This window comes from Candidatus Dactylopiibacterium carminicum (genome assembly GCF_014736495.1).
GTDB lineage: Bacteria > Pseudomonadota > Gammaproteobacteria > Burkholderiales > Rhodocyclaceae > Uliginosibacterium > Uliginosibacterium carminicum.
The window spans coordinates 1-49,780 of the sequence record NZ_MDUX01000025.1 but is presented as its reverse complement, the minus strand read 5'-3'; the positions used below and the strand labels follow the sequence as shown (position 1 = coordinate 49,780).

General features: G+C 59.9%; 54 protein-coding genes and 4 tRNA genes. 54 read left to right on the top strand and 4 right to left on the bottom strand.

Translation table 11 applies throughout. The features are described 5' to 3' along the window. Positions 1-304 precede the first annotated feature (304 nt). Both cphA and BGI27_RS09300 read right to left on the bottom strand, forming a co-directional pair. Positions 305-2,878, bottom strand: coding sequence for a cyanophycin synthetase (gene cphA / locus BGI27_RS09305; protein WP_095524595.1), 2,574 nt, complete (start codon positions 2,876-2,878; stop codon positions 305-307). A 32-nt stretch (positions 2,879-2,910) separates the two neighbouring features. Further along, positions 2,911-5,040 (bottom strand): cyanophycin synthetase, encoded by a 2,130-nt coding sequence (locus BGI27_RS09300; protein ID WP_095524594.1) that lies wholly within the window; start codon positions 5,038-5,040, stop codon positions 2,911-2,913. A gap of 176 nt (positions 5,041-5,216) precedes the next feature. Here BGI27_RS09300 and BGI27_RS09295 point away from each other — a divergent pair, with 176 nt between their 5' ends. From BGI27_RS09295 to BGI27_RS09280, 4 genes are read left to right on the top strand one after another with little or no spacing between them, the layout of a single operon-like run. Next, positions 5,217-7,451 (top strand): cyanophycin metabolism-associated ABC transporter, encoded by a 2,235-nt coding sequence (locus BGI27_RS09295; protein WP_095524593.1) that lies wholly within the window; start codon positions 5,217-5,219, stop codon positions 7,449-7,451. Continuing rightward, a complete protein-coding gene (locus BGI27_RS09290; RefSeq protein WP_095524592.1) occupies positions 7,448-7,921 on the top strand; it encodes a cyanophycin metabolism-associated DUF1854 family protein in 474 nt (157 codons plus the stop codon). Before BGI27_RS09295 ends, BGI27_RS09290 begins: the two co-directional genes overlap by 4 nt. A gap of 11 nt (positions 7,922-7,932) precedes the next feature. Continuing rightward, positions 7,933-8,298: a hypothetical protein gene (locus BGI27_RS09285; protein WP_223871714.1), complete on the top strand. Its 366-nt coding sequence runs from the start codon at positions 7,933-7,935 to the stop codon at positions 8,296-8,298. Next, a complete protein-coding gene (locus tag BGI27_RS09280) occupies positions 8,295-9,263 on the top strand; it encodes a CapA family protein (RefSeq protein WP_095524590.1) in 969 nt (322 codons plus the stop codon). The genes BGI27_RS09285 and BGI27_RS09280 overlap by 4 nt, the downstream gene beginning before the upstream one ends. Before the next feature lie 8 nt (positions 9,264-9,271). Here BGI27_RS09280 and BGI27_RS09275 read toward each other — a convergent pair whose 3' ends face one another. Further along, positions 9,272-10,432 (bottom strand): class I SAM-dependent methyltransferase, encoded by a 1,161-nt coding sequence (locus BGI27_RS09275; protein ID WP_095524589.1) that lies wholly within the window; start codon positions 10,430-10,432, stop codon positions 9,272-9,274. 98 nt (positions 10,433-10,530) lie between these two features. On the opposite strand from BGI27_RS09275, the gene BGI27_RS09270 reads away from it, so the two are divergent. The 46 genes from BGI27_RS09270 to rplQ all read left to right on the top strand — a co-directional run bounded on the left by BGI27_RS09270 (position 10,531) and on the right by rplQ (position 42,559). Next, positions 10,531-10,616 (top strand) — tRNA-Tyr (locus BGI27_RS09270). A 92-nt stretch (positions 10,617-10,708) separates the two neighbouring features. Then, positions 10,709-10,782: transfer RNA gene (locus tag BGI27_RS09265), tRNA-Gly, on the top strand. 12 nt (positions 10,783-10,794) lie between these two features. Further along, positions 10,795-10,869, top strand: a tRNA-Thr gene (locus tag BGI27_RS09260). A 47-nt stretch (positions 10,870-10,916) separates the two neighbouring features. Further along, entirely contained in the window at positions 10,917-12,107 is a 1,191-nt protein-coding gene (gene tuf / locus BGI27_RS09255) for an elongation factor Tu (RefSeq protein WP_095524577.1), read from the top strand. 89 nt (positions 12,108-12,196) lie between these two features. Beyond that, a tRNA-Trp gene (locus BGI27_RS09250) sits at positions 12,197-12,272 on the top strand. A 22-nt stretch (positions 12,273-12,294) separates the two neighbouring features. Then, on the top strand, positions 12,295-12,642 hold the full coding sequence (gene secE / locus BGI27_RS09245) for a preprotein translocase subunit SecE (RefSeq protein ID WP_095524588.1): 348 nt from the start codon (positions 12,295-12,297) through the stop codon (positions 12,640-12,642). After that, positions 12,639-13,172, top strand: coding sequence for a transcription termination/antitermination protein NusG (gene nusG, locus BGI27_RS09240; RefSeq protein ID WP_095524587.1), 534 nt, complete (start codon positions 12,639-12,641; stop codon positions 13,170-13,172). Before secE ends, nusG begins: the two co-directional genes overlap by 4 nt. Before the next feature lie 95 nt (positions 13,173-13,267). Further along, positions 13,268-13,699, top strand: a complete 432-nt coding sequence (gene rplK, locus BGI27_RS09235) for a 50S ribosomal protein L11 (protein WP_095524586.1) — start codon at positions 13,268-13,270, stop codon at positions 13,697-13,699. A 1-nt stretch (position 13,700) separates the two neighbouring features. Continuing rightward, entirely contained in the window at positions 13,701-14,399 is a 699-nt protein-coding gene (gene rplA, locus BGI27_RS09230) for a 50S ribosomal protein L1 (RefSeq protein WP_095524585.1), read from the top strand. 260 nt (positions 14,400-14,659) lie between these two features. Continuing rightward, positions 14,660-15,160: a 50S ribosomal protein L10 gene (gene rplJ / locus BGI27_RS09225; protein WP_095524584.1), complete on the top strand. Its 501-nt coding sequence runs from the start codon at positions 14,660-14,662 to the stop codon at positions 15,158-15,160. 49 nt (positions 15,161-15,209) lie between these two features. Next, on the top strand, positions 15,210-15,587 hold the full coding sequence (gene rplL / locus BGI27_RS09220; RefSeq protein WP_095524583.1) for a 50S ribosomal protein L7/L12: 378 nt from the start codon (positions 15,210-15,212) through the stop codon (positions 15,585-15,587). A 171-nt stretch (positions 15,588-15,758) separates the two neighbouring features. Next, positions 15,759-19,892 carry a DNA-directed RNA polymerase subunit beta gene (rpoB, locus tag BGI27_RS09215; protein WP_095524582.1) on the top strand — a complete coding sequence of 1,378 codons (4,134 nt, stop codon included), beginning with the start codon at positions 15,759-15,761 and terminating at the stop codon, positions 19,890-19,892. Positions 19,893-19,919: 27 nt separating this feature from the next. Then, positions 19,920-24,128, top strand: coding sequence for a DNA-directed RNA polymerase subunit beta' (gene rpoC, locus BGI27_RS09210; RefSeq protein WP_095524581.1), 4,209 nt, complete (start codon positions 19,920-19,922; stop codon positions 24,126-24,128). 128 nt (positions 24,129-24,256) lie between these two features. Continuing rightward, positions 24,257-24,634 carry a 30S ribosomal protein S12 gene (rpsL, locus tag BGI27_RS09205; RefSeq protein ID WP_095524580.1) on the top strand — a complete coding sequence of 126 codons (378 nt, stop codon included), beginning with the start codon at positions 24,257-24,259 and terminating at the stop codon, positions 24,632-24,634. Positions 24,635-24,656: 22 nt separating this feature from the next. Then, the gene (gene rpsG, locus BGI27_RS09200; RefSeq protein WP_095524579.1) at positions 24,657-25,127 is read left to right on the top strand and encodes a 30S ribosomal protein S7; all 471 of its coding nucleotides are present in this window, start codon (positions 24,657-24,659) and stop codon (positions 25,125-25,127) included. A 123-nt stretch (positions 25,128-25,250) separates the two neighbouring features. Further along, positions 25,251-27,347: an elongation factor G gene (fusA, locus tag BGI27_RS09195; protein WP_095524578.1), complete on the top strand. Its 2,097-nt coding sequence runs from the start codon at positions 25,251-25,253 to the stop codon at positions 27,345-27,347. 31 nt (positions 27,348-27,378) lie between these two features. Further along, complete coding sequence (gene tuf, locus BGI27_RS09190; RefSeq protein WP_095524577.1) at positions 27,379-28,569, top strand: elongation factor Tu; 1,191 nt, start codon at positions 27,379-27,381, stop codon at positions 28,567-28,569. 80 nt (positions 28,570-28,649) lie between these two features. Then, a complete protein-coding gene (gene rpsJ / locus BGI27_RS09185) occupies positions 28,650-28,961 on the top strand; it encodes a 30S ribosomal protein S10 (protein WP_095524576.1) in 312 nt (103 codons plus the stop codon). 124 nt (positions 28,962-29,085) lie between these two features. Further along, the gene (rplC, locus tag BGI27_RS09180) at positions 29,086-29,724 is read left to right on the top strand and encodes a 50S ribosomal protein L3 (protein ID WP_095524575.1); all 639 of its coding nucleotides are present in this window, start codon (positions 29,086-29,088) and stop codon (positions 29,722-29,724) included. Between the two features lie 11 nt (positions 29,725-29,735). Next, a complete protein-coding gene (gene rplD / locus BGI27_RS09175) occupies positions 29,736-30,356 on the top strand; it encodes a 50S ribosomal protein L4 (protein WP_095524574.1) in 621 nt (206 codons plus the stop codon). Next, entirely contained in the window at positions 30,353-30,661 is a 309-nt protein-coding gene (rplW, locus tag BGI27_RS09170) for a 50S ribosomal protein L23 (protein ID WP_095524573.1), read from the top strand. The genes rplD and rplW overlap by 4 nt, the downstream gene beginning before the upstream one ends. Beyond that, positions 30,658-31,485, top strand: a complete 828-nt coding sequence (gene rplB, locus BGI27_RS09165) for a 50S ribosomal protein L2 (protein ID WP_095524572.1) — start codon at positions 30,658-30,660, stop codon at positions 31,483-31,485. The genes rplW and rplB overlap by 4 nt, the downstream gene beginning before the upstream one ends. 9 nt (positions 31,486-31,494) lie before the next feature. Continuing rightward, on the top strand, positions 31,495-31,770 hold the full coding sequence (rpsS, locus tag BGI27_RS09160; RefSeq protein WP_095524571.1) for a 30S ribosomal protein S19: 276 nt from the start codon (positions 31,495-31,497) through the stop codon (positions 31,768-31,770). Between the two features lie 9 nt (positions 31,771-31,779). Beyond that, entirely contained in the window at positions 31,780-32,109 is a 330-nt protein-coding gene (gene rplV, locus BGI27_RS09155; RefSeq protein WP_095524596.1) for a 50S ribosomal protein L22, read from the top strand. 9 nt (positions 32,110-32,118) lie between these two features. Further along, positions 32,119-32,907 carry a 30S ribosomal protein S3 gene (rpsC, locus tag BGI27_RS09150; RefSeq protein WP_095524570.1) on the top strand — a complete coding sequence of 263 codons (789 nt, stop codon included), beginning with the start codon at positions 32,119-32,121 and terminating at the stop codon, positions 32,905-32,907. Beyond that, on the top strand, positions 32,891-33,304 hold the full coding sequence (rplP, locus tag BGI27_RS09145; RefSeq protein ID WP_095524569.1) for a 50S ribosomal protein L16: 414 nt from the start codon (positions 32,891-32,893) through the stop codon (positions 33,302-33,304). Before rpsC ends, rplP begins: the two co-directional genes overlap by 17 nt. A gap of 5 nt (positions 33,305-33,309) precedes the next feature. Beyond that, positions 33,310-33,501: a 50S ribosomal protein L29 gene (gene rpmC, locus BGI27_RS09140; protein WP_095524568.1), complete on the top strand. Its 192-nt coding sequence runs from the start codon at positions 33,310-33,312 to the stop codon at positions 33,499-33,501. After that, positions 33,501-33,767 (top strand): 30S ribosomal protein S17, encoded by a 267-nt coding sequence (rpsQ, locus tag BGI27_RS09135; RefSeq protein ID WP_095524567.1) that lies wholly within the window; start codon positions 33,501-33,503, stop codon positions 33,765-33,767. The genes rpmC and rpsQ overlap by 1 nt, the downstream gene beginning before the upstream one ends. Before the next feature lie 144 nt (positions 33,768-33,911). Further along, positions 33,912-34,280: a 50S ribosomal protein L14 gene (rplN, locus tag BGI27_RS09130; protein ID WP_095524566.1), complete on the top strand. Its 369-nt coding sequence runs from the start codon at positions 33,912-33,914 to the stop codon at positions 34,278-34,280. Positions 34,281-34,289: 9 nt separating this feature from the next. Then, positions 34,290-34,607: a 50S ribosomal protein L24 gene (gene rplX / locus BGI27_RS09125; protein WP_095524565.1), complete on the top strand. Its 318-nt coding sequence runs from the start codon at positions 34,290-34,292 to the stop codon at positions 34,605-34,607. Between the two features lie 9 nt (positions 34,608-34,616). Further along, positions 34,617-35,156 (top strand): 50S ribosomal protein L5, encoded by a 540-nt coding sequence (gene rplE / locus BGI27_RS09120; protein WP_095524564.1) that lies wholly within the window; start codon positions 34,617-34,619, stop codon positions 35,154-35,156. Between the two features lie 7 nt (positions 35,157-35,163). Beyond that, positions 35,164-35,469: a 30S ribosomal protein S14 gene (gene rpsN / locus BGI27_RS09115; protein ID WP_095524563.1), complete on the top strand. Its 306-nt coding sequence runs from the start codon at positions 35,164-35,166 to the stop codon at positions 35,467-35,469. 10 nt (positions 35,470-35,479) lie between these two features. Then, entirely contained in the window at positions 35,480-35,875 is a 396-nt protein-coding gene (gene rpsH / locus BGI27_RS09110) for a 30S ribosomal protein S8 (protein WP_095524562.1), read from the top strand. 11 nt (positions 35,876-35,886) lie between these two features. Continuing rightward, the gene (rplF, locus tag BGI27_RS09105; protein ID WP_095524561.1) at positions 35,887-36,420 is read left to right on the top strand and encodes a 50S ribosomal protein L6; all 534 of its coding nucleotides are present in this window, start codon (positions 35,887-35,889) and stop codon (positions 36,418-36,420) included. 12 nt (positions 36,421-36,432) lie between these two features. Further along, the gene (gene rplR / locus BGI27_RS09100; RefSeq protein WP_095524560.1) at positions 36,433-36,786 is read left to right on the top strand and encodes a 50S ribosomal protein L18; all 354 of its coding nucleotides are present in this window, start codon (positions 36,433-36,435) and stop codon (positions 36,784-36,786) included. Positions 36,787-36,797: 11 nt separating this feature from the next. Further along, positions 36,798-37,322: a 30S ribosomal protein S5 gene (rpsE, locus tag BGI27_RS09095; RefSeq protein WP_095524559.1), complete on the top strand. Its 525-nt coding sequence runs from the start codon at positions 36,798-36,800 to the stop codon at positions 37,320-37,322. Positions 37,323-37,324: 2 nt separating this feature from the next. Further along, positions 37,325-37,507, top strand: coding sequence for a 50S ribosomal protein L30 (rpmD, locus tag BGI27_RS09090; protein WP_095524558.1), 183 nt, complete (start codon positions 37,325-37,327; stop codon positions 37,505-37,507). Continuing rightward, positions 37,508-37,942 (top strand): 50S ribosomal protein L15, encoded by a 435-nt coding sequence (rplO, locus tag BGI27_RS09085; protein WP_095524557.1) that lies wholly within the window; start codon positions 37,508-37,510, stop codon positions 37,940-37,942. A gap of 20 nt (positions 37,943-37,962) precedes the next feature. Next, entirely contained in the window at positions 37,963-39,288 is a 1,326-nt protein-coding gene (secY, locus tag BGI27_RS09080) for a preprotein translocase subunit SecY (protein ID WP_095524556.1), read from the top strand. A 9-nt stretch (positions 39,289-39,297) separates the two neighbouring features. Further along, on the top strand, positions 39,298-39,516 hold the full coding sequence (gene infA, locus BGI27_RS09075; RefSeq protein WP_095524555.1) for a translation initiation factor IF-1: 219 nt from the start codon (positions 39,298-39,300) through the stop codon (positions 39,514-39,516). A gap of 26 nt (positions 39,517-39,542) precedes the next feature. Next, on the top strand, positions 39,543-39,656 hold the full coding sequence (rpmJ, locus tag BGI27_RS09070) for a 50S ribosomal protein L36 (protein ID WP_095524554.1): 114 nt from the start codon (positions 39,543-39,545) through the stop codon (positions 39,654-39,656). A 62-nt stretch (positions 39,657-39,718) separates the two neighbouring features. After that, positions 39,719-40,081 (top strand): 30S ribosomal protein S13, encoded by a 363-nt coding sequence (gene rpsM, locus BGI27_RS09065; protein WP_095524553.1) that lies wholly within the window; start codon positions 39,719-39,721, stop codon positions 40,079-40,081. 13 nt (positions 40,082-40,094) lie between these two features. Continuing rightward, entirely contained in the window at positions 40,095-40,484 is a 390-nt protein-coding gene (gene rpsK, locus BGI27_RS09060) for a 30S ribosomal protein S11 (RefSeq protein ID WP_095524552.1), read from the top strand. A 15-nt stretch (positions 40,485-40,499) separates the two neighbouring features. Further along, positions 40,500-41,129: a 30S ribosomal protein S4 gene (gene rpsD / locus BGI27_RS09055; protein ID WP_095524551.1), complete on the top strand. Its 630-nt coding sequence runs from the start codon at positions 40,500-40,502 to the stop codon at positions 41,127-41,129. Positions 41,130-41,167: 38 nt separating this feature from the next. Further along, positions 41,168-42,148, top strand: coding sequence for a DNA-directed RNA polymerase subunit alpha (locus BGI27_RS09050; RefSeq protein WP_095524550.1), 981 nt, complete (start codon positions 41,168-41,170; stop codon positions 42,146-42,148). Positions 42,149-42,172: 24 nt separating this feature from the next. After that, positions 42,173-42,559 carry a 50S ribosomal protein L17 gene (rplQ, locus tag BGI27_RS09045; RefSeq protein WP_095524549.1) on the top strand — a complete coding sequence of 129 codons (387 nt, stop codon included), beginning with the start codon at positions 42,173-42,175 and terminating at the stop codon, positions 42,557-42,559. A gap of 71 nt (positions 42,560-42,630) precedes the next feature. Here rplQ and uvrA read toward each other — a convergent pair whose 3' ends face one another. Continuing rightward, complete coding sequence (gene uvrA, locus BGI27_RS09040; protein ID WP_095524548.1) at positions 42,631-45,444, bottom strand: excinuclease ABC subunit UvrA; 2,814 nt, start codon at positions 45,442-45,444, stop codon at positions 42,631-42,633. Positions 45,445-45,666: 222 nt separating this feature from the next. On the opposite strand from uvrA, the gene ssb reads away from it, so the two are divergent. From ssb to BGI27_RS09020, 4 genes are all read left to right on the top strand, one after another. After that, positions 45,667-46,170 carry a single-stranded DNA-binding protein gene (gene ssb / locus BGI27_RS09035; RefSeq protein WP_095524547.1) on the top strand — a complete coding sequence of 168 codons (504 nt, stop codon included), beginning with the start codon at positions 45,667-45,669 and terminating at the stop codon, positions 46,168-46,170. Positions 46,171-46,264: 94 nt separating this feature from the next. Beyond that, positions 46,265-46,885 (top strand): response regulator, encoded by a 621-nt coding sequence (locus BGI27_RS09030; RefSeq protein ID WP_095524546.1) that lies wholly within the window; start codon positions 46,265-46,267, stop codon positions 46,883-46,885. A gap of 15 nt (positions 46,886-46,900) precedes the next feature. Next, positions 46,901-47,269: a sirohydrochlorin chelatase gene (locus tag BGI27_RS09025; protein ID WP_095524545.1), complete on the top strand. Its 369-nt coding sequence runs from the start codon at positions 46,901-46,903 to the stop codon at positions 47,267-47,269. Between the two features lie 256 nt (positions 47,270-47,525). Beyond that, on the top strand, positions 47,526-49,766 hold the full coding sequence (locus tag BGI27_RS09020) for a PAS domain-containing protein (RefSeq protein ID WP_170943066.1): 2,241 nt from the start codon (positions 47,526-47,528) through the stop codon (positions 49,764-49,766). Positions 49,767-49,780: the final 14 nt, after the last annotated feature.

The window sequence follows — 49,780 nt, the reverse complement described above, 5'->3', positions numbered from 1 at the left end:
GGGTGATCTTCATGCACCAGGGCCGGGTGCATGAGATGGGGGCGCCCGAGGCGTTATTCGGCAACCCGCAGACCCCGGAACTCAAACAGTTCCTCTCTTCTCTGCATAACTGAGCAGGGCGACTCCGTGATCGGTGCGCATGGCGCACCCTACGGGGCCCGCTCCGTAGCGTCTTTCGTACGGATGGGGGTCATCCCGGCGCAAGCCGGGACCCAGACGGTGGAACGAGAACCTGGATTCCGGCTTGCGCCGGAATGAGGTCGCCAGGGGAGCCTGGGCCCCCAGGCGTACCGCAGCCCTGCCTTCAGCCTTCCGCTACGCGCCTGGCGATATGTGCCAGCGCTTCTTCCACCTGATCGATAAGGATCAGGCACAGGTCGCCTTCTTCGAGCTGGGCCAGCGCATGGTCGATGGCGAGGAATTCGCCATGGATCTCGTCGACGATGCTGGTGCGGCCGGCACCGGCCAGGCCCTCGCGCAGCAGGGAAAGCACTTCGCCATCGGCACGGCCGCGCTGGCAGGCATCCTGGTACAGCACGACGCGGTCGAAGGCGGCGCCGAGGATGCGCGTCTGCTCGCGGATGTCTTCGTCGCGGCGGTCGCCAGCGCCGGAGATCACCACGCTGCGATGTTTGCCGGGCATGGCTTCGACAGCCTTGACCAGTGCCAGCATGGCGTCCGGGTTGTGGCCGTAGTCGGCGATCAGCGTGGCGCCCCGGTGGGTGAAGAGGTTGAAGCGGCCGGGCGCATTGTCGGAATCATTGACGAAGCTCGCCAGCCCGGTGCGTACGGCGTCCCAGTTCAGCCCCACGCCCCAGGCGGCGCCCATTGAGGCCATCACGTTGTCGACCTGAAAGCCGATGCTGCCATTGCGCGTGAGCGGTACGCCAGCCAGCGCGATGCGAGCCACCTCGGTGTTGCCCTCGGCGGCGACCAGGTCACCGCTTTCGACGTACACCACGCGTTTGCCCTGCATGCGGTGTGTGGCGACCACCGGATGCAGACGGTCAGCGGCGAAGAAGATCACCTGACCGGGGCAGTTGGCAGCCATGCCGGCCACGATGGGGTCCGCCGCGTTGAGCACGGCGTAGCCGCTGTCGGCGACGTTCTGCACGATCACGCGTTTGAGCACGGCGAGATCCTCGACCGTGGTGATGTAGTTCAGACCGAGGTGGTCACCCAGACCGATGTTGGTGACCACGCCAACCTGGCAGCGGTCGAAGGCCAGCCCCTCGCGCAGCAGGCCGCCGCGCGCGGTCTCGAACACCGCAGCGTCCACGTCCGGATGCAGCAGCACGTTGCGTGCGCTGCGCGGGCCGGAGCAGTCGCCGCTGTCGATCCGTTTGCCCTGGATGTAGATGCCGTCGGTGTTGGTCATGCCGGTGCGCAGCCCGCTCTTTTCCAGCAGGTGGGCGATCAGGCGCACGGTGGTGGTCTTGCCGTTGGTGCCGGTGACCGCGATGACCGGAATGCGGGCGTCCTCACCCGGCGCGAACATGGTGCTGATCACTGCCTCGCCGACGTTGCGTGCCTTGCCGTAGGAGGGCGAGAGATGCATGCGCAGGCCCGGCGCGGCGTTCACTTCGACGATGCCGCCGGCCTGTTCCTCCAGCGGTTTGTGTACGGTTTCGCAGACCACGTCCACACCGCAGATGTCCAGCCCGACCATCTGCGCGGCGGCCACGGCGCGTGCGGCCAGATCGGGATGCACGTCATCGGTGACGTCGGTGGCGGTGCCGCCGGTGGAGAGGTTGGCGTTGTTGCGCAGGATCACGCGCTGGCCCAGCGCCGGGATGGATTCAGCCTCCAGGCCTTGCTCTGCCAGTCGGGCGAGCGCGATGTCGTCGAAGCGGATGCGGGTCAGCGAGGTGGCGTGGCCCACGCCACGGCGCGGGTCGCGGTTCACTTCCTCGACCAGTTCGCGCACGGTATGCACGCCATCGCCGAGCACCAGCGGTGGCTCGCGGCGCGCGGCGGCGATCAGGCGGTCGCCCACCACGAGCAGGCGGAAGTCTGCGCCGGGGAGGAATTTTTCCACCAGCACCTCGTCGCTGATGGCGTTGGCTGCCAGCCAGGCGGCTTCCATCTGTTCGCGCGTGTTGATGTTCACCGACACGCCCTTGCCCTGGTTGCCGTCCTGCGGTTTGACCACCACCGGGACGCCAATCTCCTGCGCGGCGGCCCAAGCATCTTCCAGGCTGCTGGCCGGGCGGCCCTTGGGTACCGGCACCCCAGCGGCTTCGAGCAGTTTCTTGGTGAGTTCCTTGTCCTGCGCGATGGATTCGGCAATCGCGCTGGTGGTATCGATCTCGGCGGCCTGGATGCGGCGCTGGCGACTGCCCCAGCCGAACTGGATCAGGCTGCCGCCGGTGAGCCGGCGGAAGGGGATGTTGCGTGCGGCGGCGGCATAGACGATGGAGCCGGTGGAGGGACCGAGGCGCTCGTCCTCGTCCAGCTCGCGCAGGCGGGTGAGTTCGGCCGCGATATCGAAGCTGCCATTGCTGAAGGCGGCGTTGCAGAGGGACTCGGCCAGTTCCAGCGCCAGGCGGCCGACGGTTTCCTCGCTGTATTCGACCACCACCAGATACACCCCGGCGTCCGTGGTGGCCGTGGTGCGGCTGAAGGTGACGGGGCAGCCGGCCTCGGCCTGCAGGCCCAGCGCGGCGAGCTCGAGCATATGGGCAAGCGTAAGGGCTTCATCCACGGCACCGGCGCGAATCACGCCGATCTGAGGAAAAAGGGCACGCAGGCGGGCCTCGAAACCGGCCTCGGCCGCCAGCGCGCATTCGGCCGGCGTGCATTGCACGATGGCTTCGATGGCGGTGTGGCGGCTCCACAGGTTGGGGCCGCGCAACGCGCGGATGCGGGAAACTTGCATGGATGCGATTCCTTGTGGAGTTGCCGGTGCGCTCAGCGCACCAGACAGGCGTCAAAGCTCTCGATGCCGCTGGCGATCAGTTCGGCCGGAATGCCCAGGGCCCAGGCCGCGGCAACGCCCGCCAGATCTTCAGGCTGTGCGGGCACTCTCAGATGGCGCCGTGCGGGGCCGGTGGCGAGCACCACTTGCCCGGCTTCGAGGAACACGGCACGGCCATCTTTGGCGCAATGCTCGGCAATGCCCGGCGACGCGGCACTGGCACCGTACAGCAGTACGGCGCCATCGCTCAGGTCGGCCAGGCCGGAGACCAGGGCATCGTCCGCATTGAGTACCGTGGCGCCTGACTCGAGCACCACGTCGACCTGCGTGCGCAGCACGCTGGCGAGCTTTTCGGCGTCATGCACGTCGAAGCGGGCGAGATCCGTGGGCGTCTCGATGCGGGTTACCACGCCGACGTTGCAGCGGTCGTAGGGCAGACCATCGGCGAGGATGCCTGCGGCGGCGGTTTCGAATACGGCAGCGTCGATCTTGCGGTTCATCAGCAGGCGCTGGCCTGCGTCGAAATTGGCGCAGTCACCGCGTTCGAACTGGCGCTGATCGACGAACAGGCCGTCGCGGCAGGCGACGCCGGCATGGTAGCCGCCGACGTAGAGCAGCCAGCCGATCAGGCGCGCCAGCCGTGTGGTGCCGGCACTGCCGGTGATGCCGATCACGGGGATGCGGCCATCGCCTTCGGGGAACAGGTGGTCGGCAATGGCTTCACCCACCGGGCGGGGCTGGCCGACGGCCGGCTTGAGGTGCATCAGCAGCCCGGGGCCGGCGTTCACCTCGACGATGGCGCCGCGCGTCTCGGCCAGTGGGCGGGAAACGTCGGTGGTGACCAGATCGATGCCGGCGATGTCCAGGCCGACGATGCGTGCGGCCAGCGCTGCGGTGGCGGCGACTTCGGGATGGACTTCGTCGGTGCAGTCGATGCAGACGTTGCCGTTGCGTTGCACCACCACGCGCTGGCCTGCGGCCGGCACGGTGTCGGGCGTGAAGCCTTGGCGCTTGAGCAGAAGCAGCATGCCCTGGTCGCTGTCGACGCGGATGGTTTCGAGCGGGAACTCTTCGGCATCGCCACGGCGCGGGTCGCTGTTGAGCTGTGTGTCGATCAGGGCGCGTACGGTGCTCTGGCCGTCACCGGTGAGGTGGATCTGTTCGCCGCGTCCGGCGGCCACCAGCTTGCCGCCGACAACCAGCAGGCGATGTTCCACACCCTGGATGAAGCGTTCGACGATCACGTCGCTGCCTTCGGCGTCGGCGATCGGGTAGGCTGCCTTCACTTCTTCCTCGCTCATCAGTTCGAGCGATACGCCGCGTGCGTGGTTGGCGTCCGAAGGTTTGACCACGACTGGCAGGCCGATGTCCTGCGCGGCGTCCCAGGCCTCGTCGGCCGAGCGCACCACCTGGCCTTCAGGCACCGGTACACCGCAGGGGATCAGCAGGCTCTTGGTGAGATCCTTGTCGCAGGCGATGTTTTCAGCGATGGCGCTGGTGCGGTCGGTTTCGGCCGTCCATACGCGCCGTTGGTGGCGCCCCCAGCCCAACTGCACGAGGTTGCCGTCTTCGAGCAGGCGGATGGCCGGTACGTTGCGGGCCTGCGCGGCATCCACGATGCAGGCCGTGGAGGGGCCCAGGCACAGTGAGTCAGCCAGCTCGTGCAGGTGGGTGACGGTGGCCGGTACGTCGAAAGGCCGGTCTTCGATGGCGGCCATCACCAGATCGCGCGCAGCCCGCAGCGCGGCGAGGCTGACTTCCTTCTGCCGCGAGCGGATGACGATCTTGTAGACACTGCGCTGCGAGGTGCTGCGTGCCTTGCCGAAACCAGTGCGCTGGCCAGCCTGGGTCTGCAGCTCCAGCGCCACGTGCTCCATGATGTGTGCTGGCCAGGTGCCCTCCTGTACGCGGCGCAGGAAACCACCGCGCTCGCCGTAGCTGCATTCGTGTTCGATCAGCCCGGGCAGCCAGGCGGACAGGCGTTCGTAGAAGCCGGGCAGGGTGTTGGAGGGAAAGTCCTCAAGCTCGTCGATATCGACGCGGACTTCCACGGCGGGACGGTAGGTCCAGATGTTGGGACCACGCAGGTGCAGCGTTTCGAGAATGCGGATGTCTTTGCTCATGAGGATTCGGGCTGGGTCCAGGGGCGCCAGGTGGCCTTGTAACGCGTCAGTCTGGTGCGGAGTTTACCGCCGCACGATTTATTTCATAGCTTGCTCCAGCGGTGTGTACGCGGGTTTATGATGGCGCCGCCCAATCATTGCCCCGTCATGGTGCAGCTGTTTCCCTTATCTCCGTCATGTCCGTAGAGCTTCCTTCTCCGTGGTCCTCCGATCTGGCCGCGCGCCTCGATTCCGGCGAATCCGTCGTGGCCAGCTTGCCGCTGGATCTGGATGCCCGGCTGCATTTCGCGGCCGGGTTGCTGTTGCTCACCGAACGACGCCTGATCGCCGTGGATGCGTCGGGCGGCTGGCAGGACTGGCCGCTGCGCGCCGGGCTGAGGCTGAACCATGGCGACCATGCCGGCGTGGCGCTGCTGGCGCTGGAGGATGGGCAGCAACGCCTCGCGCACTGGCGTTTCACGCTGGCACAGAATCTGGCGGCTCTGAGGTTACTTGGCGAATTTGAGCGACGCATCGAGGCGCTGGCCAGTGGCGAGCGCCTGCAGCCGGTGGAGGAAGCCGTCTGCGCAACCTGCAAGACGCCGCTGCCGCCGGGAGAGGATGAGTGCCCGCTGTGCGCCCGCACGGTGAATGAGGCCCCCTCGACCTGGACGCTGTTGCGCCTGTGGCGCTTTGCGCGGCCCTACCGCTGGCAGTTGTTTTCCGGCTTCGCGCTGATGGTGGGCGCTACTGCTGCCACGCTGGTCTCCCCCTATCTGACCATGCCGCTGATGGACGAAGTGCTGATCCCGTTTCAGAACGGGCAGCAGATCGAGCCGCATCTGGTGGCGATGTATCTGGGCGGCCTGCTGGGCGCGGCGCTGGTTTCCTGGCTGCTGGGCTGGGCCAAGACCTACATTCTGGCGCTGGTATCCGAACGCATCGCGGCGGATCTGCGCACCACGACCTACGAGCACCTGCTGGGGCTGTCTTTGGAGTATTTCGGTGGCAAGCGTACGGGCGACCTGATCGCACGCATCGGCTCGGAATCCGACCGCATCAGCGTCTTCCTGTCACTGCATGCGCTGGACTTCATCACCGACGTGCTGATGATCGTCATGACCTCGGTGATCCTGTTCTCCATCAATCCCTGGCTGGCGCTGGCGACTCTGCTGCCGCTGCCGCTGATCGCCTGGCTGATCCATCTGGTGCGCGATCGGCTGCGCACCGGCTTCGAGAAGATCGACCGGGTGTGGGCCGAGGTGACCAACGTGCTCGCCGACACCATTCCGGGCATCCGCGTGGTCAAGGCCTTCGCGCAGGAATCCCGCGAGGCCGGGCGTTTCCGCACCGCCAACCGCCACAACCTGGCGATCAACGACAAGCTCAACCGGACCTGGTCGCTGTTTTCGCCAACGGTGTCATTGCTCACCGAGATCGGTCTGCTGGTGGTATGGGCTTTCGGCATCTGGCTGGTGGCGCACGAGAGCATCACCGTCGGCGTGCTCACGGCTTTCCTTGCTTACATCGGCCGCTTTTACACGCGGCTGGATTCGATGAGCCGCATCGTTTCGGTGACACAGAAGGCCGCAGCCGGCGCCAAGCGCATCTTCGATATCCTCGACCACGTCTCCAGCGTGCCGGAACCCGTCAATCCACAGCCGCTGCCGCGCGTGCAGGGGGCGATCAGCCTGCGCGAGATCGGCTTCCGCTACGGTAACCGTTCGGTGATCCGTGGCCTGTCGCTGGATATCCGGCCAGGCGAAATGATCGGCCTGGTGGGGCATTCGGGGTCGGGCAAGAGCACGCTGGTGAATCTCATCTGCCGTTTCTACGACGTCAGCGAAGGCAGCATCAGCATCGACGGCGTGGATATCCGCAGCGTGGCGCTGGCGGACTTTCGCCGCCACATCGGTCTGGTGTTGCAGGAGCCTTTCCTGTTTTTCGGCACGGTGGCCGAGAACATCGCCTACGGCAAACCCGAGGCTACGCGCGAGGAAATCGTCGCCGCAGCACGCGCGGCCCATGCGCACGAATTCATCCTGCCTCTGCCGCTGGGATACGACTCCATCGTCGGCGAGCGCGGCCAGGGGCTTTCCGGCGGCGAGCGCCAGCGCATCTCGATCGCGCGCGCGCTGTTGATCGATCCGCGCATCCTGATCATGGATGAAGCCACTTCTGCGGTGGATACCGAAACCGAGAAGGAAATCCAGCGTGCGCTGGACAATCTGGTGCAGGGGCGCACCACGATTGCCATTGCCCACCGCTTGTCCACCTTGCGCAAGGCCGACCGGCTGGTGGTGATGGACAGGGGGCAGATCGTGGAAGTGGGGAACCACGATGAGCTGATGGCTGCAGAGGGGGCCTACTGGCGCCTGTATCAGGCGCAACTGCGCAATGCCGAGCAGACCTTGCTGGAAGGGGGCGAATGATGGGCCAGGTGGACTTCGCCTTCGAGCACAATGCCTTTGGCCAATTGGTGCTGATCGATGCGAATGGGGGTCGGCACGACAACGTGCTGCCGGTACGCGCGCATCCGGTCTCGGCGCCCGACGAAGGGGTCTCCATCGTCGATCAGGATGGCCACGAACTGCTGTGGATCCCGTCGCTGAATGAACTGCCCGATGGCATGCGTGATCTGCTGGCGGCTGCGCTGGCGGCGCGCGAATTCATGCCCGAGATCATGCGACTGGTGTCGGTATCCAGCTTTGCCACGCCCAGTACCTGGCAGGTAGAGACCAGCCGGGGCACGACGCGTTTCGTGCTCAAGGGAGAAGAGGATATCCGCCGATTGCCCGGTGGCATCCTGCTAGTGGCGGACGCACACGGCATCCAGTTCATGGTCCGGGACGTCCGGGCGCTGGATCGTCATTCGCGCCGGCTGCTTGACCGCTTCCTGTGAGGTTGCTGTGCGTGCTCCTGGCCTTGTTTGCCGTGCCGGCGGGTGCTACAACACTGGCCTGCCACATCAGCTATGGCGGTGAAACGCAGATCCTGCGGCAGGCGCATCTGAGGCAGGTCCGCGATGCCTATGTGCAGGCACCACAGGCCATCGGCTTCTATTTTCTGTTCCGCCCCGTTTTCGAGCCTGCGGCCGTCAAGCTCTACACCTATGTCGACCATCCGGATGGCCCGGTGCTGCTGCATCAGGCGAGTTTTTCCCATCCTGCGGCAACCCGCACCCGTGGCCGCCATGGCTTCACGGGCGAGCAACGGATCTACGAGCCCATCCGTGACAGTGAGCTGCAGTACTGGTGCGAAATCGAGGATCGGCCATGAGCGGGCGGATATCGCTCGGCGCTGCCTTGGCAGGGCAGTTTTTTCTGCTGTTGCTTGCCTTGCTGCTCCCGGATGAGGCCCGTGCTGACAGGTCATTAACCTTGCTGTTTGCCGGGGATGTCATGCTCGACGATGGCCCCGGACGACTCATCGCGCGGGGCGGGGATCCGCTGGCGCCCTTTGCCGCCATTCTGGCGCGGGCGGATTACCGCATTGCCAACCTGGAAACGCCCATTGCCGAGAGCGGCCGGGCGCACCCGAACAAGATCTTCACCTTTCGTTCCCGACCCGAGGTCTTGCGGGTGCTGCAGGGGCGATTCGACGCTGTTTCGCTGGCCAACAACCATTCCGGGGACTACGGACAGAGTGCTTTCCTGGAAACCATCGCCTTGCTCGACGCGCAGGGGGTCGGGCATTTCGGCGGTGGGCGCGATCTTGCCGAAGCGCATGCGCCACTATGGATCGTGCGTGACGGTCTGAAGATTGCCGTGCTGGGATACAACGAATACAAACCACGCAGTTTCGAGGCCGGGGCGGGCTGGCCGGGCATCGCCTGGAGCGAGGATAGCCAGGTGCTGGCGGACATCCGGGCGGCGCGTGCCGATGGTGCCGATCTGGTCATCCCTTTCATGCATTGGGGGTGGGAGGGCATGCCGCTGGCCGATGCGCGCGCCGCGGCTGTGGTGGGCGGGCACCCTCATGTAACACAGGATGTCGAGATCCATCGTGGCCGCCCGATCATCTATAGCCTGGGCAACTTCGTGTTCGACGGATTCGAGAGGCGCGAGGAAAAGACGGGCTGGCTGCTTCGCTTGCGCCTGGATGCCGAAGGTGTGGTGGCCTGGGATACGCTGGAAGCTCGGATGGATGCCGATGGCACGCCGCATCCTGTGCTAGGGGCGAGAACGCCTTGTGGCAGGCGAGGGGGGCGTGAGGTGCGCGCGTGTACTGCTAGCGACTGGTGATTTGCCGGTCAGAGTGCGTGGATTCGGTTGCCGCTGCGCAATCCGACCCAGGATAGATCTTCCAGTCCGCGCGACAGCACCAGCACCTTGAACAGCTCGCCCATCTCGTGCGGGCCGAGCAGCCGCAATGCGGCACGTGCTGCGCGTAGGTAGGCGGGTTGTTCAGGTGAACCGATGGCGGCCAGGCAGTCGAGGATGCCGCAGTCCGTCAGGAAACTGGCCTGGTTGGCATAACCTGCCACCTGAAGCTCTGCGGCATGAGCTGCCTCGGCCACCGCAGTGAAGTCTACGAATGCGGTGAGATCGTTGAGACCGGGCCAGGCCAGCAGATCATCGTGGGCGCGGTGGCGGTAGTAGCACTGCAGCGTGCCGCTGCTGCGACTGGGCAGGTAGTACTCCGACTGTGGATAGCCGTAGTCGATCAGGATCAGCGCACCGCGTGTCAGGCGTCGACCCCATTCGGCCACCCAGGCACGTGCGGCGAGGCAGATTTCGCTGATGTACTCGCCTTCTTCAGGCAAGGGGATCCGGAGTGCTGTCGCTGCAGCGAGCAGGCGACCCGTGGCAGGGCGATCCTGCCAGACCATACGGTCATCCGCCTGCAGCGCCACTCCACGCTCGAAGATACCGTCAGCACGCCAGACCACACGCTGTACGGGCATCACGTCGAGCACTTCATTGGCCACCACGCAGCCGGAGAATCCATCGGGCAAGGCATCCAGCCAATACACACGGGAGGCGAGGTGAGGCGCGCGCGCTTCCAGCAAAGCCCGCTGACGCGGACGCAATTCACCGGATAGCTCCAGAATGCCGTAACGCTCGGGCAGGGCATCAAGCGCTTCCAGCGCCAGGAGCAGATCACAGGCCAGCTGCCCCGTGCCGGCGCCGACCTCCAGTACTTCGTAAGCACTGGCCGCCATTATCTGTGCAACCTGCCGGGCCAGTGCCTGGCCGAACAAGGGGCTGATTTCGGGGGCGGTGACGAAATCCCCTTCTTCGCCGAATTTGCGTGCCCCTCCCGAGTAGTAGCCCAAGCCGGGTGTGTAGAGCGCAGCACTCATGAAGCGTGCGAAGCTGATCCATCCATCCTGCCGGATTCCGGCCTGGATCCTTGTGGTCAGGATGGTGGATTGCGAAGCGGCGTCGGGTACGGGCAGATTGGGATCCATGCCGTGGATTCTAACGGCGAGTGCTGAAAACCTGCTGTCCGAAGCAAAAAGGGCTTGACTCATCCAGAAACGGTCACTATAGTTCTGCGTTCCTCGCTGGAGGGGTGCCCGAGTGGCTAAAGGGGGCAGACTGTAAATCTGTTGGCTTACGCCTACGTTGGTTCGAATCCAACCTCCTCCACCAGTTTAAAGCGAAGTCCGTGTAAGCGGATCTAGCGAGCAGGAGCGGATCAGGTGTTGATCGCCCGGTTGCCGGGTGAGTCGTGATCAGTTTGAGCGGGTGTAGCTCAATGGTAGAGCAAAAGCCTTCCAAGCTTATGACGAGGGTTCGATTCCCTTCACCCGCTCCAGTGTTTTGCAGTGCCCTTGTAGCTCAGTGGTAGAGCACTCCCTTGGTAAGGGAGAAGTCACGTGTTCAATCCACGTCAAGGGCACCATTCTTCTTTCATATTTCTGACATTTGCTCAGTTGATTGGGGTAGATCATGGCCAAGGAAAAGTTTGAACGTACGAAGCCGCACGTGAACGTGGGCACGATTGGTCACGTTGACCACGGCAAGACGACGCTGACGGCAGCGATCACGACGGTGCTGGCCTCGAAGTTCGGTGGTGCCGCCAAGGCATACGACCAGATCGACGCGGCGCCGGAAGAAAAGGCTCGTGGTATCACCATCAACACCGCGCACGTCGAATACGAAACGGCCAATCGTCACTACGCCCACGTGGATTGCCCGGGGCACGCCGACTACGTCAAGAACATGATTACCGGTGCCGCCCAGATGGACGGCGCCATCCTGGTGTGCTCGGCCGCTGACGGCCCCATGCCCCAGACTCGCGAACACATCCTGTTGGCCCGTCAGGTCGGTGTGCCTTACATCATCGTGTTCCTGAACAAGTGCGACATGGTCGATGACGCCGAGCTGCTCGAGCTCGTCGAAATGGAAGTGCGCGAACTGCTCTCCAAGTACGACTTTCCGGGCGACGACGTGCCCATCGTCAAGGGCTCGGCCCTGAAGGCGCTGGAAGGTGACAAGGGCGAAATCGGTGAAGGCGCCATCATGGCCCTGGCCGACGCGCTGGACTCCTACATCCCCACGCCGGAACGTGCCATCGACAAGCCCTTCCTGATGCCGATCGAAGACGTGTTCTCGATCTCGGGTCGTGGCACCGTGGTGACCGGTCGTGTCGAGCGCGGTGTCGTCAAGGTTGGTGAAGAAATTGAAATCGTCGGCATCAAGGACACGCAGAAGACCATCTGTACGGGCGTCGAAATGTTCCGCAAGCTGCTGGATCAAGGGCAAGCGGGCGACAACGTCGGCGTGCTGCTGCGCGGCACCAAGCGTGAAGACGTGGAGCGCGGCCAAGTACTGTGCAAGCCGGGCTCGATCAAGCCGCACACCCACTTCACCGGTGAAGTGTATGTGCTGAGCAAGGACGAAGGCGGTCGTCACACCCCGTTCTTCAACAACTACCGTCCGCAGTTCTACTTCCGTACGACGGACGTGACTGGCGCCATCACGCTGCCGGAAGGCACCGAGATGGTGATGCCTGGCGACAACATTTCGATGACCGTCAAGCTGATTGCGCCGATCGCCATGGAAGAAGGTCTGCGCTTCGCCATTCGCGAAGGTGGCCGCACTGTTGGCGCCGGCGTCGTCGCCAAAATCATCGAGTAATACAGCTGGACGCGAGAAGGGCTTGCTCTTCCCGCTGTTTTGACCAGACGGCGCTCTGTTTCATCGGGGCGCTTTGTAGTCTCTGCTGCAGGGGCATAGCTCAATTGGCAGAGCGTCGGTCTCCAAAACCGAAGGTTGGGGGTTCGAGACCCTCTGCCCCTGCCAATATCACGAAGGTGGATTTTCCATGGGCGATACTCTGAAGTTTGCGCTAGCGGTACTTCTCGTTGCCGCTGGCCTGGTCGGATATTACCTGCTCGATGGTCAGGCCACGATCTTTCGTGTGCTCAGCGTATTGGCGGGTCTGGGGTTGGGTGTTGCTGTCGGCTGGTACACCGCGCCCGGGCAACGTCTGGTTGCCTTTGGTGGCGAAGCCATCATCGAGGCGAAAAAGGTTGTCTGGCCCAGCAAGAAAGAAACTGTGCAGACCACCGGTGTGGTCTTCGCTTTCGTGGTTGTAATGGCAATCATTCTGTGGCTGGTCGATCTGGGGGTCGGCAAGCTGATCGGCATGCTTCTGGGGTGGAATCAATGAGCAAGCGCTGGTACGTGGTTCACGCCTATTCCGGTTTCGAGAAATCGGTCATGCGCGCTCTGACAGAGCGCGTAGCCCGTTCTGGACTGGCAGATCGTTTTGGCCAGATTCTGGTGCCGGTCGAAGAAGTTCTGGAGATGAAGAACGGCCAAAAAAGCGTCACCGAGCGCAAATTCTTCCCGGGTTATGTGCTTGTCGAGATGGAGATGGACGACGACACCTGGCACTTGGTGAAAAGCACCCCGCGCGTGACGGGCTTTGTGGGTGGTGTGGGCAACAAGCCGACACCGATCACGGAGCGCGAAGTAGCTGAAATCATGCAGCAAATGCAGGCCGGTGTTGAAAAGCCGCGCCCCAAGATTCTGTTCGAAGTGGGCGAGTTGGTGCGCGTGAAGGAGGGGCCGTTTGCGGACTTCAATGGCTCCGTTGAAAGTGTCAACTACGAGAAAAGCCGTCTGCATGTGTCTGTGACGATCTTCGGGCGGGCAACGCCGGTCGAGCTGGAATTCAGTCAGGTCGAGAAGACCTGATCAGGTTGTGGAGGTGCCGGAGCCTCCCAGATCCCTCCGGCAAGAGGAGCATTGCGGCTCTCCGCATGCGCTAATACTCATCTCAAGGAGCCATCATGGCAAAGAAAATTGTCGGCTACGTCAAGCTGCAAGTGCCGGCGGGCAAGGCCAACCCTTCGCCCCCAATCGGTCCCGCGCTCGGTCAACGCGGCCTGAACATCATGGAATTCTGCAAGGCGTTCAACGCCCAGACCCAATCCTACGAGTCGGGTCTGCCGCTGCCGGTGGTGATCACCGCCTTCGCGGACAAGAGTTTCACCTTTATCATCAAGACCCCGCCGGCTACCGTGCTGATCAAGAAGGCGGTCGGTCTGCAGAAGGGTTCGTCCAAGCCCCATACCGACAAGGTCGGTACGATCACTCGTGCCCAGCTCGAGGATATCGCCAAGGCCAAGATGAAGGATCTGACCGCGGCCGACCTCGACGCCGCCGTTCGCACCATCGCCGGCTCCGCCCGAAGCATGGGCATCAACACGGAGGGCGTGTGACATGGCAAAGCTGTCCAAGCGAGTGAAGGCACTGCGTGCCGCGGTTGACCGCAACAAGCTGTATGTGGCCGAAGAGGCGCTGACGCTGGTCAAGCAGAATGCAACCGCCAAGTTTGACGAGTCTGTCGACGTCGCAATCAATCTGGGCGTGGATGCCAAGAAGTCCGACCAGGTGGTGCGTGGCTCTGTGGTGCTGCCTGCGGGGACTGGCAAATCGGTGCGTGTGGCCGTGTTTGCTCAGGGCCCGAAAGCTGAAGAAGCCCGTGCCGCTGGTGCTGACGTTGTCGGCTTCGACGATCTGGCCGAGCAGGTCAAGGCTGGCACTATCGATTTCGATCTGTGTATTGCAACGCCTGATGCCATGCGTGTCGTTGGTGCCCTGGGCCAGATTCTCGGTCCGCGTGGGCTGATGCCGAACCCGAAGGTCGGCACCGTGACCATGGACGTGACCACGGCTGTCAAGAACGCCAAGGCTGGTCAGGTCCAGTACCGTACCGACAAGGCAGGCATCATCCATGCCACCATCGGTCGCGCATCTTTCCCGGTCGACGCGCTGCAGCAGAACCTCGGTGCGCTGATCGGTGCTCTGGTCAAGGCCAAGCCGGCCAGCTCCAAGGGTGTGTATCTGCGCAAGATCGCCCTGTCCTCCACGCAAGGGGCGGGTGTGCGCGTGGAACCGACCTCGGTCGCGCAGCAGTAACTGTTTCAAGGCCGGTCGCTATGCGACCGGCCGTTTGTACTTTGGGCCTGTTAACCGTTCGCGGCTGACAGGGTTGTCAAAGACCGTTGGGGTCATCTGGCCAGCAAGGCAGCTGACTTAATCGCCTTCAGTGGCTCCCAGCGCAGATGGCGTAACCCGAAAACAGGTTGTCTCCCCAGTGTTGTACTGAGGATCCTGAATTTGAGGTCGCCGTGGTTGGATGCGGGATTTTCCCGGATCCGTTTTTAGAGGAGCTGACCTTGAGTCTGAATCTGGAAGACAAGAAGGCCGTCGTGGCCGAGGTGTCTGCACAGGTCGCCGACGCTCAAACCATCGTGGTTGCCGAGTATCGCGGCATGGAAGTGGGTGATCTCACTGTCCTGCGCGCCAAGGCCCGCGAACAGGGCGTTTACCTGCGTGTGCTGAAAAACACCCTGGCACGGCGTGCGGTGGTTGATACCACCTTCGCCGGCCTTGCCGAGCACCTGACCGGACCGCTGATCTATTCGATCGGCACCGATGCCGTGGCGCCCGCGCGAGTGTTGAACGACTTCGCCAAGACCAATGACAAGCTTGTGCTGCGTGCCGGTTCCTACGGCGGCAAGGTGCTCGACAAAGCTGGCGTGCAAGCGCTGGCGTCGATCCCCAGCCGCGAGGTGCTGTTGGCCCAGCTGCTGGGTGTCATGCAGGCCCCGATCTCTGGCTTCGCGCGCGTCATCGCCGCCGTGGCCGAGCAAAAGGGCGAAACTGCTACTGCCTGAGCACGCAAGCTGTATTCACTGAAACAATCTCAAATTTAGGAATTACAAAATGGCATTCGATAAAGACGCATTCCTGGCTGCGCTCGACTCCATGTCCGTGCTGGAACTGAACGAGCTGGTCAAGGCTGTTGAAGAGAAGTTTGGCGTTTCTGCAGCTGCGATGGCTGCTCCGGCTGCTGGTGGCGCTGCTGGCGGCGCTGCTGCTGCTGAAGAGCAAACCGAGTTCACCGTGATCCTGACTGGTGCAGGCGACAAGAAGGTTGAAGTCATCAAGGTGGTGCGTGCCGTGACCGGCCTGGGCCTGAAGGAAGCCAAGGATCTGGTCGATGGCGCTCCGAAGCCCGTCAAGGAAGGTATTGCCAAGGCCGATGCCGAAGCACTCAAGAAGCAACTGGAAGAAGCCGGCGCCAAGGTCGAGATCAAGTAATCTCGCTTTTTGCAGGCAGGGTTGGCGGCGTTTGCCGCCAGCCCTTTTGTCGTTTAAGCCATTGATCGTGGTGGCTGAAGTTGTGATGCAGTAGGCAGAATCCAGCCCCGCTGACCTCAGCGAGACTGCATTGTGTCCTCTGTTCTGTTGGACTCTTGACCCGGAGCTTCCATGGCGTACTCCTACACCGAGAAAAAACGCATCCGCAAAAGCTTTGCCAAGCGCGCAGCTGTTCTGGATGTCCCTTTCCTGCTGGCTACCCAGCTCGAATCCTATACCTCCTTCCTTCAGGCCGAGGTGCCGCCGGAAACACGGCGAGTGGATGGTCTGCAAGCGGCATTCGCTTCGATCTTCCCCATCGCGTCGCATTCGGGAAATGCCCGCCTGGAGTTCGTGCATTACATCCTCGGTGAACCTGCCTTCGACGTGAAGGAATGTCAGCAGCGTGGCCTGACCTTCGCTTCGCCACTGCGCGCCCGCGTGCGCCTGGTGATCCTGGACAAGGAAGCCTCGAAGGAAACCATCAAGGAGGTCAAGGAACAGGAAGTGTACATGGGCGAAATCCCGCTCATGACCACCACTGGTTCTTTCGTCATCAACGGCACGGAACGCGTCATCGTTTCGCAGCTGCACCGTTCGCCCGGCGTGTTCTTCGAGCATGATCGCGGCAAGACCCACAGTTCCGGCAAGCTGCTGTTCTCGGCGCGTATCATTCCCTACCGCGGCTCCTGGCTGGACTTCGAGTTCGATCCGAAGGATCTGCTGTTCTTCCGTGTCGACCGTCGTCGCAAGATGCCGGTCACCATCCTGCTCAAGGCCATCGGGATGAGCAATCAGGAAATCCTGGAAACCTTCCATGATTTCGAACAGTTCGAATTCGCAGGCAACGACATCCGCTTCGAGATCCTGCCTGAACGCCTGCGCGGCGAAGTGGCGCGCTTTGACATCGCCGATGGCGAAGGCAAGCTGATCGTCGGCAAGGACAAGCGCATCAATGCCAAGCATGTGCGTGATATCGCGACTGCCGGCATTACCAGCGTGGTCGTGCCCGAGGAGTTCCTCCTTGGCCGCGTTCTGGCGCATGACGTTGCCGATCCGGAAACCGGTGAAGTGCTGGCCCGTGCCAACGACGAACTGACCGAAGAGCTGATCGCCAAGCTGCAAGTGGCAGGCGTAAAGACCTTCAGCACGTTGTACATCAACGATCTGGATCGCGGCGGTTACATCACGCAGACGCTGCGCACCGATGAGACCCTGGATCAGTGGCAGGCTCGTGTGGCGATCTATCGCATGATGCGCCCGGGCGAACCGCCCACCGAGGATGCCGTCGAGTCGCTGTTTAACAGTCTGTTCTATTCCGAAGAGCGCTACGATCTGTCGGCCGTGGGCCGTATGAAGTTCAATCGTCGCGCCTATCCGGAGAAATTCGACGACAAGTCGCCGGAATGGCTCAAGCGCTTCTATGAGCAGGTCGGCCCGCAAGGTGAAGAAGGTTCCGGCGTTCTCAGCAACGAAGACATCCTGGCCGTGATCGGTGTGTTGCTCGAGCTGCGCAATGGCCGTGGTGAGATCGACGATATCGATCACCTCGGTAATCGTCGCGTGCGTTGTGTCGGTGAGCTGGCCGAGAACCAGTTCCGTGCCGGTCTGGTGCGTGTAGAACGTGCGGTCAAAGAACGTCTCGGCCAGGCCGAGAGCGAGAACCTGATGCCGCATGACCTGATCAACGCCAAGCCGATCTCGGCCGCGATCAAGGAGTTTTTCGGCTCCAGTCAGCTGTCGCAGTTCATGGACCAAACCAACCCGCTGTCCGAGATCACGCACAAGCGTCGCGTTTCGGCCCTGGGCCCGGGTGGTTTGACGCGCGAACGCGCCGGCTTCGAAGTGCGCGACGTGCATCCGACCCACTATGGTCGCGTGTGTCCGATCGAAACGCCGGAAGGTCCGAACATTGGTCTGATCAACTCGCTGGCCGTGTATGGCACCGCCAACCGCCATGGTTTCCTGGAAACGCCGTATCGCCGTGTGATCGACAACAAGGTCACCGATCAGATCGACTATCTCTTGGCAATCGAAGAAGGCCAGTACATCATCGCCCAGGCAAACGCGCAGATCGGCGAGGATGGCAGTCTGCAGGGTGATCTGGTTTCCGCCCGCTACAAGGGTGAAACCATGCTGGTCGAGCCGCAGCAGGTCCAGTACATGGATGTGTCGCCGTCACAGATCGTTTCTGTGGCTGCTTCGCTGATTCCGTTCCTTGAGCACGACGATGCAAACCGCGCACTGATGGGCGCCAACATGCAACGTCAGGCCGTGCCTTGCCTGCGTCCGGAAAAGCCGTTGGTCGGTACCGGCATCGAACGCACCGTGGCGGTCGACTCGGGGACTGCCGTACAGGCGCTGCGTGGCGGCGTGGTCGACTATGTTGATGCCGATCGTATCGTGATCCGCGTGAACGATGATGAAACCGTTCCCGGTGAAGTCGGCGTCGATATCTACAACCTGATCAAGTACACCCGTTCCAACCAGAATACCAACATCAACCAGCGCCCTATCGTGAAGATCGGAGACCGCCTGGACAAGGGCGATGTGCTTGCTGACGGCGCCTCGACCGACCTGGGCGAACTCGCCCTGGGTCAGAACGTGCTGGTGGCGTTCATGACCTGGAACGGTTACAACTTCGAAGACTCGGTGCTGGTTTCCGAGCGTGTGGTGGCCGAAGATCGTTTCACCTCGATCCACATCGAGGAGCTGACTGTCGTTGCCCGCGACACCAAGCTCGGACCGGAGGAAATCACCCGTGACATCGCCTCGCTGGGTGAAGCCCAACTGGGTCGTCTGGATGAATCCGGTATCGTGTATATCGGTGCGGAAGTCGAAGCCGGTGACGTGCTGGTCGGCAAGGTTACGCCGAAGGGCGAAACCCAGCTGACGCCGGAAGAAAAGCTGCTGCGTGCAATCTTCGGCGAGAAGGCCAGCGATGTGAAGGACACCTCGCTGCGTGTGCCGCTGGGCATGAACGGTACCGTCATCGATGTGCAGGTGTTCACCCGTGAAGGCATCGAGCGCGACAAGCGTGCGCAGTCGATCATCGACGACATGCTCAAGAGCTACCGCCTGGACCTTGCGGACCAGATGCGTATCGTCGAGCGCGACACCTTCGAACGGATCGCACGCCTGATCTCCGGTCATGTCGCCAACGGCGGCCCGAAGCGTCTGGCCAAGGGCACCAAGATCGACAAGGACTATCTGGACTCGATTGAACCCTACAACTGGTTCGATATCCGCATGGCTGATGACGCCATCGCAACGCAGCGCGAACAACTGCGTGAAGGTCTGGAAAAGACCCGCAAGGATTTCGATCTGGCCTTCGAAGCCAAGAAGAAGAAGCTGACCCAGGGCGATGAGCTGCCCCCGGGCGTGCAGAAGATGGTCAAGGTCTATCTGGCTGTGAAGCGTCGCCTGCAGCCGGGTGACAAGATGGCCGGTCGCCACGGCAACAAGGGCGTGGTGTCCAAGATCCTGCCGATCGAGGATATGCCCTACATGGAAGACGGCACGCCGATGGATATCGTGCTGAACCCGCTGGGCGTGCCTTCGCGGATGAACATCGGCCAGATCCTGGAGGTCCATCTGGGCTGGGCGGCCAAGGGTTTGGGCACCAAGATCGACACCATGCTGCAATCGCAGGCCAATGTACGTGAGATCCGTGGTTTCCTGGACGAGATCTACAACTGTGGCGGAACGGATGAAGCGCTGGAAACGCTGCAGGACCAGGAAGTGCTGGATCTGGCTGGCAACCTGAAGAAGGGCGTTCCCTTTGCCACGCCGGTGTTTGACGGCGCAACCGAAGAAGACATCACCAAGATGCTTGAGCTGGCTGGGCTGGACCAAGGCGGTCAGGTCAGCCTGTTCGATGGCCGTACGGGTGAAGCTTTCGAGCGCCAGGTTTCCATCGGCTACAAGCACTACCTGAAGCTGCACCACTTGGTCGATGACAAGATGCACGCACGTTCGACCGGCCCATACTCGCTGGTGACCCAGCAGCCGCTGGGCGGCAAGGTGCAGTTCGGTGGTCAGCGCTTCGGGGAAATGGAAGTCTGGGCGCTGGAAGCCTACGGCGCGGCCTATACGCTGCAGGAAATGCTGACCGTGAAGTCCGACGACGTGACTGGCCGTACCAAGGTCTACGAAAACATCGTCAAGGGCGAGCACAAGATCGATGCCGGCATGCCGGAATCCTTCAACGTGCTGGTGAAGGAAATCCGTTCGCTGGCGATCGATATCGATCTCGAACGCTACTGAACCGCGACTGGAATGGAGTAACGATAGATGAAAAGCCTGCTCGCTGACCTGTTCAAGCAAAGCCTGCCCAACGAGGAAGAGTTCGATGCGATCACCATCGGGCTCGCCTCGCCGGACAAGATCCGTTCCTGGTCCTACGGTGAAGTCAAGAAACCGGAGACCATCAACTACCGCACCTTCAAGCCGGAGCGCGATGGTCTGTTCTGCGCCAAGATCTTCGGCCCGGTGAAGGACTATGAGTGCCTGTGCGGCAAGTACAAGCGCCTGAAGCATCGTGGCGTGATCTGCGAGAAGTGTGGCGTCGAAGTCACGCTCTCCAAGGTCCGTCGCGAGCGCATGGGCCATATCGAGCTTGCCAGCCCGACCGCACACATCTGGTTCCTGAAGAGCCTGCCCAGCCGTCTGGGCATGGTGCTGGATATGACCTTGCGCGACATCGAGCGCGTGCTCTACTTCGAAGCCTTCGTGGTGGTCGAACCGGGCATGACGCCGCTGACCCGCGGCCAGTTGCTGACCGAAGACGATTTCCTCGCCAAGACCGAGGAATACGGCGATGAATTCACCGCCATGATGGGCGCCGAGGGTATCCGCGGTCTGCTGCGCAACATCGATATCCACAAGGAGATTGATCGCCTGCGCAGCGAGCTGGAAACCACCGGCTCTGAAGCCAAGATCAAGAAGATCGTCAAGCGCCTGAAGGTGCTGGAAGCCTTCGTGCAGTCCGGCATCAAGCCCGACTGGATGATCATGGAAGTGCTGCCGGTGTTGCCGCCGGATCTGCGTCCGCTGGTACCGCTGGATGGTGGTCGTTTCGCGACTTCCGATCTGAACGATCTGTATCGCCGCGTCATCAACCGTAACAACCGTCTGAAGCGTCTGCTGGAGCTGAAGGCGCCCGAAATCATCGTGCGCAACGAAAAGCGCATGCTGCAGGAAGCGGTCGACTCGCTGCTCGACAACGGTCGTCGTGGCAAGGCCATGACCGGTGCCAACAAGCGTCCGCTGAAGTCGCTGGCCGACATGATCAAGGGCAAGGGCGGTCGCTTCCGTCAGAACCTGCTGGGCAAGCGCGTGGACTACTCCGGGCGTTCTGTGATCACCGTGGGCCCGCAGCTCAAGCTGCATCAGTGCGGTCTGCCCAAGCTGATGGCCCTCGAATTGTTCAAGCCCTTCATCTTCAACAAGCTGGAGCTGATGGGGCTGGCAACGACCATCAAACAGGCCAAGAAGCTTGTGGAATCGCAAGAACCGGTGGTGTGGGACATCCTCGAAGAGGTGATCCGTGAGCACCCGGTGATGCTGAACCGCGCACCGACGCTCCACCGTCTGGGTATTCAGGCTTTCGAACCGACACTCATCGAAGGCAAGGCGATCCAGCTGCACCCGCTGGTCTGCGCGGCCTTCAATGCCGACTTCGACGGTGACCAGATGGCCGTTCACGTGCCGCTGTCGCTGGAGGCGCAGATGGAAGCTCGCACTCTGATGCTGGCTTCCAACAACGTGTTGTCGCCCGCCAACGGCGAACCGATCATCGTCCCCTCGCAGGACGTGGTGCTGGGCCTGTATTACGCTACCCGCGCCGGCGTGAACAGCCAGGGCGAAGGCATGCTGTTCACCGACGTGGGCGAAGCCAAGCGTGCCTATGAATCGGGCCAGGTGTCGCTGCACGCCAAGGTCACCGTGCGCATCCGCGAGGTCGGTTTCGATGCCGAAGGCAACAAGGTCGAGACCATCAAGCGCTATCACACCACGGTGGGCCGTTCGCTGCTGTCCGAGATCCTGCCGGCTGGCCTGCCGTTCTCGGTGATCGACAAGGCGCTGAAGAAGAAGGAAATTTCGCGCCTGATCAACACATCGTTCCGGCGCTGCGGTCTGCGTGAAACCGTGATCTTCGCCGACAAGCTGATGCAGTTCGGCTTCCGTCTGGCGACCCGCGCTGGTATCTCCATTGCCGTGAAGGACATGCTTGTTCCGACACAGAAGGAGACCATCATCGGGGCCGCTGAGCAGGAAGTGAAGGAAATCGCCCAGCAATACGCCTCGGGCCTGGTGACCGACGGCGAGCGCTACAACAAGGTGGTGGACATCTGGGGCCGTACCGGTGACCAGGTTGCCCGCGCGATGATGGACCAGCTGAGTCAGGAGCCGGTTGTCGACCGCGAAGGCAAGAACACCAAGCAGGAGTCCTTCAACTCCATCTACATGATGGCCGACTCCGGCGCCCGGGGCTCTGCCGCCCAGATTCGCCAGCTTGCCGGCATGCGCGGCCTGATGGCCAAGCCTGATGGCTCGATTATCGAAACACCAATCACGACGAACTTCCGCGAAGGCCTGAACGTTCTGCAGTACTTCATCTCGACCCACGGCGCCCGTAAGGGTCTGGCCGATACGGCGTTGAAGACCGCAAACTCCGGCTATCTGACACGCCGCCTGGTCGACGTGACGCAGGATCTGGTTGTGACAGAGGACGATTGCGAAACCACACAGGGCTTCGTCATGAAGGCCATGATCGAAGGTGGTGAAGTGGTCGAACCGCTGCGCGAGCGTATCCTCGGCCGTGTGGCTGCCGATGACGTGGTGAATCCGGAAACCCAGGAAACTGTGATCTATGCCGGCTCCCTGCTGGACGAAGACGCCTGCGATCTGATCGATTCGCTGGGGATCGACGAAGTACGCGTACGCACCCCGCTAACCTGCGAAACACGCTATGGTCTGTGCGCCAAGTGTTATGGTCGTGACCTTGGTCGTGGCTATCTGGTGAATGCTGGTGAAGCTGTCGGCGTGATCGCCGCCCAGTCCATCGGTGAGCCGGGCACGCAGCTGACCATGCGGACCTTCCACGTCGGTGGTGCCGCATCGCGAGCTGCCGTGGCGAGTTCGGTCGAGGCCAAGTCTGCAGGCTCCCTGCGCTTCACGGGCAACATGCGTTACGTGACCAGCGCCAAGGGTGAAAAGATCGTCATCTCGCGTTCTGCCGAACTGGTGGTGGCCGATGAGATGGGCCGAGAGCGCGAGCGCCACAAACTGCCCTACGGCGCCACTCTGCTGGTCGAAGATGGTCAGGCCATCAAGGCCGGCACTCAACTTGCCACTTGGGATCCGCATACCCGGCCGATCATCACCGAGTACTCGGGCACCATCAAGTTCGAGAACATTGAGGAAGGCGCGACCGTCGCCAAGCAGGTCGACGAAGTTACCGGCCTGTCCACGCTGGTGGTCATCGACGCCAAGCGCCGTTCCACAAGCAGCAAGGGCGTGCGCCCGCAGGTCAAGCTGTTGGATGCGAGCGGTCAGGAAGTGAAGATCCCGGGTACGGAACACGCCGTGACCATCACCTTCCAGGTCGGTTCGCTGATCACCGTGAAGGATGGTCAGGAGGTCTCGGTGGGTGATGTGCTGGCCAAGATTCCGCAGGAATCCGCCAAGACCCGAGACATCACCGGCGGCCTGCCGCGTGTGGCCGAGCTGTTCGAAGCCCGTGCGCCGAAGGATGCTGGCGTGTTGGCGGAAGTTACCGGTACGCTGTCCTTCGGTAAGGACACCAAGGGCAAGCAGCGTTTGGTGATCACCGAGCCTGACGGGACGGTCCATGAGACGCTGATCCCGAAGGACAAGCATGTGCTGGTGCACGACGGTCAGGTGGTTCAGCGTGGCGAACTGATCGTCGATGGTCCGGCCGATCCGCACGACATCCTGCGTCTGCAGGGGGTCGAAGCACTGGCCCGTTACATCATCGACGAAGTGCAGGATGTGTATCGTCTGCAGGGTGTGAAGATCAACGACAAGCACATCGAAGTGATCGTGCGTCAGATGCTGCGTCGTGTGGTCATCAACGATCCGGGTGAAAGCAGGTTCATCCGCGAAGAGCAAGTCGAGCGTTCCGAAGTGCTGGATGAGAACGACAAGCTCATCGCGGCGGGCAAGCAGCCTGCGACTTACGACTACATGCTGTTGGGCATCACCAAGGCCTCTCTGTCGACCGATTCCTTCATCTCTGCGGCGTCCTTCCAGGAAACCACCCGCGTGCTGACCGAAGCGGCGATCATGGGCAAGAAGGATGAGCTGCGCGGCCTGAAGGAAAACGTCATCGTCGGTCGCCTGATCCCCGCCGGTACTGGTCTCGCCTACCACCGTACGCGTCGCGCCCAGTCGGCCGGCCTGGACTTCGGCGGGTCGATTTTTACCGGTGAAGCAGTGAGTGAAGCAGTGGAAGGGGACGCCCCGAGCGCTGCTTGACGGATGGCACGGGCGTCGGCTAGACTCCCGTGTCTTTTAGTGGGCCGACTATCCTTGATGGTCGGTCCGTTTGTTTGATCGCGGCCCGAGCTGGTTTGCCAGCTGGTGGTGAGATCCGAGGAAACGTAATGCCAACCATCAATCAACTCGTTCGCAAGGGCCGGGAAGTTCCGGTCTCCAAGAGCAAGGTGCCGGCTCTGGAAGCCTGCCCGCAGAAGCGCGGAGTTTGTACCCGCGTTTACACCACGACGCCGAAGAAGCCGAACTCCGCGCTTCGTAAGGTCGCCAAGGTGCGTCTGACCAACGGCTTTGAGGTCATTTCCTATATCGGCGGCGAAGGCCACAACCTGCAAGAGCACTCGGTTGTGCTGATCCGCGGTGGTCGTGTGAAGGACTTGCCAGGTGTGCGTTATCACATCGTGCGCGGTTCGCTTGACCTGCAAGGCGTCAAGGATCGCAAGCAGTCCCGTTCGAAGTACGGCGCCAAGCGCCCGAAAAAGTCCTGATCACTGACGAAAGGAGATAGACATGCCACGTCGTCGCGAAGTACCGAAGCGTGAAATCCTGCCTGATCCGAAGTTCGGCAGCCAGGACGTATCCAAGTTCATCAACGTCATCATGGACAGCGGCAAGAAGTCTGTTGCCGAGCGTATCGTGTATGGCGCGTTCGAAACCATCGCCAGCAAGTCCTCCAAGGACCCGCTGGAAGTGTTCTCTACGGCAATCGCCAACGTGAAGCCGGTGGTGGAAGTGAAGAGCCGTCGTGTCGGCGGTGCCAACTACCAGGTTCCGGTGGAAGTGCGTCCGAGTCGCCGCATGGCGCTGTCCATGCGCTGGCTGCGTGAAGCTGCCCGCAAGCGCTCCGAAAAGACCATGGCCTTGCGCCTGGCCGGTGAGCTGCTGGAGGCCGCTGAAGGCCGTGGCGCAGCAATGAAGAAGCGTGACGAAGTGCACCGTATGGCGGACGCCAACAAGGCGTTCTCGCATTTCCGCTTCTGATGGTTTGCTGATGCGCATGAGTCGGGCCCTAGCAAGGGCTCGACTTGTTTTCACAAATGCGCGCCAACATCCAACTCTCCCACTCCCCATTCCACCTGCTTCAACTGAATAAAGGCTGAAACCGTGGCTCGCACTACCCCCATCGAGAGATACCGCAATATCGGTATCTCTGCTCACATCGACGCCGGCAAGACCACCACGACCGAGCGCATCCTCTTCTACACCGGTGTCAACCACAAGATCGGTGAAGTGCATGATGGCGCAGCCACCATGGACTGGATGGAGCAGGAGCAGGAGCGTGGCATCACCATCACTTCCGCTGCCACCACCTGTTTCTGGAAAGGCATGGCCGGCAATCTGGAACAGCACCGCGTCAACATCATCGATACCCCGGGGCACGTGGATTTCACCATTGAGGTGGAGCGTTCCATGCGTGTGCTGGATGGCGCCTGCATGGTGTACTGCGCCGTGGGTGGTGTGCAGCCGCAGTCGGAAACCGTGTGGCGTCAGGCTAACAAGTACGGTGTGCCGCGTTTGGCCTTCGTAAACAAGATGGACCGTACCGGCGCCAACTTCTTCAAGGTCTACGACCAGTTGCGTACGCGCCTGACCGCCAACCCCGTGCCTGTGGTGATCCCCATCGGCGCGGAGGATAGCTTTGCGGGTGTGGTCGACCTCATCAAGATGAAGGCCATCATTTGGGACGAGGCTTCTCAAGGCACCAAATTCAGCTACGAAGACATCCCTGCCGATCTGCAGGCTGCCGCTGCCGAATGGCGCGAGAAGATGGTCGAGGCTGCTGCTGAGTCTTCTGAAGAGATGATGGACAAGTATTTGTCCGAGGGCGATCTGTCCGAGGAGGACATCGTCAAGGGGCTGCGCGACCGTACTATCGCCTGTGAAATTCAGCCGATGCTGTGCGGCACCGCGTTCAAGAACAAGGGCGTGCAGCGCATGCTGGATGCCGTCATCGACTTCCTGCCTTCGCCGGTTGACATTCCGCCGGTCAAGGGCATTGATGACGACGAGAAAGAGGCTGAACGCAGGGCTGATGACAGCGAGAAATTCTCGGCGCTGGCTTTCAAACTGATGACGGATAAGTACGTTGGTCAACTGACCTTCATTCGTGTGTATTCGGGTGTGCTGAAGTCTGGCGACACCGTATACAACCCGATCAAGGGCAAGAAGGAACGTATCGGCCGTCTGGTGCAGATGCATGCGAATGATCGCCAGGAAATCGATGAAGTGCGCGCAGGTGACATTGCTGCAGCCATCGGCCTGTCGTCCGTGACGACGGGTGAGACGTTATGTCCTCCGGATGCGATCATCACGCTGGAGCGCATGGAGTTTCCGGATCCCGTGATTCACGTGGCTGTCGAACCTAAAACCAAGGGCGATCAGGAAAAGATGGGCATCGCACTGGGCCGTCTGGCGCAGGAAGATCCGTCTTTCCGCGTGCGTACCGATGAAGAGTCCGGTCAGACCATTATTTCTGGTATGGGCGAGCTTCATCTGGAAATCATCGTTGATCGTATGAAGCGCGAATTTGGTGTGGAAGCCAACGTGGGTGCTCCCCAGGTGGCTTACCGCGAGACCATCCGCAAAGTTGTCGATGACGCGGAAGGCAAGTTCGTCAAGCAATCGGGTGGTCGTGGCCAATATGGTCACGTTGTGCTCAAGATCGAGCCGAACGAACCGGGCAAGGGCTATGAGTTCGTCGATGCGATCAAGGGTGGCGTCGTGCCGCGTGAATTCATTCCTGCGGTCGACAAGGGGTTGCAGGAAAGCATTCCGAACGGCGTGCTGGCAGGGTTCCCGGTTGTGGACGTGAAGTGCACGCTGCATTTCGGTTCCTACCATGACGTGGACTCGAACGAAAACGCGTTCAAGATGGCCGCCTCCATGGCATTCAAGGAAGGTTGCCGTCGCGCCAGTCCGGTGATCCTTGAGCCAATGATGGCTGTGGAAGTCGAGACGCCGGAAGAGTTCATGGGCAACATCATGGGTGACCTGTCAGGCCGTCGTGGCATCGTGCTGGGCATGGAGGATCTGCCCGGCCAGATCAAGGCGATCAAGGCTGAGGTGCCGCTGGCGGAAATGTTCGGTTACTCGACAACCATGCGCTCGTTGTCGCAGGGGCGTGCTACCTACTCCATGGAGTTCAAGCACTACTCCGAAGCGCCGAAGAATGTCGCTGACGCCATCATCAACAAGAAGTAATCACTTTTTTTGAGAATCCAAGGAGCTAGAAATGGCCAAGGAAAAGTTTGAACGTACGAAGCCGCACGTGAACGTGGGCACGATTGGTCACGTTGACCACGGCAAGACGACGCTGACGGCAGCGATCACGACGGTGCTGGCCTCGAAGTTCGGTGGTGCCGCCAAGGCATACGACCAGATCGACGCGGCGCCGGAAGAAAAGGCTCGTGGTATCACCATCAACACCGCGCACGTCGAATACGAAACGGCCAATCGTCACTACGCCCACGTGGATTGCCCGGGGCACGCCGACTACGTCAAGAACATGATTACCGGTGCCGCCCAGATGGACGGCGCCATCCTGGTGTGCTCGGCCGCTGACGGCCCCATGCCCCAGACTCGCGAACACATCCTGTTGGCCCGTCAGGTCGGTGTGCCTTACATCATCGTGTTCCTGAACAAGTGCGACATGGTCGATGACGCCGAGCTGCTCGAGCTCGTCGAAATGGAAGTGCGCGAACTGCTCTCCAAGTACGACTTTCCGGGCGACGACGTGCCCATCGTCAAGGGCTCGGCCCTGAAGGCGCTGGAAGGTGACAAGGGCGAAATCGGTGAAGGCGCCATCATGGCCCTGGCCGACGCGCTGGACTCCTACATCCCCACGCCGGAACGTGCCATCGACAAGCCCTTCCTGATGCCGATCGAAGACGTGTTCTCGATCTCGGGTCGTGGCACCGTGGTGACCGGTCGTGTCGAGCGCGGTGTCGTCAAGGTTGGTGAAGAAATTGAAATCGTCGGCATCAAGGACACGCAGAAGACCATCTGTACGGGCGTCGAAATGTTCCGCAAGCTGCTGGATCAAGGGCAAGCGGGCGACAACGTCGGCGTGCTGCTGCGCGGCACCAAGCGTGAAGACGTGGAGCGCGGCCAAGTACTGTGCAAGCCGGGCTCGATCAAGCCGCACACCCACTTCACCGGTGAAGTGTATGTGCTGAGCAAGGACGAAGGCGGTCGTCACACCCCGTTCTTCAACAACTACCGTCCGCAGTTCTACTTCCGTACGACGGACGTGACTGGCGCCATCACGCTGCCGGAAGGCACCGAGATGGTGATGCCTGGCGACAACATTTCGATGACCGTCAAGCTGATTGCGCCGATCGCCATGGAAGAAGGTCTGCGCTTCGCCATTCGCGAAGGTGGCCGCACTGTTGGCGCCGGCGTCGTCGCCAAAATCATCGAGTAATCGATGGGCTTCTGCGGCGCGTGCCCTGAGGGCGCGCGCCGTTTGTTCTTTGTGCTCTTTTGCTCTTTGGAATCAACATCATGGCAAACCAGAAAATCCGTATCCGCCTGAAGGCCTTCGACTATCGTCTGATCGATCAGTCTGCCCAGGAAATCGTTGACACCGCGAAGCGTACTGGCGCCGTGGTGCGTGGCCCGGTCCCCATGCCGACCAAGATCGAGCGTTTCAACATCCTGCGCTCGCCGCACGTCAACAAGACCTCGCGTGATCAATTCGAAATCCGCACCCATTTGCGCCTGATGGACATCATCGATCCGACCGACAAGACGGTTGATGCACTGATGAAGTTGGACCTGCCGGCTGGTGTTGACGTCGAAATCAAGCTGCAGTAAGCCGCTGCTTGCATTTCCTTTTGCTTTTCGGTTAAACTCTCGCACTTCGCGTTTTTTGGCGCGGGGGTTTTCGTTGCAGTACATTGCGACTCGGTCAATCGAAACCGGGTCATAGGAGAAAAACATGAGTCTAGGCCTTGTTGGTCGCAAGGTCGGCATGACTCGCATTTTTGCCGAGGATGGTGCTTCCGTTCCGGTGACGGTGCTTGACGTGTCGAACAATCGAGTGACCCAGATCAAGACCCCTGAAGCAGATGGCTATGCTGCCATTCAGGTCGCCTTTGGTACGCGTCGAGCAAGTCGCGTGACCAAGGCGCTCGCCGGCCATCTGGCCAAAGCGGGGGTTGAAGCCGGTAACGCCATGCGCGAATTTCGCCTGACTGCCGAGCAACTCACCAGCTACAAGGCTGGTGATGTGATCAGTGTCGAAATCTTTGCCGTCGGTCAGAAGGTGGATGTCACCGGGACTTCGATCGGTAAGGGCTACGCTGGCGCCATCAAGCGCCACAACTTCAGTTCGCAGCGCGCTACTCACGGTAACTCAGTCAGCCACAATGCACCTGGTTCCATTGGTATGAACCAAGATCCGGGCAGGGTTTTTCCGGGTAAGCGCATGTCCGGCCATCTGGGAGCCGTGCGTACCACGGTGCAAAACCTGGAGGTGGTTCGCGTCGATGCGGAGCGTGGCCTGTTGCTCATAAAGGGCGCAGTGCCGGGTCATGATGGCGGCGACGTGATCGTCCGTCCGGCCGTCAAGAACTGATCGGGGGCGTGATGGAACTCAAGCTGATTAATGATCAGGGCCAGGCTTCCGCGACGGTGCAGGCTTCGGATGCGGTCTTTGGCCGTGAATACAACGAAGCGCTGGTGCACCAACTGGTTGTGGCCTATCAAGCGAATGCCCGTTCCGGCAATCGCGCACAGAAGGATCGTGGTGAAGTCAAGCACTCCACGCACAAGCCTTTCAAGCAGAAAGGCACGGGTAACGCCCGTGCCGGTATGTCGTCCTCGCCGCTGTGGCGCGGGGGGGGTCGGATTTTTCCGAATCGCCCGGATGAAAACTTCACGCAGAAGGTCAATCGCAAGCAGTTCCGAGCTGGCATCGCTTCGATCCTGTCGCAACTGGTTCGCGAAGATCGTCTGGTGGTGGTAGAGAGCCTGTCTGTCGAAGCTCCGAAAACCAAGTTGCTGGCTCAGAAGCTGAAGGGTTTTGGCGCTGAGTCCGCGCTGGTGATTACCGACGAGATCGATAAAAACCTGTGGCTGTCTTCGCGCAACTTGCATAACGTGCTGGTGCTCGAGGCCCATGAAGCCGACCCGGTGTCGCTGGTGCGCTACCCGCGCGTCATCGTGACACGCGCTGCGGTCGCCAAGATCGAGGAGATGTGGCAATGAGCTATAGCCAGGAACGACTCCTGCAGGTGCTGCTCGCCCCGCAGATTTCCGAGAAGACGACGGCGGTGGCCGAGAAAAACGAGCAAGTGATTTTCCGTGTGGCATCCGATGCGACCAAGCCGGAAATCAAGGCTGCTGTAGAGCTGCTGTTCAAGGTTCAGGTGGATTCCGTTCAAGTCCTGAACGTCAAGGGCAAGATCAAGCGTTTTGGTCGTTCGATCGGTCAGCGCAAGGGCTGGAAGAAGGCTTTTGTGAGCCTGAAGCCTGGTCAGGAGATCAATTTCGTTGAGAGAGGGGCCGCATAATGTTGGTCAAAGTGAAACCCACCTCTGCGGGTCGCCGTGGTCTGGTCAAGGTGGTCAGCCCCAATCTGCACAAGGGCAAGCCCTTTGCTGGGCTGGTAGAGAGCCAGTTCAAGAACTCAGGTCGTAACAACCTGGGGCGTGTGACTGTTCGTCACCAGGGCGGTGGCCACAAACAGCACTACCGCATCGTTGACTTCAAGCGCAACAAGGATGGTGTCGTTGCCAAGGTCGAACGTATCGAATACGACCCGAACCGTAGCGCTCATATCGCACTCTTGTGTTATGCCGATGGTGAGCGTCGCTACATCATTGCTCCGAAGGGCCTCGTGGTTGGGCAGGAACTGGTCAGCGGTGCTGAAGCTCCGATCAAGGCCGGTAACACGTTGCCGATTCGCAATATACCGGTTGGCAGCACCATTCACTGCGTAGAACTGTTGCCTGGCAAGGGGGCTCAGTTGGCTCGTGCCGCAGGCACCTCCGTGCAGCTACTGGCTCGCGAGGGCGCTTATGCGCAGTTGCGTCTGAGGTCCGGAGAAATTCGCCGTGTGCATATCGAGTGCCGCGCCACCATTGGTGAAGTTGGCAACGAAGAAAACAACCTGCGTAAGATCGGTAAGGCCGGTGCACAGCGTTGGCGCGGTATCCGCCCGACGGTGCGCGGTACGGCAATGAACCCGGTTGATCACCCGCACGGTGGCGGTGAAGGCAAGACCGGTGAAGGTCGTGTCCCGGTCAGCCCGTGGGGTCAGCCGGCGAAGGGCTATCGTACGCGTAACAACAAGCGTACTGACAGCATGATCGTTCAGCGTCGTCACAAACGATAAGAGGTAGTCATGGCACGTTCCGTTAAAAAGGGGCCGTTTGTAGACGACCATCTGTTCAAGAAGGTCGAGGCGGCGACAAGTTCAACCGACAAGCGTCCGATCAAGACTTGGTCGCGTCGTTCGACGATCCTGCCCGAATTCATCGGCCTGACGATCGCGGTGCACAACGGTAAGCAACATATTCCGGTTTATGTGACTGAGAACATGGTGGGTCACAAGCTGGGCGAGTTCGCGCTGACGCGTACCTTCAAAGGTCACGCTGCCAGCAAGAAGGCGAAGAAGTAAGGGGTGATCATGGAAACCAATGCAAATTTGCGCGGTGTCCGCCTCTCCGCCCAGAAGGGTCGCCTAGTGGCTGACCTGGTACGTGGCAAGCCGGTGGATCAGGCGTTGAACATTCTGACTTTCTGCCCGAAAAAGGGTGCCGGTATCATCAAGAAAGTGCTCGAGTCCGCTATTGCGAACGCTGAGCATAACGATGGCGCCGATATCGATGCGTTGAAGGTCAAGACGATCCACGTGGAAAAAGGTATGTCTCTCAAGCGTTTTACTGCACGTGCCAAGGGCCGTGGTAATCGCATCGAGAAGCAGACCTGCCACATCTACCTGTCTGTCGGCGAGTAAGGGGAGCATATGGGACAGAAAATCCATCCGACCGGTTTCCGCCTGGCGGTGACCCGGAACTGGAGCTCTCGCTGGTTTGCCAACAGCAAGAGTTTCGCTTCGATGCTGCACGAGGACATCAAGGTCCGCGAGCATCTGAAGAAAAAGCTAGCGCACGCCTCCGTGGGGCGCGTGATGATTGAGCGTCCGGCCAAGAATGCTCGTATCACCGTTTTCAGCGCCCGTCCAGGCGTGGTGATCGGCAAGAAGGGTGAGGACATTGAGTTGCTGAAGGCTGATCTGCAAAAGATCATGGGCGTGCCTGTGCATGTCAACATCGAAGAGATCCGCAAGCCGGAAGTCGATGCCCAGCTGATCGCCGATTCGATTGCCCAGCAGCTCGAAAAGCGCATCACGTTCCGTCGCGCTATGAAGCGCGCCATGCAAAACGCCATGCGTCTTGGCGCTCAAGGCATCAAGATCATGAGTTCGGGGCGCTTGAACGGTGCCGAGATCGCTCGTACCGAATGGTACCGCGAGGGGCGGGTGCCTCTGCACACGCTGCGTGCCGATATCGACTACGGTTTTTCCGAAGCCAGCACCACCTACGGCATCATCGGTATCAAGGTGTGGGTGTACAAGGGTGAGATGGTCGGCAAAGGCGAGCAGCCTGCCGTTGTCGAAGCCAACGAAAACGAAACGCGCCGTCCGCGCCGTCCGGCACGCGAAGGAGAGGGTAAGCCCGCTCCTCGCCGTACCGCCGCACGCAAGCCGGCCGCTGTGAAGACCGCAGGAGCAAGTGATGCTGCAGCCGAATAGAAGGAAATACCGTAAGGAGCAGAAGGGGCGCAATACAGGTGTTGCGACCCGTGGCGCCAAGGTAAGCTTCGGCGAGTATGGCTTGAAAGCTATCGGCCGTGGTCGCTTGACTGCTCGTCAGATCGAATCTGCTCGTCGTGCTATGACTCGTCATATCAAGCGTGGCGGCCGAATCTGGATCCGAATCTTCCCGGACAAGCCCATCTCCAAGAAGCCTGCCGAAGTCCGTATGGGTAACGGCAAAGGCAATCCGGAGTACTGGGTAGCTGAGATCCAGCCTGGCAAGGTGCTGTATGAGATGGATGGTGTTGACGAGACTTTGGCTCGTGAAGCCTTCCGCCTGGCGGCCGCTAAGCTTCCGATTGAGACCGCGTTCGTGACGCGGCTTGTGGGGTAAGAAGAATGAAAGCGAATGAGTTGCGCTCCAAGAGCGCTACCGAGCTTCAGGATGAGCTGGTTGCGCTGCTCAAGGAGCAGTTCTCCCTGCGCATGCAGTTCGCCACGCAACAGCTGAGCAATAGCGCCCAGCTGGGTCGTGTGCGTCGCGACATTGCACGCGTTCGTACAATCCTGCGTCAGAAAGCGGTGGCGTGATGAGTGAGCAAAATGTAGTCGTGCGTCGCACGCTAAGCGGCCGTGTGGTCAGTGACAAAATGACTAGGACCGTGACGGTTTTGGTTGAACGTCGCGTCAAGCACCCGCTTTATGGCAAGGTGATCGTTCAATCGAAGAAGTACCACGCAGATGTGGCTGACGGTGTTACAGCGGCCGGCGATCTGGTGGAAATCGAGGAATGCGCTCCGATCTCCAAGACCAAGGCATGGCGCGTGACCCGAGTGCTTGAAAAAGCGCAGGGTTAATAATTCGCGCAAGGTGCTTGCATTGTAAGCTCGAGCTAGGCTAGAATGCCTGGCTCGAATTCCTGCTTTTAAGGCAGGGTCCTTTTTCCCGGACGGGATCCAAAACTAAATGCGCTCACGCGTTTAAGTTGGATGGAGTAAAAAATGATCCAAATGCAGACGATTCTTGATGTCGCCGACAATACTGGTGCGCGCGCAGTTATGTGCATCAAAGTGTTGGGTGGTTCAAAGCGCCGCTACGCGAGCGTTGGCGACATCATCAAGGTAAGTATCAAGGACGCTGCTCCGCGTGGGCGTGTCAAGAAGGGCGACGTCTACAATGCCGTAGTGGTTCGTACGGCCAAGGGCGTGCGTCGTAACGACGGGTCGCTGATCAGGTTTGACAAAAACGCAGCAGTGCTGCTGAACAGCAAGCTTGAGCCGATCGGCACGCGTATTTTTGGGCCGGTGACGCGCGAGTTGCGTACCGAGCGTTTTATGAAGATTGTCTCGCTGGCCACTGAGGTCCTCTAAGGAGCGAAGATGAACAAGATTCGCAAAGGGGACGAGGTTGTCGTCCTGACAGGCAAGGACAAGGGGCGGCGTGGTGTCGTGCTGCGTCGTGTGGATGCTGAGCGTGTGGTTGTGGAAGGCGTGAATCGCGTCAAGAAGCATACTAAGCCCAATCCCGTGAAGGGGCAAGTCGGTGGCATCGTCGAAAAGGAAATGCCGATCCATGTTTCGAATGTAGGTCTGTTTAATCCTGCGACGCAAAAAGCTGATCGCGTGGGTTTCAAGCTGCTTGAAGATGGCAAGAAGGTTCGCGTCTTCAAGTCAAACGGCGAACTGATCGGCGCGTAAGGAACAGTCATGGCTCGTCTTCAAGAATTCTATAAATCCGAAGTTGTTGCTCAGTTGAGTGAACGCTTTGGCTACAAATCCATCATGGAAGTGCCGCGCATCACCAAGATCACACTGAATATGGGTGTGGGTGAAGCAGTGGGCGACAAGAAAGTGTTGGATCACGCCGTTGGCGATATGGCGAAGATTGCCGGTCAGAAGCCGGTGGTTACCAAAGCCAAGAAGTCGATTGCAGGCTTCAAGATCCGTGACGGTTATCCTATTGGCTGCATGGTGACTTTGCGTGGTCCGCGCATGTTCGAGTTTTTGGATCGTCTGATCAGTGTGGCAATGCCGCGTATTCGCGACTTTCGGGGCATCGTGGCCAAGGGTTTTGATGGTCGTGGCAACTACAATCTCGGTGTCAAGGAACAGATCATTTTTCCTGAAATCGAGTACGACAAGATTGATGCGCTGCGTGGTATGAACATCAGTGTGACCACCACGGCCAAGACGGATGAAGAGGCTCGCGCTCTTCTTGCGGCTTTCAAATTCCCGTTCAAGAACTGAGGGTGACATGGCAAAACTGGCTCTTATCAACCGCGAAGAGAAGCGTCGCAAGACGGTGGCAAAATTCGCTGCCAAGCGTGCTGCTCTGCAAGCGGTGATTGATGACGCTTCCCGCTCTGAAGAAGAGCGTGCTGCAGCCCGTCTGCAACTGCAAAAGCTGCCGCGTAATGCCAGCCCGAGCCGTCTTCGCAATCGTTGCGAACTGACCGGGCGTCCCCGTGGTGTGTTTCGTAAATTCGGTCTGTGCCGCAATAAGCTGCGTGAAGTAGCTTTCAAGGGCGAAGTGCCCGGCATGACCAAGGCTAGCTGGTAAGGAGATCGAGATGAGTATGTCTGATCCGGTCGCCGATATGCTGACGCGTATCCGCAATGCTCAGCAGGCTGAAAAGGCTTCGGTTTCCATGCCTGCCTCCAAGCTAAAGGTTGCGATCGCCCAAGTGTTGAAGGACGAAGGTTATATTGAAGATTTCGCCGTGCGTGGCGAAGGTGCTAGGCGTGAGCTGAGCATCGGTCTGAAGTATTACGCAGGCCGTCCCGTGATCGAACGCATCGAACGCGTGAGCAAGCCCGGTCTGCGTGTATACCGCGGCTGCAATGAGTTGCCCAAGGTCATGAATGGCTTGGGTGTGGCAATCGTTTCCACTCCGAGTGGCGTGATGACGGATCGTCATGCGCGCGCCAACAAGGTCGGTGGCGAAGTGCTTTGCTTCGTGGCCTAAGGAGAAACGTCATGTCACGCGTAAATAAGAATCCGATCGTGTTGCCGGCTGGCGTAGAAGTCAGCATTTCGGGTGCCGAGGTTACAGTGAAGGGCGGTTTGGGTACGCTCAAACGTGCTCTGCATCCCTCCGTGAGTCTCAAACTCGACGGTAACGTGATCACCGTCGAGCTTGTGGCTGGTCAGGACAATGCTGATGCAATGTCTGGCACCACTCGCGCGCTGCTCAACAATATGGTGGTGGGTGTCAGTAAGGGCTTCGAGCGCAAGTTGAATCTGGTGGGCGTGGGGTATCGTGCCCAGGCTCAGGGCGACAAGCTGAACCTGTCGCTGGGTTACTCCCATCCTATCGTGCACCAGATGCCCGCTGGCGTGAAGGTGGAAACACCGAGCCAGACGGAAATCGTCATCAAGGGTGCCGATAAGCAGCAAGTTGGTCAGGTCGCCGCTGAAGTTCGTGCCTATCGCGCTCCTGAGCCCTACAAGGGCAAGGGCGTGCGTTACGCCGACGAGGTGGTGATCCTGAAGGAAACCAAGAAGAAGTAAAGGCGGACGGAAATGAACAAGAAAGAAGCGCGGTTGCGCAAGGCTCGCAAAACTCGGGCCCGCATTGCGGAGCAAAAGGTCGCTCGACTGACAGTGTTCCGTTCGAACTGCCATATCTATGCTCAGGTCATCTCCGAGTGTGGCTCGCGTGTGATTGCCACCGCGTCCACGGTCGAGGCGGCAGTGCGTGGCAAAGCAAGCAATGGCGGCAACGTAAGTGCTGCCGTCGTGGTTGGCAAGTTGATTGCCGAGCGCGCTGTTGCGGCGGGCGTCAAGTCCGTCGCGTTTGATCGTGCGGGCTACCAGTATCACGGTCGCGTCAAGGCTCTGGCCGAGGCAGCGCGTGAAAACGGTCTGCAGTTCTAAGCGAGATAAACATGGCTAAGCAACAGACAAAGAAGGTCCAGGCATCTGAAGAGCGCGATGATGGTTTGCGCGAAAAGATGGTGTCGGTCAATCGCGTCACCAAGGTCGTGAAGGGGGGGCGTATCCTCGGCTTCGCAGCGCTGACCGTTGTTGGCGATGGTGATGGCAGCATCGGGATGGGCAAGGGCAAGTCGCGTGAAGTGCCGGTCGCGGTGCAGAAGGCGATGAACGAAGCTCGCGCCAAGATGGCCAAGGTCGCACTGAAGAACGGCACGATCCAGCATTCTGTGATCGGCAAGCACGGCGCAGCCGTGGTGCTGATGCAACCCGCTCCGAGTGGTACCGGCATCATTGCTGGCGGCGCCATGCGCGCGGTGTTCGAAGTGATGGGTGTGACCGACGTGATCTGCAAATGCCTCGGCTCCACCAACCCGTACAACGTCGTGCGTGCCACGCTGAATGGTCTGTTCGCCACCAGCACCGCCGCCGAGATTGCTGCCAAGCGTGGCAAGACCGTTGAAGAGATTCTGGGGTAATCATGGCTGACAAGAAAATTCGCGTCACGCTCGTCAAAAGCCTGATCGGCACGAAGCAGCCGCACCGCGCCACTGTGCGAGGTCTGGGTCTGCGTAGTATCAATCACACCGTGGAACTTGAAGATACACCCGCTGTGCGCGGCATGATCAACAAGGTTTTCTACCTGGTTAAGTGCGAGGGCTAAATGGAACTGAACAAGCTGCAACCCGCTGAGGGTTCCAAGAAGGCTCGTCGCCGCGTCGGTCGCGGCATCGGCAGCGGCCTGGGCAAGACTGCCGGCCGTGGCCATAAGGGCCAGAAGTCCCGCGCTGGTGGCTTCCACAAGGTCGGTTTCGAAGGCGGCCAGATGCCTATGCAACGCCGGCTGCCGAAACGCGGTTTCGTCTCGCTGACGGCAGCCCGTAATGTTGAGGTTCGCCTCAGTGAAATTGCTGCGCTGCCTATCGAAGAGATCGATCTGATTGCGTTGAAGCAGGCTGGTGTAGTGCGTACGGATGCACTGTCCGCCAAGGTGATTCTGTCTGGCAGCATTGATCGCAAAGTGGTCTTGCGTGGCCTTACCGCCACCAAGGGCGCTCGTGCCGCGATTGAAGCCGCTGGCGGTTCGCTCGGCGAATAATCACGAGACGGGATAGCGACGTGGCCACTCAATCTCCGGTACTGGGCAAGTCGGGCAAGTTTGCCGACCTGAAACGCAGGCTCTGGTTCTTGCTTGGCGCGCTGGTCGTTTTCCGGATCGGTGCGCACATTCCTGTGCCGGGTATTGACCCGGCCGAGCTCGCCAGGCTGTTCGAGTCGCAGAAGAATGGCATTCTCGGGGTGTTCAACCTGTTTTCGGGTGGTGCTCTGTCCCGGTTTACCATCTTTGCGCTGGGGATCATGCCTTACATCTCGGCATCGATCATCATGCAGCTCATGGCAATTGCCGTGCCGCAGCTTGAGGCGCTGAAGAAAGAAGGCGAGGCGGGTCGCCGCAAGATCACGCAATACACACGGTATGGCACTGTAGCGCTTGCGCTGTTTCAGTCGGTGGGTATTTCGGTGATGCTGGAACAGCAACCCAATCTGGTGCTGGACCCAGGCATGTTGTTCCGTATCACTGCGGTATCGACGCTGGTGACCGGCACCATGTTCCTGATGTGGCTGGGCGAACAGATTACCGAGCGTGGTCTGGGTAACGGCATCTCGATCATCATTTTTGCGGGTATCGCCTCTGGCTTGCCAGGTTCGATCGGCGGATTGTTGGAGTTGGTCCGTACGGGAGCATTGCATGCTTTCACTGCACTAGTGATTTGTGCGCTGGCGGTGGGCGTTACTGCTTTCGTGGTGTTTGTTGAGCGTGGGCAGCGCAAGATTCTGGTGAACTATGCCAAGCGGCAGGTTGGCAATAAGCTGTATGGTGGACAAAGTTCCCATCTGCCGCTCAAGCTGAACATGTCGGGCGTCATTCCTCCGATCTTCGCATCGTCGATCATTCTGTTCCCGGCCACCGCAGCTCAGTGGTTTGGATCCTCCGACAGCATGCGCTGGTTGCGTGACATTGCCAGTACGTTGTCACCGGGGCAGCCGATCTACATCATGCTGTATGCGGCAGCGATTATTTTCTTCTGCTTCTTCTATACCGCCTTGGTATTCAATTCCAAGGAAACGGCAGAGAATCTGAAGAAGAGTGGTGCGTTTGTGCCCGGTATCCGTCCTGGTGAGCAGACCGCACGCTATATAGACAAGGTACTCATGCGTCTGACGCTGATTGGGGCTGTCTATGTGACGTTGGTGTGCCTGTTGCCCGAGTTCTTAATCTTGAAGTGGCAAGTGCCGTTCTACTTTGGCGGTACGTCATTGCTCATCATCGTGGTGGTGACCATGGATTTCATGGCGCAGGTTCAGGCCTACATGATGTCGCACCAGTATGAGAGCCTTCTCAAGAAGGCGAACTTCAAGGGAAACCCCGGGCTTTCCCGGTGACACTTTGTCATGTCGAAGGAAGACGTCATCGAGATGCAGGGTGAGGTTTTGGAGAACCTTCCCAGCGCGACCTTCAAGGTCAAGCTTGAGAATGGCCATGTTGTCCTGGGCCATATATCCGGCAAGATGCGGATGCATTACATCCGCATCCTCCCCGGAGACAAGGTTACCGTACAGCTTACGCCGTACGACCTGAGCAAGGGACGTATCGTATTCCGCTCGAAGTAAGACGGAACGGTTATTAGGAGTTAAAAATGAGAGTACAAGCTTCTGTTAAGCGGATCTGCCGCAAGTGCAAGGTCATCCGTCGCAAGGGCGTGGTTCGTGTGATCTGTGAAGATCCGCGTCACAAACAGCGTCAGGGTTGATTTTGAGCCCCGTTTTTATTAAACTTATGCGTTTCGCTTTTCCGCGATAAAAGGGTAAGTTCATGGCCCGTATTGCTGGTGTCAATATTCCGAATCACAAGCACGCAGAGATCGCGCTGACTGCCATTTATGGCATCGGTCGCACTCGCGCCCAGAAAATCTGCGACGGCGCCGGCGTGGCCCGCAGCACGAAGATCAAGGATCTCACCGAAGAGCAGATGGATCGTCTGCGCGAGGAGGTCGGTAAGTTCACCGTTGAAGGTGATCTGCGCCGCGAGATTACTATGAACATCAAGCGTCTGATGGACCTTGGTTGCTATCGTGGTGTCCGTCATCGTCGTGGTCTGCCTGTGCGTGGTCAGCGCACCCGCACGAATGCCCGTACCCGCAAGGGTCCGCGCAAGACCATGGCCGGCAAGAAGTAATCAGGGGTAGATCATGGCAAAGACTGCTGCGAAGGTTCGTAAGAAAGTAAAGAAGAATGTTGCTGAAGGCATTGCGCATATTCATGCCTCCTTCAACAACACTATCGTGACGATCACTGATCGTCAGGGCAATGCGTTGTCTTGGGCTACCTCGGGCGGCGCAGGCTTCAAGGGCTCGCGCAAGAGCACCCCGTTTGCTGCCCAGGTCGCTGCCGAAGCTGCCGGCAAGGCTGCGCAGGAGTGTGGCGTGAAGAATCTGGAAGTGCGTATCAAGGGGCCGGGACCTGGTCGTGAATCTGCTGTGCGTGCGCTGAATGCGCTGGGCCTGAAGATCACCTCGATCACGGATATCACCCCCGTGCCGCACAACGGTTGCCGCCCGCCGAAGCGTCGCCGCATCTAACAGGAGTTCAAGAAAGTGGCTCGCAATCTCGATCCGAAGTGCCGTCAGTGCCGCCGCGAAGGCGAAAAGCTGTTCCTGAAGGCCGAAAAGTGTTTCACCGACAAGTGCGCAATCGAACGTCGTTCGTACGCACCTGGTCAGCATGGACAGAAATCCGGCCAGCGTCTGTCTGGCTATGGTCAGCAACTGCGTGAAAAGCAGAAGATCCGTCGTATTTATGGCGTGCTCGAAGGCCAGTTCCGCCGCGTTTACGCGGAAGCTGACCGTCGCAAGGGGCAGACAGGTGAAAACCTGCTGCAACTGCTGGAAGGCCGTCTGGATACTGTGGCTTATCGCATGGGGTTTGGCGGCTCGCGTGCTGAGGCACGCCAAGTTGTTCGCCACAATTGCGTGCTGGTCAATGGTCAACGTGTGAATATTCCGTCTTACACGCTGCGTCCTGGTGATGTGGTTCAGCTGACTGAAGCAGCACGTGCCCACCTGCGTTCAAAGGCTGCACTGGAAGCGGCAGCAGGTCGTGGATTCCCGGAATGGCTGGATGTGGATGCCAAGGCCGCCAAGGGCGTGTTCAAGGCCTATCCTCAGCGCGCAGAACTGCCCTCGACGATCAACGAGAGCCTGGTTGTTGAACTGTATTCGCGTTAATGCAAGTACAGCTGATCATCTCGTGACAAGGATTGGACATGCAGAGTAACAGCCTCCTGAAACCTCGCATCATTGACGTTCAGAGCATTTCGCCGGTCCACGCAGTTGTGGTGATGGAACCGTTCGAGCGTGGCTATGGACATACGCTGGGTAACGCGTTGCGCCGTATCCTGCTGTCGTCGCTCCCTGGCTATGCGCCTACGGAAGTGTCGATTGATGGCGTGCTGCACGAATATTCGACGCTGGAAGGTGTGCGCGAGGATGTGGTTGACATCCTGCTGAACATCAAGGGCGTGGTGCTCAAGCTGCATAATCGTAGCGAAGCGCTGCTGCGGTTATCGAAGTCGGGCGAAGGCGTTGTCAAGGCCGGAGATATCGAGGTTTCCCATGACGTGGAAATCATCAATCCGGATCATGTGATCGCGCATCTGGCCCCTGGTGGCAAGATCGACATGCAGATTAAGGTGGAACAGGGTTGCGGCTATGTGCCGGGCAATGTCCGCCCGTTGAATGGCGACAATAAGGTGATCGGCCGTATGGTGCTGGATGCTTCGTTCAGCCCAGTGCGCCGCGTCAGCTATCAGGTGGAAAGCGCCCGCGTCGAACAGCGTACCGACCTTGATCGTTTGGTGATCGATATCGAAACCAATGGTGCTGTGGAGCCGGAAGAATCGATTCGCTATGCAGCGCGTGTGCTGATGGATCAGCTGTCGGTATTTGCTGATCTGGAAGGTACACCGGTTGCCAAGGAAGAAGAGAAGGCTCCGCCGACTGATCCGATCCTGATGCGCCCGGTGGATGATCTCGAGTTGACCGTTCGTTCGGCAAACTGCCTGAAGGCCGAGAACATCTACTACATCGGTGACCTGATCCAGCGCACCGAGACAGAGCTGCTAAAGACGCCGAACTTGGGTCGCAAGTCGCTCAACGAAATCAAGGACGTGCTCGCTACGCGTGGCCTCACGCTGGGCATGAAACTGGAAAATTGGCCGCCGGCAGGTCTCGAGAAGATCAGCTGAGCACACAAGAATAGGAATCTGGAAATGCGTCACGGTAACGGCCTTCGCAAGCTCAACCGCACCAGCGCCCATCGCAAGGCGCTGCTGCAAAATCTCTCGAACGCGCTGCTGCGTCACGAAGTGATCAAGACAACCCTGCCCAAGGCCAAAGAATTGCGCCGTGTGGTGGAGCCGCTGATTACGCTCGGCAAGAATCCGTCGGTGGCGAATCACCGTCTGGCGTTCTCCCGTCTGCGTGACCGCGATATGGTGCTCAAGCTTTTCAAGGAGTTTGGTCCGCGCTATGCCACCCGTAATGGAGGCTATCTGCGTATCCTGAAGTGCGGCTTCCGTGTGGGTGACAATGCCCCAGTGGCCTATGTCGAGCTGCTGGACCGTCCTGCAGACGCAGAAGTGGTCGAAGCCGAGTAAGTGTTTTTCGGCTTGATCGCAAAAGAACAAAGCCCGCATTAGCGGGCTTTGTTCTTTTGCGTAAAAGGTTTTCAGCTCAGCAGTCGCTTCAAATAATGCCCCGTGTGGCTGGTGGCATTGGCTGCTACCGCCTCGGGACTCCCCGTTGCCACAATCTGCCCGCCGCCATTGCCTCCTTCAGGCCCTAGGTCAATCAGCCAGTCAGCTGTTTTGATCACGTCAAGGTTGTGCTCGATGACCACAATGGTATTGCCATGTTCGCGCAGGCGCTGCAGCACACGGAGCAGCAGTTCTATGTCGTGGAAGTGCAGCCCTGTGGTCGGTTCGTCAAGGATATAGAGTGTTCTTCCCGTGTCTCGTCGCGATAATTCCAGCGCCAGTTTGACGCGCTGTGCTTCGCCGCCCGACAAGGTTGTGGCGCTCTGGCCGAGGCGGATGTAGCCAAGACCGACCTTAAGCAAAGTGTCCAGTTTGCGCGCAATGCTTGGGACCGCTTCGAAAAATCGGGACGCCTCTTCCACGGTCATATCGAAGATATCGGCGATGCTCTTGCCCTTGTAGCGGATTTTGAGCGTTTCCCGGTTGTAGCGTTTGCCATGGCAAACATCGCAGGGTACGAAGACGTCAGGCAGAAAATGCATTTCCACGCGTAGCATTCCGTCCCCTTGGCATGCCTCACAGCGCCCCCCCTTGACGTTGAAGGAGAAGCGTCCGGCGCCGTACCCTCTGGCCCTTGCTTCCGGTAAGCCTGCAAACAGCTCGCGAATTGGCGTCAGCAGCCCGGTGTAGGTTGCAGGATTGGAACGAGGAGTACGCCCGATCGGTGCTTGATCGACGTTGATGACCTTGTCGAAATGCTCCAGACCGCTGAAGCTGTCAAAGGGAGCTGCATCAGTGCCTGCTCCGTTGAGATGACGAGCAGCCACTGCGTAGAGTGTGTCGTTGATCAAGGTGGACTTGCCCGAGCCGGATACGCCGGTAACGCAGGTAAGCAATCCGACAGGCAGCTGAAGGTTCAGCTGCTTCAGATTGTTGCCGCGCGCACCTCTGATTTCGAGCATGCGTTCAGGGTCTGGCGCCCTGCGTTGTTGTGGCACGGCGATACAGCAGCGTCCCGAAAGAAATGCACCTGTAACGGATGTTTTGCTGGCTTCGATATCGGCCGGGCTGCCGAAGGCAATCACTTCTCCACCATGCTCTCCCGCACCAGGCCCCATGTCGATGACGTGGTCAGCCAGTCGGATCGCGTCTTCGTCGTGCTCCACCACGATCACGCTGTTACCCAGATCACGCAGTCGTTGCAGTGTTCCCAGCAGGCGATCGTTATCGCGTTGATGGAGGCCAATAGAAGGTTCATCCAAGACATACATGACGCCGGTGAGGCCTGAACCTATCTGAGAAGCAAGGCGGATGCGCTGGGCTTCCCCGCCGGAGAGTGTGTCAGCGGAACGATTAAGGCTCAAATAGTGAAGACCGACATCGACCAGGAACTGCAAGCGGGCGGAAATCTCATGCATCAGTCTGTCGGCGATTTGCCCCTTGTGGCCGGGCAGCTGAGTCCGCTTGAAGAAGTCGTGGCACGCGGCAATCGGCATAGCGCCGATTTCCGGCAAGGATCGGTTGCCGATGAGTACATGGCGGATTTCTCGCCGGAGACGGCTGCCGTGGCATTCAGGGCATGGGCGTGTAGCCCGCAATTTTCCGAGCTCCTCCCGTACCGCGGTGGAGTCGGTCTCCCGGTAGCGTCGCTCGAAGTTCGAGATGATGCCTTCGAAACTATGGGATTTGCTGACGCTCCGGCCGGATTCTGAGAGATAGCGAAAAGGGACGGCCTGGCTGCCGGATCCGTACAGTACGACATGACGGACAGCCTCCGGCAGCTCACCAAAGGGGGCCTCTATATCGAAGTCGTAGAATGCGGCGAGGCTCTGCAGCATCTGAAAATAGAACTGGTTGCGCCGATCCCAGCCCCGTATGGCTCCGCCGGCCAAGGAAAGCTCGGGATGTGCGACAACCCGGGCGGGATCGAAGAAATCGTGAGTTCCCAGCCCGTCACAAGCCTGGCAGGCGCCGGAAGGGCTATTGAAGGAAAACATCCGTGGTTCCAGCGTCGGTATGGCGAAACCGCAGGATGGACACGCATACAGAGCCGAAAATGGATACTCGCGACCAGACTCCATTTCGATCGCCAAGGCACGGCCTTCGCCGTGCGCCAGTGCTGTTTCGAAACTCTCGGCCAGGCGCTGACGTGTATCGGGGCGAATGCGAACCCGGTCAACCACCAGTTCGATGCGCGCATCGTCCGCAATTTCGGGCAACTGGTCCATCTCGAAGGTCTCTCCGGCGACACGCAGCCGCACGAAACCTTGAGCGCGCAATTCGCTGACCATCTCACTAGCATTCTGTCCGCGATGCCTGTGGGGCATGGGGGCCGCAATCATCAATGCGGTGCCTTCCGGCAGGGCCAGCACGTGATCCACCATCTGCGAAACACTTTGCGCTTCCAGTGCAAGCTGATGATCGGGGCAGTGCGGCGTGCCGGCGCGGGCAAAAAGCAGGCGCAAGTAGTCGTGTATTTCAGTGATGGTGCCAACCGTGGAGCGTGGATTGTGGCTGGGGGCTTTCTGTTCAATCGAGATGGCAGGAGACAAGCCTTCGATCAGATCCACATCCGGTTTTTCCATTAACTGCAGGAACTGACGAGCGTAGGCCGACAGGCTCTCCACGTAGCGGCGTTGCCCTTCTGCATACAGGGTATCGAAGGCCAGCGAACTCTTGCCCGAGCCGGACAGGCCGGTAATGACCGTGAGCCGGTTGCGCGGGATGTCGAGATTGATGCTTTTGAGATTGTGGGTGCGTGCCCCACGGATACGGATCCAGTCCATGGCCTGTACTGCTGGCGAGAAAACCAGACAATATAGCCAGCATGAGGGGCAAGGCCAAGCTTGCCGTATCCCGGCGCGCCGGCTTCGGGTAGCATCCCACCACGTATGGCCGCCAAAGTGGGCGGCCAGTATTTTTGGGTTCGACGCTGACCGATGTCACGATTGTCGGTGATGTCTGCGTGCAAGCTCAGCGTTGGCAATCACGTTTTCAGGAGAAATTACATGGCGTCTGTTAACAAAGTGATCCTGGTCGGCAATCTGGGCCGAGATCCGGAAGTGCGTTATGCCCCTAGTGGAGACGCTTTCTGCACAGTCTCTCTGGCTACGACCGACACCTGGAAGGACCGCAACTCCGGCGAAAAGAAGGAAGCGACCGAATGGCACCGGGTGGTGTTCAACGGGCGTCTGGCCGAGATTGCCGGGCAGTATCTGAAGAAGGGACGCTCCATCTACGTGGAGGGCAGCCTTCGCACGCGGAAATGGACAAACAAGGATGGCGTCGAGCAGTACACCACCGAAATTCGTGCCGATCAGATGCAGATGCTGGGCGGCCGTGATGGCCTTGGTGACGGCGGCGGGCGTAGTGGGGGGGATGATTTTGACCAATCTCGCCCAGACTATGGTCAACAGCAACCGGCGCGTGCACCGCAAAGTGCGCCGTCTGCTCCCGCCAGCAAGGCCCCGTCGAGTAGTTTTGGGGACTTCGACGACGACATTCCGTTCTGACGCCTGCGCTACAATCTAACGGGCATAAATATCGATGGATCCGTGGCAGTGTTGAACTCACTGCCACGAGCGCATTCAATGAAGAGGATCTTGCATGTCGGACGCGATACAGGCCCAGGCCAAGCCTGAGCGGGAATTCTGTAGCACCACCGAGGCCGCCCAGATGCTTGGCGTATCTCTGGGAACGGTGCAACAGATGGTCGAGAATGGTTTGCTCGATGCCTGGAAGACTGCTGGCGGACATCGTCGGATCCGTATCACTTCCGTGGAGTCTTTCCTGCGCAAGCGTCAACGTCCTCTGCCCGCCGCAGCCAATCCAACCATGTTGCGCGTGTTGATCGCAGAGGACGATCGCCTGATGCAGGCTCTCTACGAAAAGACTGTCGCAACCTGGGAAATGCCGATCAAGGTCAAGATCGTGCCTTCCGGATTCGAAGGCCTGATGGAGATCGCCCGTAATCCTCCGGATCTCCTCGTGGCCGATTTGATCATGCCGGATCTCGATGGTTTTGCCATAATCCGGCGCCTGCGTGCGGATCCGCAACTGGCAGAGATGGACATCATCGTGGTGACGGGCCTGACCGGAGAAGATATCGCCGCACAGGGCGGCTTGCCGGATGATGTGCTTGTGTATGGCAAGCCGATACCCTTCCGTGAGCTCAAGGGCTATATCCAGGCACGGTTGATGCAGCTGGCTCGGCGGGTGCAGGCCTAACCCGGCGGTGCGGTTATGGATGCTCTGATCCTGCTTGCGCATGGCGCGCGTGATCCGGATTGGGCTGCGCCACTGCGGCGCCTTCAGGAGGTCGTGGGGCGACAGACCGACGCGGAGGTCCATCTGGCCTTTCTCGAATTCATGCTGCCCACGCTGCCAGTGGCGATCGATACGGCTGTCGAACGGGGGGCGAGCAGGATCTCGGTATTGCCTGTGTTTCTTGCCCAGAGCGGTCACGTCAAGCGTGATCTGCCAGAAATCCTTGCCCAGGCCCAGAGTCGCCATCCGCAAGTTTCGCTTGATCTGTATCCGGCTCTTGGAGAGGCCCCGGAAGTGATAGCTGCACTGGCAGCTGCTGCACTTCGTGCGCATGACGGCGCCTGAATCGGGCTCCGTGCGCCGCCGTCCCTTGGGGGCAGCTTATGCGGTAACAGTGCTTGTCGTATAACCAAGCTCGCTCTTTCCCTGCCGGGCACTCCTCATGTTCTCCTCACTTCCCGAGATTGCTTCAAACCGCTCGTCTGTCTTCAGATCGGGATGGTTGCCTGTTCTGGGGGGAGTCGCGCTTTTGCTGGCAGGGGCGTTGGGGTATGGATTGCATGCAATCTCCTGGAGCGGGTGGGTTTGGCCGGTATTGGCCATGTTCGTGTTGGCGTTGCTTCTCCTTCTTGGGACCAATGCGTTTTTCCTTCAGCACCGCGCACAGACGAAACATGTAGACCTCTTGCGGGCGCAGCGGGCATGGCTAGGCAGAATCCTTGAAGCGACACAGGACGGCGCTTGGGAATACGACGCCCGAACACGCCGCTTCTCTTGCGCGGATCGTTGCTTCGAGCTGCTGGGCCAGCAGGTGCCGGAGCAAGCTGCCAGCACTTTCCGTACGCATGTGTTGATGCGGCGTCTGACGCGCGACCAACGGCATCGTCTCATCACTGCGATGCGTGGCGCCTGGAACGAAAGGGGGCGTTTCGACGAGCTGTTTCCGGTGCATCGCCGACAGACAAAGTGCTGGTTGCGCATACGTGCCAGCGTTTCACTGGATGGACGCTACCTGACCGGTGCGATTTCCGATGTTACCGAGGAAATTGAATCGGCTCGGGAGCGTGCGTTGTATCAGACCTTCATGGAAGGGGTGATCGATACGCTGCCCCTGCCGATTTCCGTTCGGGATGAAGGCAGTCGTCTGACATTGGCCAACCGTGCTTATTGCGATCTGATGGAGATGCAGCCGGCAGACGCTATCAGCCGACGTCCGGGGCAGGTTGTCCGGGCCGGGATGGCTGAACGTCTGGAAGCGCTGGATCGCCTCACCTTGGATACTGGTAGCGTCCATACGTTGGAAGATTGGTTCGAGCTCGGGCGCTCCGGGCGGAGAGTCTTCCTGCGGATCACCAAAAGCCGCTGCACCGACAAACGAGGCCGGTTCGTGGTGGTAACCACCTACGAAAACCAGTCCGAGGTTCGTGACTATGCCAGGAGGATGGCGGAGCTGTCGATGCGAGTCGAAGCGTTCATCCAACGCTTGATCCACGCGATCCCGCATCCGATCTATGTCAAGGATGCCGACAGTCGCTATCTGATGGTCAATGAGGCCATTGCAGAGCAATGGGGTATGCGCGCCGAGGACATGATAGGCCAGACCTCGTGTGAGCTTTTTGGAGACCGGGTCGGTTCAATGATCGAGGAGGAAGACCGGAGGATTCTGGCAGGGCAGACGATCCGTAAGGAGGATCAGGCCTTCGATGACCGGACCGGAGCGCTTCGATACTGGGCTGTGAGCAAGACCCGCTGCCTTGATGCAGAGGGGCGGGGCATCATCGTCGGAGCCAACTACGAGATCACCGATCTGCGACGGGCAGAGGTCGAAGCCCGGGAAGCACTCGATAAACAGACGCTCACGCGGGGGTTCTTGCAGACGGTGTTCGACGCCTTGCCCTTTGCCAGTTACGTGAAGAACGAGACACTAGCCTACATCATGACCAATACCGCGTTCGATGAATTTTACGAGCGTGCGGCCGGGCATCCGGAGGTGGTTTACGCCGAAGACTTTGTTTCGGCGGATATCGCTGCGCGGATCGAATCGTTCGACCAGGAAGTCATGATGGCTGATGGCGGCGTGCTGACCCGAGAAATGGTGGTACTCAATCACCAGGGAGAGCCCCGTGACATCGTGATGCATAAGAAGGTCGTGCGTGACGCCGAAGGGCGGCGCGTAATCCTTGGCATCAATCAGGATCTGACTCAGCAGCGGCGCGCCGAGCGCAGCTTGCGCAAGACGCTCTCTCGCCTCGACGCTTTGATAGAGAGCGTTCCTATTGGCATCGTGCTGTTCGACGATCAGAGGCAGCTATTGCAGACCAACCCCTGTGTTCTGGACATGCTGGGCATGGATGCACTGGAATTGGCGGGTCTGGGATATCGGGAGCGTTTGCCGCAGCGGTTTGTTCCAATGGTGCGCGAGCTGTTCGAGGCACTGGCGCACACCGATGTGCTGACCCCCCGCGAAAAAATGCTGGTCCGCGCGGACGACTCCGAGCTGCCAGTCATCGTCAGTGCGGTTATGGTGCGCCAGGAAGGGGAAGCACCTGTGTGCTGGGTGCTGCTGGTGGACCAGCGCGAGCAGAAGCATACCGAGGCCGAGCTGCGTCGTCATCGGGATCAACTGCGTGAGCTAGTGGAGGAGCGGACGAAGGACCTGTTGGCAGCAAAGGAAGTGGCGGAGCGAATGAGCGCAGCCAAGACCGATTTTCTAGCTGCGATGTCTCATGAACTTAAGACCCCTTTGCATGCAGTATTGGGATTTGCACGACTCGGGGCAGAACGCAGTGGGCAACTGGATGTGAATCGCCCCGGGTTTCCTAGACAGCCCCGAGCTTCATGAAATACTGTTTTTCA

Excerpts from the sequence above, each read along its gene's own strand:
- cphA (WP_095524595.1), bottom strand. The coding sequence starts at position 2,878 with ATGCAAGTTTCCCGCATCCGCGCGTTGCGCGGCCCCAACCTGTGGAGC.
- BGI27_RS09300 (WP_095524594.1), bottom strand. The coding sequence starts at position 5,040 with ATGAGCAAAGACATCCGCATTCTCGAAACGCTGCACCTGCGTGGTCCC.
- BGI27_RS09295 (WP_095524593.1), top strand. The coding sequence starts at position 5,217 with ATGTCCGTAGAGCTTCCTTCTCCGTGGTCCTCCGATCTGGCCGCGCGC.
- BGI27_RS09290 (WP_095524592.1), top strand. The coding sequence starts at position 7,448 with ATGATGGGCCAGGTGGACTTCGCCTTCGAGCACAATGCCTTTGGCCAA.
- BGI27_RS09280 (WP_095524590.1), top strand. The coding sequence starts at position 8,295 with ATGAGCGGGCGGATATCGCTCGGCGCTGCCTTGGCAGGGCAGTTTTTT.
- BGI27_RS09275 (WP_095524589.1), bottom strand. The coding sequence starts at position 10,432 with ATGGATCCCAATCTGCCCGTACCCGACGCCGCTTCGCAATCCACCATC.
- tuf (WP_095524577.1), top strand. The coding sequence starts at position 10,917 with ATGGCCAAGGAAAAGTTTGAACGTACGAAGCCGCACGTGAACGTGGGC.
- secE (WP_095524588.1), top strand. The coding sequence starts at position 12,295 with ATGGGCGATACTCTGAAGTTTGCGCTAGCGGTACTTCTCGTTGCCGCT.
- nusG (WP_095524587.1), top strand. The coding sequence starts at position 12,639 with ATGAGCAAGCGCTGGTACGTGGTTCACGCCTATTCCGGTTTCGAGAAA.
- rplK (WP_095524586.1), top strand. The coding sequence starts at position 13,268 with ATGGCAAAGAAAATTGTCGGCTACGTCAAGCTGCAAGTGCCGGCGGGC.
- rplA (WP_095524585.1), top strand. The coding sequence starts at position 13,701 with ATGGCAAAGCTGTCCAAGCGAGTGAAGGCACTGCGTGCCGCGGTTGAC.
- rplL (WP_095524583.1), top strand. The coding sequence starts at position 15,210 with ATGGCATTCGATAAAGACGCATTCCTGGCTGCGCTCGACTCCATGTCC.
- rpoB (WP_095524582.1), top strand. The coding sequence starts at position 15,759 with ATGGCGTACTCCTACACCGAGAAAAAACGCATCCGCAAAAGCTTTGCC.
- rpoC (WP_095524581.1), top strand. The coding sequence starts at position 19,920 with ATGAAAAGCCTGCTCGCTGACCTGTTCAAGCAAAGCCTGCCCAACGAG.
- rpsL (WP_095524580.1), top strand. The coding sequence starts at position 24,257 with ATGCCAACCATCAATCAACTCGTTCGCAAGGGCCGGGAAGTTCCGGTC.
- rpsG (WP_095524579.1), top strand. The coding sequence starts at position 24,657 with ATGCCACGTCGTCGCGAAGTACCGAAGCGTGAAATCCTGCCTGATCCG.
- tuf (WP_095524577.1), top strand. The coding sequence starts at position 27,379 with ATGGCCAAGGAAAAGTTTGAACGTACGAAGCCGCACGTGAACGTGGGC.
- rpsJ (WP_095524576.1), top strand. The coding sequence starts at position 28,650 with ATGGCAAACCAGAAAATCCGTATCCGCCTGAAGGCCTTCGACTATCGT.
- rplC (WP_095524575.1), top strand. The coding sequence starts at position 29,086 with ATGAGTCTAGGCCTTGTTGGTCGCAAGGTCGGCATGACTCGCATTTTT.
- rplD (WP_095524574.1), top strand. The coding sequence starts at position 29,736 with ATGGAACTCAAGCTGATTAATGATCAGGGCCAGGCTTCCGCGACGGTG.
- rplW (WP_095524573.1), top strand. The coding sequence starts at position 30,353 with ATGAGCTATAGCCAGGAACGACTCCTGCAGGTGCTGCTCGCCCCGCAG.
- rpsS (WP_095524571.1), top strand. The coding sequence starts at position 31,495 with ATGGCACGTTCCGTTAAAAAGGGGCCGTTTGTAGACGACCATCTGTTC.
- rplV (WP_095524596.1), top strand. The coding sequence starts at position 31,780 with ATGGAAACCAATGCAAATTTGCGCGGTGTCCGCCTCTCCGCCCAGAAG.
- rpsC (WP_095524570.1), top strand. The coding sequence starts at position 32,119 with ATGGGACAGAAAATCCATCCGACCGGTTTCCGCCTGGCGGTGACCCGG.
- rplP (WP_095524569.1), top strand. The coding sequence starts at position 32,891 with ATGCTGCAGCCGAATAGAAGGAAATACCGTAAGGAGCAGAAGGGGCGC.
- rpmC (WP_095524568.1), top strand. The coding sequence starts at position 33,310 with ATGAAAGCGAATGAGTTGCGCTCCAAGAGCGCTACCGAGCTTCAGGAT.
- rpsQ (WP_095524567.1), top strand. The coding sequence starts at position 33,501 with ATGAGTGAGCAAAATGTAGTCGTGCGTCGCACGCTAAGCGGCCGTGTG.
- rplN (WP_095524566.1), top strand. The coding sequence starts at position 33,912 with ATGATCCAAATGCAGACGATTCTTGATGTCGCCGACAATACTGGTGCG.
- rplX (WP_095524565.1), top strand. The coding sequence starts at position 34,290 with ATGAACAAGATTCGCAAAGGGGACGAGGTTGTCGTCCTGACAGGCAAG.
- rplE (WP_095524564.1), top strand. The coding sequence starts at position 34,617 with ATGGCTCGTCTTCAAGAATTCTATAAATCCGAAGTTGTTGCTCAGTTG.
- rpsN (WP_095524563.1), top strand. The coding sequence starts at position 35,164 with ATGGCAAAACTGGCTCTTATCAACCGCGAAGAGAAGCGTCGCAAGACG.
- rpsH (WP_095524562.1), top strand. The coding sequence starts at position 35,480 with ATGAGTATGTCTGATCCGGTCGCCGATATGCTGACGCGTATCCGCAAT.
- rplF (WP_095524561.1), top strand. The coding sequence starts at position 35,887 with ATGTCACGCGTAAATAAGAATCCGATCGTGTTGCCGGCTGGCGTAGAA.
- rplR (WP_095524560.1), top strand. The coding sequence starts at position 36,433 with ATGAACAAGAAAGAAGCGCGGTTGCGCAAGGCTCGCAAAACTCGGGCC.
- rpsE (WP_095524559.1), top strand. The coding sequence starts at position 36,798 with ATGGCTAAGCAACAGACAAAGAAGGTCCAGGCATCTGAAGAGCGCGAT.
- rpmD (WP_095524558.1), top strand. The coding sequence starts at position 37,325 with ATGGCTGACAAGAAAATTCGCGTCACGCTCGTCAAAAGCCTGATCGGC.
- rplO (WP_095524557.1), top strand. The coding sequence starts at position 37,508 with ATGGAACTGAACAAGCTGCAACCCGCTGAGGGTTCCAAGAAGGCTCGT.
- infA (WP_095524555.1), top strand. The coding sequence starts at position 39,298 with ATGTCGAAGGAAGACGTCATCGAGATGCAGGGTGAGGTTTTGGAGAAC.
- rpmJ (WP_095524554.1), top strand. The coding sequence starts at position 39,543 with ATGAGAGTACAAGCTTCTGTTAAGCGGATCTGCCGCAAGTGCAAGGTC.
- rpsM (WP_095524553.1), top strand. The coding sequence starts at position 39,719 with ATGGCCCGTATTGCTGGTGTCAATATTCCGAATCACAAGCACGCAGAG.
- rpsK (WP_095524552.1), top strand. The coding sequence starts at position 40,095 with ATGGCAAAGACTGCTGCGAAGGTTCGTAAGAAAGTAAAGAAGAATGTT.
- BGI27_RS09050 (WP_095524550.1), top strand. The coding sequence starts at position 41,168 with ATGCAGAGTAACAGCCTCCTGAAACCTCGCATCATTGACGTTCAGAGC.
- rplQ (WP_095524549.1), top strand. The coding sequence starts at position 42,173 with ATGCGTCACGGTAACGGCCTTCGCAAGCTCAACCGCACCAGCGCCCAT.
- uvrA (WP_095524548.1), bottom strand. The coding sequence starts at position 45,444 with ATGGACTGGATCCGTATCCGTGGGGCACGCACCCACAATCTCAAAAGC.
- ssb (WP_095524547.1), top strand. The coding sequence starts at position 45,667 with ATGGCGTCTGTTAACAAAGTGATCCTGGTCGGCAATCTGGGCCGAGAT.
- BGI27_RS09030 (WP_095524546.1), top strand. The coding sequence starts at position 46,265 with ATGTCGGACGCGATACAGGCCCAGGCCAAGCCTGAGCGGGAATTCTGT.
- BGI27_RS09025 (WP_095524545.1), top strand. The coding sequence starts at position 46,901 with ATGGATGCTCTGATCCTGCTTGCGCATGGCGCGCGTGATCCGGATTGG.
- BGI27_RS09020 (WP_170943066.1), top strand. The coding sequence starts at position 47,526 with ATGTTCGTGTTGGCGTTGCTTCTCCTTCTTGGGACCAATGCGTTTTTC.